This is a genomic window from Streptomyces sp. RGM 3693 (assembly GCF_050471125.1).
Lineage (GTDB): Bacteria > Actinomycetota > Actinomycetes > Streptomycetales > Streptomycetaceae > Streptomyces.
The window spans coordinates 230,546-288,216 of the sequence record NZ_JBMPPQ010000003.1 but is presented as its reverse complement, the minus strand read 5'-3'; the positions used below and the strand labels follow the sequence as shown (position 1 = coordinate 288,216).

Here is a 57,671-nt window from a genome sequence, read left to right as displayed (position 1 = left end):
TGATCCAGGGGGATCAGGATGAGTACGGCTCGTTGGGGCAGTTGGATGCGGCGGAGCGTGTGCTGCGGGGGCCGGTTCGGCGTGAGGTGATTGAAGGGGGTGGCCACTACCAGCACATGGCTGCGGATCCCGAGCGGTTGGTGGAGGTCATCTGTTCGTTTTTGGCTGAACACGCGTCCAGCGGCGACGCGGGGAAGGCCCACGCATGAGCGCGGCAGCCTCCCACCAGCCCACCGGCCCCACCACGCCCGAAGACGCGGCTGGCACCGCCAACCTTGCCGACTCCGTGAACCGTTCAGACACCGCCCACCTTGCAGGCACGACCAACCGCGCGGACACCGTCGACTTTCCAGACACCGTCGACCTTCCAGACACTGTGAACCGCGCCGAGGCTGTCACCTGTGCCGAGGCCGTCGGCCTTGCGGATACGGGCAGTCGTGCTGACGCTGTCAGCCTTGCCGGTCGGGCTGGTGCTGCGGACATGGATCGGGTACGGCAGCTGGATGGGTTGTTGGCGCGGGCTGCCGCGTTGTTCCCTGACCGGCCGGCTTTGGTTGGTGCGGGGGAGCGTTGGACGTATGCGGAGGTGGAGCGGGCTGTCGAGGGGTTGGCGTCGCAGCTTGCTTCGGCTGGTGTGGTTCGTGGGGATCGGCTGGGGGTGTACGCGGCGAAGTCGCCTGCTGCGGTCCTAGCCATCTACGCCGGGTTGCGGGTGGGGGCGGTGGTTGCTCCTTTGGACCCTGCGGATCCGCCGGCCCGTACGGCGCGGATGGTGCAGGCCGCGGGGCTGAGTGTGTTGCTGACCCCCGACCGCAGTGTGACTGCGTGCCGCCGGGCCGCCGCCGAGGCTGTCAAAAACGCCGCCACGACCACAGGAGGCGGCGCGACCGCAGGCTCCGGCGCGGGTGCCATTGCCGATGGGGGCGTGGGTGTAGCCGTGGAGGCCGACGCCAGCGAAGGTGTTGGTGTCAGCGAGGGTGTCCTCGACTTCGGGTTGAATTGGGTTGCTCTGGGGGTGGGAGTGAGGGAGGGGCGTCGGGCTGTGTTGCCTGCGCCTGTGGATCAGGGCGGCTACGTACTGTTTACCTCCGGTAGTACGGGGTGGCCCAAGGGCGTGTTGCTGTCGCATGCCAATGTTGCCCATTTTGCGGTGTGGGCGGCTGGCGAGTTGGGTCTGCGGGAGACTGACCGGGTGGGTTCGCAGGCGTCGCTGACCTTTGATTTGACTACGTTTGATGTGTTCAGCTCTGCGGCGGTTGGCGCTTGTGTGGTGTTGATGCCGGATGTGCTGCGGGCGTTTCCCCGTGATGTGGTGGGTTGGTTGCGGTCGCAGGAGATCACCGCGTTGTATGCGGTGCCGTCGCTGTATCACGGCATGCTGCAGCAGGGCGGGATCGCTGAGGAGGGCCTGCCGTCGTCACTGCGGGTGGCGGCGTTCGCCGGGGAACCATTCGTCCCACAACTCCTGGAAAAGTACATGGAGTTGATGGGCGAGGAGGTGCCGTTCTACAACCTTTACGGACCCACCGAGACCAATGTGTGTACGTACCTGCGGGTGCCGGCTGACTTCCGGGCGGATCGGGAGTTGAGTGTGGGTGGGGCGATCACAGGTGATGTGGTGGAGGTGTTGGACCAGGACGGTAACCCCACCGAGGGTGAGGGGGAGATTTACGTTGCGGGGCCGACCGTCTTCCAGGGGTATCTGGTCGATGGTGTCCTGCGGGACCCGACCGTAACCGTCCCCTTCCGCGACGGCACAGCGCGTCGCGCCTACGCCACCGGGGATGTGGGCTGCTTCGATGCGCAGGGGCGTTTGGTGTTGCGGGGGCGGCGGGATTCCCAGGTCAAGCGGCGCGGCCACCGTATCGACCTGCTGGATGTGGAAAGCGCCGTGGTGGGCCTGCCGCAGGTTGCCACTGCCGCGGTGGTGGCGAAGGACGGTGCGCACCGCGGTGAGATTTGGGCGTATGTGCAAAGCGGCGGTGCCGTTCTGACGGACAGGGATGTGCTGGCGGATCTGCGGGGGGTTTTGCCGAAGCGGATGTTGCCGGATCGGGTGGTCTTGGTCGCTTCGTTGCCGCTGACCGCCCGCGGCAAGGTCGACCGCCTCGCGCTAAGTACCCAAGGCGTGAACCCAGACACCACTGAGGAGACCGCCAACCAGCACACCGACCAGCGGCCCCATCAGCACATCGATCAACGCGGCGATCAGCATGTCGATCAGTATGTAGGTTAGGCCCGGCCTGCGGACCGCCGACGAGAGCGCCCGCCAGCGTGCCGATCTATGCAATGGCTTGGCGCAACGGCCGCCCGCCCAACAGCCCGTTCAATGATCCGGCCCAACGGTCTAGCCCAATGTCTCGGCCCAACGGCTTGAACACCAACGATTGGCGCACAGACCTGGGCGCCGAGGAGACCACGACCGACCGCCAACGGACCCAGCAGCGCATGGACGACGGCACGCACCAGAACATGGAGCGGCGGGCCGACGAAGGCACGCACTGGCCTGACCATCGCCGGCGCGCGGGCTAGCCTCGACGAGGGTGCCCGTCAAAGCCCCGACCGGCGCGCTGACGAGGCGCCCCGCGGGGTCGGGACCTGATTCCTCGGCCGGCACGGAACACAGCAATTACCGGCGCATTGATGCACGCATCAACCACAGCACCCGTCAGTGTGCCGACCTGACTATCCATCAGTACATACATCGTCGAGGCCATCGGCCTGGGACCGACCAGAGCAGCGGCTGGTGCCGAGAGACCACCGGTCGGCGTCTCGGCCAGTACGTCGTCGAGCTTTGTAACGGGCCCGTCGATGACGCGCCGACCAGCCCAGCCAACCCACTCAGTCCAGCCAGTCCTGCCAGTCCTGCCAGTCCAGTCAGCTCAGCCAGTTCAGTTGAGTCCATTGAGTAGTGCGTCGAGCTGCGCACTGAAAGTTAAGGAGATACCGGTATGAACAGTGTTGAGGACCTGTGTGGCGTGATCGGTAGCAAGATCACGTGGGGGCGGGGGGAGGACCCGCAACAGTTGGCGGCTGATACTCCGTTGTTGGAGATGGGGTTGCTGGACTCGCTGGCCATCATGGAGATCATTTCCGTGCTGGCCAACGAGCACGGTGTGGAGCTGCCTGACACTGAGGTGGTGGCCGCCAACTTCCGTACGCCCAAGGCGCTGTGGGCGGTCATTGAGGGTCTTTCTGCGGGGGCCGCGAAGTGACCGCACCTGTTGATCGTCTGCTGCGCAGCGGCCCGGATGAGGTCGAGGCGTTGGTGGATGAGTTTCGTAGGCGGGCGGAGCCGGTTGTTGAACAGGCGCGGGATAAGGATTTCCGTACGCAGTGGCAGGCGATGGCTGATCTGGGGGTGCTGCGTCTGACGGAGACCGGCACCCCGCCCCTCGCCCACCCTCACAGTCAACCCCGGCCCAACCAGCCCCAGAGCCAGCCCCGGGCCCAGGCCCAGGGCCTGGCCTCGGGCCCGTCTCCGGAGCTGGTCCCGGGCCGGGCTTCCGCCTCCGACTCGGCCACCGCCTCCGCCTCCGCCGCGGGGACGGCGCTGGGCATAGGTCCGGTGACGCGTTCTCTGGCGATCGTGGAGGGCATCGGCCTGGCCGGTCTTGATGAGGGGGTGTGTTACGCGTTGGCGTCCCAGGTGTTTGGGATGCAGTTTCCCTTGCGTGCGGTGTTACCTCCCGCGGCATGGGAGGCGATTGCGCACATCCAGTCCGGGCGCGAGGTGTTGTGCCATGCATTGACCGAGCGCGGTGGGGGCAGTGACCCGCTGTCGATGGATACCTGCGCCCGGCGGGACGGCGAGGGCTATGTGCTGACCGGCGCCAAGACGTTCATCACGGCTGCGCCGGTCGCCGATCACGCCATTGTTTTTGCCCGCACCGCGCCGGGCCGCCATCCGTTCGCGCTCTCCGCGTTCTTGTTCCCGTTGGATCTGCCGGGGGTGACGCGCAGTGAACCGTTCGCCAAGACGGCCTTGCCGAAGGTCCCGATGGGGGAGTTGGTCTTTGACCAGGTGCGTTTGCCGGCTGGCTCACTGATCGGTGAGGAAGGCTCGGGCCTTGCGTTGATGGCGTCGACGACCGCCTGGGAGCGGGCTGTGCTGCTGGGCTACGCCCTGGGCCCGATGCGTCGCACGCTGGGTCGGATCGTGGCCTGGGCTGCGGACCGTGAGCATTTCGGCCGACGGATGGGGGCCAGTCACCAAGTCGCTTCCCGCGTCGCGGAAATGGCGCTGGTGCTGCACCGTTCCCGGGTACAGGTGTATGCGCTGGCGAGCCGGTTGGATGCCGGCACGCCTGCCAGGCAGCTGGCGGCCGAGGCCGCGCTCACCAAGATTTCGATCTCTGAGGACTTCGTTCGACTCACCGAGCACGCCACCGCGCTCTCGGGCGTGAGGGCCTTTATCGCCGACTCCGAGCTCCCGGCCGACCTGCACAGTCCGATGGCTGCCCTGACGTATGCGGGCAGCAACGACCTGCTGCGGGTGGGGATTGCCCGCCAGCTCGGTCTCCCGGTTGAAAACTGATGTGAAAGGGACTTTCGATGACGCTGCCATCGCATATCGACGATCTGCTCAAGCTCGCCTCTCAGACCGGTGAGACCCTGGCACCGCTGGCTGCCGACGTCGACGCCGGCCGGTCAAATGGCCACGAGGCGTATCGCGTCGTGCGTGAGGCCGAGCTGCTGGGCCTGCTCATCCCGCAAGACGCCGGCGGCGCCGGCCTGGGATTCGGCGCCTATACCCGTGTGCTGGAACAGTTGGGGATCCACAACGGTGCCGCGGCGCTGGGTTTCAACATGCACAACGTGGTCATCGGCGGCCTCGCCGAGACCGCCGGCACTCCGCTGCCACCGGCCGCCGACGCCTTCCGATCCTGGGTGTTCGACCAGGTCATCCACCACCACAAGATGTTCGCCTCCGCCGTCTCGGAGGCCGGTAACGGTGCCAAACTGCGCGGGATGCGCACCACCTACCGACTCAGCAAGGACCGCGAGCACTACATCCTCAACGGTGAGAAGTCCTTTGTGTCGCTGGCGGGGGCCGCTGACTACTACGTGGTGGCGGCCCGCGCCGAGGACGGCGAGTCCAGCGAGGTCTCGCACTTCGTGGTCGCCGCCGACGACGTGGGCGTGCGTTTCGGTACCGTCCACAGCATGGCGGCGATGAACGGCACCAGCACCGCCGGGATGACGCTGAAGGACGTGACCCTGCCCCGTTCCCGCCTCTACCTCAACGTCGAGGGCATGTCGTTGTTCAAGCTGGTGCGGGAACCGCACTGGATGACCGCCGGCTACACCGGCGCCTACCTGGGCATCGCCGAGGCGATCTACCGCTTCACCGTGGACTACGTCACCGCCTCGCCGCAGCGCGCGGAGAATCCCGTCATCCAGCACGACCTGGGGCGGATGTCGGCTCGCCTGCGGGCGGCCCGGGCATTGGTCCATGAGGCCGGTGACCTCATCGAGCGTGAGCGGGGCAGTGTGGAGGCCAACGCCATGGTGCACGCCGCGAAGTACGTTATCGGCGAGGTCGGGCCGGAGCTGGGGCGCGATGCGGTGCGGGTGTGCGGGTCCGCGGCGGTCAGCAAGAAGGCACCGCTGGAGCGGCTGATCCGCGAGGCGTCGTTCTCCTCGGTGATGCCCGCCAAGCCGTATGACTGCCTGGAATACCTCGGCAAAGCCGCTGTCGGCGTCAACCTGCACGACGCCCGGACCTTCTCATGGTGACGCCCGTGACCTCCCTCACCCCCACCCCCACCACGCCTCGTACCCCCAGCCCCGCACCAACCCTGGCTCCGGGTTCTTCGCCCCTTCCCACGGCCTGTGCCTCTGCTGTCGTGGGGGAGGAACAGGCAGTGGGACCCGAGACCTTCCGTGCGCTGATGGGTTCGCACCCGGGGGCCGTGGCCGTGATCACCACGGCGGATGAACAGGGCAACCCCTACGGTTTCACCTGCACCGCACTGTGCTCGCTGTCCTTGGACCCGCCGCTGCTGCTGGTGTGCGTATCGAACACCGGCAGCACACTGCCGGTACTCGTCGAACGCGGCGAGTTCGCGGTCAACTTCCTGCACAGCCAGGGCCGTCGGGCCGCCGAAGCCTTCGCCAGCCGCACCGCGGGCCGTTTCGCGGCGGTGCCCTGGCAGGCGGCCCCCGGCAGCGGACTGCCCCTCCTGCCAGAAGACTCCCACGCCCTGGCCCGATGCCGCCTGCACCGACTACACCCGGCCGGGGACCACACCATCGTCATCGGCGAAGTGGTATGGACCCACACCCCAGCCCACAACCCAGCGGTCATCTCAACCGACGTCTCGCCCCACACCACAACGGGTGCTCGAACCGACGCCTCGCCAACGGCCGGGCCCGGCCCTCTGATGTACGGCCAGCGCCGCTACGTCGCCTGGCCCGACTGAACACCACCACCCAGCCGTCCACCACCACCTCCCTCACCACCGCACCTCCCGGCACCACCCCAACACCCCTCCACCGACACGAGCCATCCCACACCGCGGGCACTGGTTGCTCGAAACTTGCTGGCGGCTGGCTGGTGCCCGACATCGGGCATCGGCCTGGGCTCTGGACATCGGCCGTTGTGCAAGGTGTTGGTGTCCCTCTGTGCTTCTGCCCGTCCGTCGCTTCGCCCCTCTGCGCTTCCACGCTTCTGTGCTAGTAGGACTCCGTTACGTCTTCCCGATCATGGTTTTGGGGAGCATGTTGGGCAGATGGACATGCGACAAGTCAATGGCCTGCGGGCGGAGTTAGCGGGGTTTGTGGCGGATGTGTTCGCCACGGTGCCACGGCGGGATCAGCGGTCGAAGGGGGACTGCTACCTGCGGGGTCTGATGCTGGACGGGCGGCGCAAGTCGATCCAGGCGATGGCCGGGCGGCTGCCGGACGGCAATGAGCAGAACCTGCAGCAGTTCGTGAACCAGTCGACGTGGGATCCGGTGCCGGTGCGGCGGCGGATCGCGGAGCGCATGGTGCCGCTGATCGGTCCTGATGCCTGGGCGATCGATGACGTGTCGTTCCCCAAGGACGGGAAGATGTCGGTCGCGGTCGCTCACCAGTATTGCGGCGCGCTGGGAAAGCAGGCCAACTGCCAGGTGGCGGTGAGCGTGCACGCGGTCACCGACGCTGCCTCCTGTCCGCTGCAGTGGCGCCTGTTCGTGCCGGAGGGATGGGCGCACGATGCGGTGCGGCGAGAAAAGACCGGGATACCCCAGGAGATCGGGCACCGCGAGAAGTGGCGCCTGGCCTTGGACACCCTGGACGAGTTGGCCACCTGGGGCTTGGTGCCGCCGGTGGTGGTGGCCGATGCCGGATACGGGCAGAACGCCGACTTTAGGGCGTCGCTGGCCGACCGGGGCATCGCCTACGTGGTGGCCATCCGCTCGGATGTCACTGTCCACCCGCACCACGCGGTACCCGTTGCCCCGCCCTGGCGGGGCAACGGCCGCCGGCCGCAGCCCCGTTACCGGGACAAGCCGTCCTCGGTGGCCGCACTGGCCAGCGCCCACGGCCGGCAGGCATTTACCGAGGTCACCTGGCGTGAAGGCTCCCGCGGGCCGATGCGCTCCCGCTTCCTGGCCCTGCGGGTGCGGCCGGCCGGCGTCAGGGCCCGCCGCCTGGCCCAGGCCGCCGCCACCGCGCGCGAGGGCCACTGGGACGGTGTCCTGCCTGAGGTGACGCTGCTGGTCGAATGGCCCGAAGAAGCCGAAGCACCCACCGACTACTGGCTGGCCGACCTGCCCGAGGACACTCCCATCGCCGAACTGGTCCGCCTGGCGAAGATCCGCTGGCGGATCGAGCACGACTACCGGGAACTCAAGCATGGCCTCGGCCTGGACCACTTCGAGGGCCGCTCCTGGAACGGCTGGCACCACCACGTCACCTTGGTCACCGCCGCCCACGCCTTCCTCACCGAACAGCGGCTCTCCCCAAAAGCCCGCACACCGGTCTCACGCTCTATCAGGTACTGGATGCCATCCAGAGCCTCCTGAACTGCTGGACCGGTACCTGCACCACCTGCCACCAGCCGCTTCCCGACACCACCCACAGACGCCAGACCACAAGATCCACAACGATCTAACGGAGTCCTACTAGGACTTGTCCGGGCGATCATGTGCGGAGCCAGATGACGAGTGCTGCTGCGGTGGCGGTGCCGAGGAAGACGTAGCCGCGCTTGTCGTATCTGGTGGCTACCGCGCGGGACTGCTTGAGCCGGTTGATCGTTCGTTCTACAGTGTTGCGTTTTTTGTAGCGCTCTTCGTCGAAGCCGGGTGGCCGTCCACCGCGTGAGCCTTTGCGCAGGCGGGCGGCCTGGCTGTCGGTTTTCTCCGGGATGGTGTGCCGGATGCCGCGTCGCCGCAGGTACTGGCGGCACGGGCCGTTGCTGTATGCCTTGTCCGCGGCGAGGCTGTCGGGTTTCTTGCGTGGCCTGCCCGGCCCGGGTTTCGGGACGCGGATCTTGTCCAGGACGGGCTTGAACTGGGTGCAGTCCGCCCGCTGTCCCGGTGTGACGACCAGGGACAGAGGCCGGCAGTGGCCGTCCGCGCTCAGGTGGAGCTTGCTCGTGAACCCACCGCGCGAGCGGCCCAGGCCCTCACCTCCAGCACCACCTCCACCAGGCGGGCGTGCAGGCTCTGCCACGTGGTTTCGACCTGGTGTTCCGGCAGTTCGGCCCCCTTTGACACGGGGGCCGACGGCGGATCGGTGCGTGCGCCTGCCGCATGCTGATGCGCGCGGACGATGGTGGAGTCCACCGAGATGTCCCAGTCGATTTCACCCGCTGCATCGGCCGCGGCCTGGACCTGTTGCAGCAGTTGTTCCCACGTTCCGTCAGCCGACCACAACCGGTGCCGTTCATAGACCGTCTTCCACGGTCCGAAACGTTCCGGCAGGTCACGCCACTGCACTCCGGTCCGCACCCGGTACAGAATCCCGCCAATCACCTGCCGGTGATCTCGCCACCGGCCACAACGCCTGTTGCTGACCGGCAAGAACGGCCGCAGCCGTTCCCACTCTTCATCACTCAGATCACCCCGCCCCATGCCCACATCAACGACCCGGGCACGGAGTAGTCACATGATCGACCGGACAAGTCCTAGGTGTGTTGTGCGCGCGGCGGGTTGGAGGGTTGGGTGCCTGTGGTGAGGTGGTGTAGGGCTGTCTTGGTGTGTTGGTTGTTGGGGAGGTAGCACAGGAAGTGGTGACTGGGTTCGTCGAGGGCGGCTAGTTTTACGTAGCGTAGGTGGAGGTCGCCTGCGGTGGGGTGTTGGAAGTGTCGTATCGCGGGTTGGTAGATCGCGGTTTCGCGTTGGCTGTACCAGCTGGCTGCGTCGGGGTCTTGAGTGATCTCGGCGATGATCTCGGCATAGCGCCGGTCGTGCGGGTGGCGGGCCGCGTTGGCGCGGAACTGCCCCAGCAGATACCGCGCCTCGAACTCCCAGTTGACGATCAGGTCGCGGGCTGGTGGCCACCGGAACACCAGCCATGGCAGATTGCGTTGTTTGGAGGGTAGGCGTGCTGGGTCGGTGAGCAGTGCGGCGTAGCCGGCGTTCCATGCGAGTAGGTCCCAGTGCGGGTCGATGACCACGGCTGGGTTGGGTGCGACCGATTCCACCAGTGAGAGTAGGTTGGGCGAGACCCAGCCTGGCGCCTGCTGCTCATGTGTGGCGTCGTCGATGAAGGACAGTACGTGTGCGGTCTCGGCCTCGTTGAGGTGCAGGGCTCGTGCCACCGACCGTAGTACTTGCTCGGAGGTTCGTACCCGTCCTTGCTCCAGCCAGGCATACCAGGAAGCGCTGATGCCGGCCAATTCGGCTACCTCGCCCCGGCGCAGTCCCGGGGTGCGCCGCCGCGGCGCGACTGGCAGGCCCAGTTGCGCGGGGGAGAGTCGCTCGCGCCGTGACCGTAAGAATGCCCCGAGCTCCTTACGCAATGCCTGTGCGGCGCTCCCTTCACCAAAGGACCGCTCCATCCCACTCACCATGCTTCCCTTTCCCGCACCAACAGCCCATCACAGCTACCCACAACACTGAGCCGCCCACTACGCGCGGTTGCTCACGACTGCGAGCCGCCCACGAGGCAGCGCTCTTCGGTGCACCACAGGCACCCATGACGCACAGCCATCCTCGCGTATGCATCGCCCCCTCCCTCCGGCGGCTATCTGCTTCGGTCCGCCCCTGCGGCTGCCCCGACCCTGCGGTTGCCTTCGTCGATGGCCGCTCTGGTGTGTTTTGTCGCTGATGTAGGGAGGGTGTGGGTGTTGGTAATTGGTTGAGGGGGGTGTTTGTGGGGTGGGGGTGGTGGTGTTGAGGGGTCCGGGAGCGTCCTGGGTGGAGGGGAGCGTGTTGGCTGTGTCTGCTGTGTCTGTTGTTGGGTCGTCTGACTCGGCTGTTTTGTCTTCGCGTCGTTTGTGGTTGTTGCGGTCGGCTGGTTTTGTGAGTAATTTCGATCGTTTTTGCATTACGCCGATGTTGGTGGTTATTGCTGATCGGCTTGGGGCCGATATGGCTGTGGTGGTGTTTGCAGCCAGTGTTTATTTTTTGTGTTACGGGTTGATGCAGCCGGTGTGGGGGTTGGCTAGCGATCGGTTGGGTCGGGTGGCGGTGATGCGGCTGTCGTTGTTGGCGGGTGCATTGTCGTCATTGTTGTCTGCGGTGGCGCCTAATGTGACGGTGTTGATTGTGGCTCGTGCTGTGGCGGGGGCTTGTTTTGCGGCGTGCGTGCCGGCTTCGCTGAGTTATGTTGGTGATGTGGTGCCTGCTGCGGTTCGTCAGCGTCCGTTGAGTGATTTGATGACTGCGTTTTCTTTGGGGACGGCGCTGGGTACGGTCGTGGCGGGAACGTTGGCGTACTACGTCAGTTGGCGTGCGGTGTTTGTGTTGCCGGGTTTGATCGCGGCTTATCTCACGTGGGCATTGCGGAATTTGGTTGAGCCGCAGCGTGTGCCGTCTGGTTCTCTTTTGGCGCCGTTTCGTCTTGTGTTGGGTTCGCGGTGGATGTGGTGTGTGATGGCGCTGGCTGTGGTGGAAGGGGCGGTGCTGTTGGGCTTTTTGACATATCTGGCGCCCGCGCTTGAAGCGCGTGGTGTGCCGACGGCGGTGGCGGGTGCGGCGTCGGCGTTGTATGGCGCGGGGGCGATGGGGTGCGCTCAGTTGGTCAAGAAGCTGGTGGGGTGTTGGAGCCCGGCGAAGTTGATCCTGGCTGGTGGGGTGCAGGCAGCAGCGGCCTACGCGGTGGCGGCCGTGAGTCAGTCGTTGCCGGCCTTGGCGCTTACCGCGTTGTTGTTGGGAGGTAGTTGGTCGTTCATGCACACCACGTTGCAGTCGTGGGCGACGGTGGTGGTTCCGGCGGCCCGGGCCACCAGCGTGGCGATGTTCGGCGTCAGCCTCTACGGCGGGAGTGCCCTGGCCAGCAGCCTGACAGCCACCGCAGCCGCCACCCACCACTACGCCCAACTCTTCCTGATCGCCGCGGTATTGACCATCCCCCTGACCTGCGCAGCCGTAGCCGGCCGAGCCCGTTACCACTGACAGCCCATATCCACAGACAGGCTCCCTACCGCCGACGGGCCCGATCGCTGGCAGACCTTCTACCACTGGCAGAACCTTTGCCACTGACGGGCCCGCCCTCGCAGGCGGGCCCGCCCTCACTGACCGGCCTGCTACTGCTGACGGGCTCGACGGTTGGCAGAACCCTTGCTAGTGATGGGCCTGCCCCCGCAGACCAGCCCGCCCTCGCTTGCGGCTCCCGCTGCCGGTGGCGGAACCGTTGCCGCTGGTAGCCCTTGCTACCGCTGGCAGAGCCTTTGCCGCTGATAGGCCCGCCGCCGTTGGCGGTTGGTGGCTGGGCTCTCGGTTGCTGTCGGGCTTGGCTTGGTCATTGTGTCTGGTTGGGGGTGGGGTGGTCTTGGGTGGTGGTGACGTGGGTGTTTTGGCCGGCGGTGATGTGCCATTGGTTGTTTTGTTTGATGAGGATCCAGGTGCCGACGTTTTCTTGTTGGTGGTGTGGGTGGGTGATGGGTTGGCGGAGGAAGACGATGGCGGTTTGGGGGTTGGGGTAGGTGATTTTTTCGATGTGGTAGTGGGTTTGGATGTTGTGTGCGTGGTTTTGTAGGCGTTCTTGGTGGTAGGCGTGGAGGGCTTTCCATCCGATGAGTCGTTTGCCGTTGACGGTGGTGAAGATGACGTTGTCGGTGAAGGGTTGGTCGAATTTTGTTGCGTCGTGTTCGGCGAAGGCTGTTTCTAGTTGGTGGAAGAGGTGGGTGATGGCGTGTGTGTCGTCGTGGTGGGTGGTTGGGGGGTGTTGTGTGGGTCGTGTGGTGTGGTGTGGTGTTTTGCTGGTCACGCTAAGTCGAGTGGTGCTGGCGTGCGCAAGTCATTGTTTGGGTGTCCGTCAACTGTCAGCCATTGCTGTTTGGTTGTCTTCGTTATCCGTTTTGCCCTCGCTGTCTGTGTCGCTGTTGCTGGATCCGCCTGTGTGGCTTGGTCTGGGCTTGGCCGGGCTTGGCTGGGCTTGGCGCGGGGTCCGTGTCTCTGCCGGTGTTGGCTGGTCCTGGGCCCGTGGTTGGTCTGTGTGCGTGTGAGTGCTGTCTGTTTTGTGTTGGGGTGGGGGGTTTGTGTGGTGGTGGTGATGGCGCAAGCTGGTCGGTGCATTGTGCACGGTTATGGGCGTACGGTGGCTGGAATCCTTACCTGGTGCGGGAAGTGAGCGGTGCCCGGGATGGGTGCGTCGGTATGTGAAGGGGTGGGTATGAAGGTTTTGGTGACTGGTGCGTCGGGTGGTGTCGGTCGTGGTGTGACCGAGGGGCTGCTGGCGGCGGGTGTCCAGGTGCGGGCGTTGGCGCGTGATCCGGCTCGGGTGGGTTTGCCTGTCGGTGTTGAGGTTGTTGCTGGCGATCTGACTCAACCGGCGAGTCTTGATGCTGTGTTGGAGGGGGTTGAGCGGATGTATCTCTTCCCTGTTCCTGCTACTGCCCGTGAGGTGGTTGCGGCCGCTGAACGCGCGGGGGTGCGGCGTATTGTGACTTTGTCTTCGGGGGCGGTGAGTGCCGGCTATGACACTGTCCATCACCTGCCGGTGGAGCAGGCCGTTGAAGCTGCCGCGGTGGAGTGGACGCATGTGCGGCCGGGGGAGTTCGCTTTGAACAAGGTCGCGTTGTGGGGGCCTGACATTCGTGCCGCACGTGTGGTGCGTCATCCCGCGCCTGAGGCGATCTGGTGTCCCGTGCATGAGCAGGACGTCGCCGATGTGGCTGTGGCGGCTCTGTTGGAAGGCGGTCACCATGGTGTGGCCCACACCTTGAACGGGCCACCGATCAGCCTGCGTGACCAGGCGCGCGCCCTGGCCGCGGCGCTGGGTCAGGAGATTCGCTTCGAGAAGGTCACTCCCCAACAAGCCCGTCAACGTTACCGTGAGCTAGGCGGGTTCGCCGCAGCCGCCGCCGACTTCCTCCTCGGCTTCGTCGACTACGCCGGCAACCCCACCGACCCTTATGCGATGACCCACTTCGACCTCACCGCCTTCGGCCCCCAACCCACCGTGCACGACATCACCGGCGCCACGCCACGCACCTTCGCTCAATGGGCCCGCGACCACGCCGCCGACTTCCGCTACTGACCTTGAAGACGGGTTGTCGTAGGGGCTGACGATCGGTGATCGTCGCGGTATGCCGGGTGTATGAGGTATCCGCAGGGTGGGGGTCTGAGCGCGGAGAGGCAAGCGTTTCGCGAGCGGGTCCGGATGGAAGCAGTCGCGATGTTCGCCGAGGGGCGGGGCAGTTCCGATGTCGCGAAGGAGTTACGGGTCAGCGTCCGGTCGGCCCAGCGGTGGCGGCAAGCCTGGAGGGCTGCCGGTCAAAACGGGGTTCGTTCCCGCGGCCCGGCGTCCCGGCCGAAGCTGAGTGATGCGCTGTTCGCCGCGCTCGAGGAGGAGCTGGCCAAAGGCCCGGTCGCGCATGGCTGGCCGGATCAGAGATGGACGTTGGCCAGGATCAGGACTCTGATCGGCCGACGGTTCCACAAGTCCATGACGCTGTCGGGTGTTTCCCAGATGCTGCGGCGGCATGGCTGGAGTCATCAGGTTCCGGCCCGTCGTGCTGTCGAGCGCGACGAGGCGGCGGTGGCTGGCTGGGTGAAGGACGTGTGGCCGCACGTGGAACCACCGCGGCGGCGCTCGGGGCCTGGATCGTCTTCGAGGATGAAGCCGGATTCTCGATGACGCCGCCGACCTCACGGACCTGGAGCAAACGCGGCAGCACACCGGTCATCCGGGTCCGCGGACGCTCCCAGCGCCGCTTCTCCATCGCCGCCCTTTGCTGCTACAAACCCGGTGAACGCTCCCGCCTCGTCTACCGGCCCAAGCGACATGCCGATCACAAGACCGGAGGCCGCAAGAGCTTCGCCTGGACCGAGTACCGAGACCTTCTCATCGCCGCCCACCGGCAGCTCGGCGGACCCATCGTCCTCATCTGGGACAACTTGAAGTGCGCCACGAGGCGCTACGGAATCGAGTGGAGGTGAAAGGACTCCACCGCCGGGTGGTCGCAGCCGCTCGGTGAAGCTGGGGGCAGTCGCCACGTGGGAACGCAGGTGGCGGCGGGAAGCAGCCCCGACAACGTACGGGACGGGTCGGCACTGTCAGACGGTCCGGGTCCGGCAAGCAGCGAGGAGAAGGTGTACGAGAGGAACCGCTGTCTGACGCCCCGTAAGTGTCCCGCTCGGCTCAAACCTGACGGATATGGGCCGGGTTGCAGCGCGTGAACTGTCACTCGTCGGGGTGGCGTTCAACTCCGAAGCCGGTTTTTAGGTCCGGTGGGGAGGCCATGTCGAAAGCCTGCGGCGTAGGCATGGCGAGGCTGTCGGGGTAGAGGTGGGCACCTCCCTCCTTGATCGATTCTGTGGTGAACGTGGGAACCGCCTGCGGTTGCCCTTCCCGCCGGACAGCCAGTTCGGAGGCGGGCAGGTCCGTTGCCAACTGATGGCCGTTGGGCGGGGCGGAGGTCTCGTAGTAGTCCGAGCGCGCGAGAGGCGCGTACACGGCGAAGGAGACCAGCAAGTCAGCAGTGGACGTACTGGAAAGTCAGGAGGCTGTCGCCGGTGAATACCGACGAACTTGACTCCGTTCTGTTCGGAGCGGAGCGCAGGGTACTGAAGATCCAGACCAAGCTGCACTGTTGGGCCCGTGATGACCCTCATCGCAGGTTCGATGATCTGTTCAACCTCGTTGCCGATCCTGCGTTCCTTCTGGTGGCGTGGGATCGGGTGCGGGGCAACAAGGGAGCACGCACGGCCGGAGTGGACGGGCGCACGGCCCGTTCCATCGAGGCCGGGCAGGGCGTCGTGGACTTCCTCGACGGGCTGCGGTCGCAGGTCAAGGGCCGCAGTTTCTGCCCGCTGCCGGTGCGGGAACGGATGATCCCGAAGGCGGGCGGCAAATTGCGCCGCCTGGGGATCTCCACCATTGCCGACCGAGTGGTGCAGGCTTCTTTGAAGCTGGTGCTGGAGCCGATCTTCGAAGCGGATTTCTACCCGTGTTCCTACGGGTTCCGCCCGAATCGTCGTGCTCACGACGCCGTGGCTGAGGTGCGCTACTTCGCGTCCCGCTCCTACAAGTGGGTCGTCGAGGGCGACATCACGGCATGCTTCGACGAGATCTCGCACACGGCCCTGATGGACCGGGTGCGGGAACGAATCGGAGACAAGCGCGTCCTGGCACTGGGGAAGGCGTTCCTCAAAGCAGGCATCCTCAGCGAGAACCGCATGCTGCGAGACAACCGCGCCGGAACCCCGCAGGGTTCGATCCTTTCGCCGCTGCTGAGCAACGTAGCCCTGACGGTCCTGGACGAGCACATCGCTCAAGGACCCGGCGGACCCGCCTCAAGCCAGACGGAGAGAGCCAAGCGCCGTCGCCACCGCCTGCCCAACTACCGGCTCGTCCGCTACGCGGACGACTGGTGCTTGATGGTGTCGGGCACGAACGACGACGCCGAAGCCCTCCGGGAAGAGATCGCAGAAGTCCTGTCCGGGATGGGCCTGCGCCTGTCACCGGAGAAGACCCTGATCACCCACATCGACAAGGGCCTCGACTTTCTCGGCTGGCGCATCCAGCGCCACCGGAAGCGGGGCAGCAACCGGCACTTCATCTACACCTATCCGTCGGGCAACGCCGTCAAGGCCATGACGGGCAAGGTCAGGACGATGTGCCGGACGACGGATACGAGCCAGCCGCTCGATGCCCTGCTGCGTCAGCTCAATCCGGCGCTCAAGGGCTGGTGCGTCTACTTCCGGCCCGGCGTGTCCAGCGCGACCTTCTCCTACCTGAGCTTCTACACGTGGCGTCAGGTTGGGAGCTGGTTACGCCGAAAGCACCGCCGAGCCACCTGGAAGGACCTCAGGCACCGCTACTGCGACGTCGGATGGTGGCCGGCCTCGGAGGAACGACAGCTGTTCAACCCGGCGAAGGTGACCACCACGCGTTACCGCTACCGGGGAACAGTTATCCCGACTCCGTGGCCGAGCCTGGAATGAGGACAACACACAGGTCCTGAACAGGGCTTGTGGAGCGCCCGGTGCTCGGAAACGGGCACGCCGGGTGCGGGAAGCGGTCTGGGGAAACGGGCTGGTCGATGAGACCGGAACCGCGCCCCGGATCGACTTCACCGTCCACAAAGACCGCCGACTGCGAGCATTCATCGACGCCCAGGACTGGATCACGGCCTACCACCTACCGCCCTACACACCCGACCTCAACCCCGTGGAAGGCATCTGGTCAATCCTCCGCCGGACCACCCAGGCCAACACCGCCTTCACCGACCCGAGCCACCTCATACACCGACTCCGACACGGCCTCCGCCAGATTCAATACCGCAGCAACATCATCGATGGATGCCTCACCGGAACAGGGCTCACACTGACGACACCACGACTACAAACTCAGTAACCCAACAACGCTCGCCCAAGGACGCTCGCCCAAGGACGGTCGCCCAAGGACGCTCGCCCCAAGGATGGTTGATGCAAGGGCGAGTGCCTCAAGGGCGATTGACGCAAGGACACCGGGCCGTGCCAGCGCCAGTACCCTGTGTCAGGTCCCTGCGCCTGTCCTCGCGTTGCCGCCCCTGCACCCTGCACCCCGCATCTCGCACGCCGCGGCCCGCACGCCGCGGCCCGCAGGCCGCGGCCCGCACCCGTGCCGGCACCTGCACTTCAGGTCAGTGCCTCGCGTCAGTACCAGTAACCCCACGTCGGCACCCGCACCCAGCGCCCGCACCCCGCACCCCGCGCTCTGCGTTCGCACCCGCGCTCTGCGTTCGCACCCGCACCCCGGGTCGGTGCCCGAACCCACGTCAGTGCCTCGCGCCGGCACTCGGTGTCGGCAGCCCGCGTTTGTCCTGGTGTCGTCGTCTCGCACCAGCACCTGCACCCCGCGCAGGCGCCGTACCCGATGTCAGCGCCCCGCGCCAGCACCCGCACCACGCACCGCGTGCCGGCACTCCGAGGCTGTCCTCGCGTCGTCCCGCACCCGCACCCGCGCCCTGGGACGGCAGCCGCACCCGCACCAGCGCGCCGGGCCCGCACCCCGTGTCGGTACCCGAACCCTTGTCAGTGCCTCGCATCGGCACTCGGTGTCGGCAGGCCGCGTTTGTCCGCGTGTCGTCTTCCCGCGCCCGCACCTGCACCCCGCGCTGGCTCCCGTACCCGATGTCAGCGCCCCGCGCTGGCACCCGGTTTCGGTAGCCCGCGCCTGTCTTTGCATCGTCGTCTCGCATCGCGCGCCAGCACCCGGTGTCGGCAGCCGCACCCGCCTCCGCGTCAGTACCCGATGCCGGCAGTCCGCGCCGGTCGTCGCGTTGTCGCCCCGCACCCGCACCTGCACCCGCACCAGCGCCCTGAGCCCGCGCCCCGCACCAGCGCCCCGCACCAGCGCCCTGAGCCCGCGCCCCGCACCAGCGCCCCGCACCAGCGCCCTGAGCCCGCGCCCGCACTCCACGTCAGTGCCTCGCACCAGCACCCGGTGCCGCGCACCGGCACCCGCACCGCGCACCGCGTGCCGGCACTCCGAGGCTGTCCTCGCGTCGTCCCGCACCCGCACCCGCACCCGCACCGGCACCTCGCGCCTTGTGTCGGCATCTCGCACCAGCACTCCACGTCGGTACCCGTACTCGTACCCTATGCCGGCGCCCGTACCCCGCACCCGCACCCAGCGCCCGCACTCCACACCAGTGCCTCGCACCAGTCCCCGGTGCCGGCAGCTCGCGCCGGTCCTCGGGTGTCGCCCCGCACCCGCACCCCGGGTCGGTACCTGAACCCACGTCAGTGCCTCGCGTCAGTACCCGGTGCCGGCAAGCCCGCGTTTGTCCTCGCGTCGTCGTCCCGCACCTGCACCCCCTGTACCAGCACCTTGCACCCGCGCCCCGCGCCTTGCGCCGGCACCCGTACCCGATGTCAGCGCCCCGCGCCGGCACCCGGCTTTGGCGATCCGCGCCTGTCTTTGCGTCGTCGTCCCGCACCAGCACCAGTACCAGTACCCGCACCGCGTGCCGGCGCCCGCACTCGCACCTGCGCTGGCACCCCGAGGCTGTCCTCGCGTCGTCGTCCCGCCCCCTGCACCAGCACCTTGCGCTCCGCCCCCCCCCGCGCCGGCACGTCATGTCGGCACCTGTACCCGCACCCTGCTCTGGCAGGTGCCTGTCCTTGCGTCGTTGCCCCGCACATCGTGCCGGCACGCCGGGCCTGTCCCCGCATCGTCGCCTCGCACTCGCACTCGCACTCGCACTCGCACCCGCACTCGCACCCGCGCCCCGGACCGGCACTCCGCACTCCGCACCCACCCCCGGCGCTGGCACCCCACGCCAGCGTCAGCACCCGTACCCCACGTCAGCGCCTTGCGTCGGCACCCGATTTCCTCGCGTCGTCGCCCCGCACCAGCACCCGCGCCCCGCACCCGCACCTGAGCTGGCGCCAGCACCCGTATCTTGCGGCAGCGCCCCGCACCTGCACCTTGAGTCGGCGCCTGCACCCGTACCTGGTGTCAGCGCCCCGCACCCGTACCCGCGCCCGTGCCCCGCGCCCTGTGCCGGCACCGTGCTCTGGCACCTCGAGCCTGTCCTTGCGTCGTCGTCCCGTACCCCGTGCCGGCAGCCCGAGGCTGTCCTCGCATCGTCGCCCGGCACCTGCACTTTTGAGTCGGCGCCAGCACCCGTACCTTGCGTCAGCGCCCCGCACCCGCACCCGCGCCCCGTATCCGCACCAGCACGTCGTACCCGCACCCGCACCCGCACCCGCGCCCGCGGCGGCGCTTCGCGTCTGTCCTTGCGTGGTCGTTTGTGTATCAACCCGCTGGTGTTGGTGGTGTGTTGGTGGGTGGTTTCTTGACGGTGCTTTGCGTGCGGTTCTAAGGTCGACCAGTAACTGACCTGTCGGAAAGTAAGTTGGTGGGGTGGTCGCCCCGCCGGCCATGCATCGCCTTGCCAAGGAGAGACGCCGTGTCACAAGGCCAGCCCGCGAGCGGGGAATTATTGCGGGGCCCCCGGCTGTACATGGTGATGGCCGCAGCGGTTCTCGCCATGTTGTTGGGCTCCCTGGACAGCATGATCCTGGGTGCTGCGATGCCGCGGATCGTCGGTGAGCTCGGTGGCTTGGACCGATTGTCCTGGCTGGTCACCGCCTACATGTTGACTATCGCCGTTTCCACTCCCCTGTGGGGCAAGCTCGGCGACATGTACGGCCACAAGGGCGCGTTCATCTGGGCGATCGTGCTGTTCCTGGCCGGGTCGGTGCTCTCCGGTATGGCCCAGAGCATGAGCCAGCTCATTGGTTTCCGTGCGCTCCAAGGGTTGGGTGGGGGAGGGTTGATGGTCGGCGCGTTGGCCATCATCGGGACCTTGGTGCCACCTCGTCAGCAAGGCAAGTACCAGGGCGTGATCTCCGGGGTCATGGGTTTGGCCATGGTCGGCGGACCCTTGATCGGTGGTGTGATCGCCGACCAGCTGGGCTGGCGTTGGTGCTTTTACGTCAACGTCCCGGTCGGCGCAGCGGCGTTGATCATGATTGCTTGGCTTCGGTTGCCCCGGCAGCGCACCCAAGCCCGCATCGACATCGCCGGCGTGATCCTGCTCACCATCGCCATCAGTGCCGTGGTGTTGGTCACCACGTGGGGTGGCAAGGACTACGCCTGGACGTCACCGCCGCTGCTTGCGTTGCTGGCCTTGGCCTTGGCCGCGTTGGTGGCTTTGGTCTATGTCGAGCGGCGTGTCACCGCGCCTCTTTTGCCGTTGGCCTTGTTCAAGAACGCCAACTTTTCGTTGATCACCGTTGCTGGTCTGTTCTTGGGCTGCGTGATGACCAGTGCGGTGACCTTCCTGCCGATTTTCCAGCAGGTCGTTCAGCATGCCTCGGCCACCAACGCGGGCCTGTTGTTGTTGCCGATGTTCGCCGCGATGGTCGCTGTCAGTGCCTTCGGTGGCCAGTTCATCACCAAGAGCGGTAAGTACAAGGCGTTCGTGGTTGTGGGGGGTGCAGCGCTGGCTGTTGGTTCGTTTCTGTTGAGTTGGGCCGGTCGCGGTACCAGCCCTGTGGTGTTGGGTGTGTTCATGGCCGCACTTGGCCTGGGCATGGGTCTGTTGACCCAGACCACCTTGCTGATCTCCTTGCAAAGCGCCGAACTCAAAGACCTGGGGGTGGCCTCCTCCACCGCCACCCTGGCCCGCTCCCTGGGCGGCTCTGTCGGTGTCGCGATCAGCGGCGCCCTGTTCGCCGGCGCTGTCAGCGGTGCCCGTACCGCAGATGGCACGCCGGTAAGCGGCGCCGGCGGCGCGCAACCCGACCCCAATGTCCTTGCGCGCCTCCCGCACGCGCTGCGTCAGGCTTACGAGAACGCCGTTGCTGACGGCACCAGCCGGATCTTCCTGTTCTGCACGGTCTTGGCCGCCATCGCGCTGGTCGCCGGATGCTTCGTCAAGGAAGTACCCCTGCGCACCGCGAACGTGCCCGAGACCGACGACACCACCCCCACCCCCACCGCCGCGCCCGACCCGGCACAGCCCAGCTCACCGGTGAACCCCTAACACCCACCATCCGCCCGCACCCACCCCGCCAGGCCACCCACCCCGCCCAGAACCCCCGCACAGCCCGCCCAGCCCGCACGGGCCCGCACGTCCCACAGCGCCGGATCGCACCGCCCACCCGCACCACCGCACCGCCCACCTGCACCACCGCACCGCCGGCCCGCACTGTCCGCACCGCCCGCAGTGCCGGGACCACCCGCCACCCGCACTGCTTGACCGCCGACTCCGCTAGCCCGCCACGCCGGCCCGCACCGCCGGGTCCGCCCGCCCGCCGCGCCTACCCGCCTGGTCCCCCCGCACTGCCCGGATCGCACCGCCCACCACAACTACCCGCCCGCGCCCGCCTCCCGCCCGCACCGCTCGACCGCTGACTCCGCCCGCCGCGCCCGCACCGCCGGGTCCGCCCGCCCGCCCGCCGCGCCCACCCGCCTGGTTCCCCTGCACGTCCCGCACTGCCCGGATCGCACCACCCACTACCACCTACTGCAATCGCCACCACTGCCCGCACTGTCAGAGCCATCTGCCCGCCGCGCCCACCCGCCTGGCCCCCCCGCACTGCCCGGATCGCACCACCCACCACCACCCACCACCCACCACCACCGCCCACCACCGCCTGCCCGCACCGCCCGCCCGCCTGCACCATCCACCACCGCCCGCACTGCCGGGGCCACCCACCTGCCCACCTGCCCGGCGCGCCCGCCCGGTTGGCGCTCTCTCCCGTTACTCCTTGCCCGGTTTGGTTTGGTTGGGTGGGTGGGGGGCGGTTATGTGGTGCTGGGTGTGGTGGGGGAGTTTTGGCCTGGCTATGGAGAGGTAAAGGGCTTCCCTTGCTGGAAGGGGCCGCGCCATACTGGCGCGGCGCCGTGACCGGGGCTGGGGAGAGCTCTACGGTGGCGGGCAGGCGGGTGCCGTGTATGCGGTGGGCCTGCGTAACGATGGGGTGTCACGCGGTACTTCGCCGGGCAGTGGGTATTCCTGCTCCGGTGGCCCGGGCCGGCGCACAACCTGGTGGTTTGGTGCCTGTGGTGGGGTGTGTAGGTGCGTGGGCACGGACTCAAGGGGGGATATGACTCGGCAACATCGGGGGATCAGGACGCGGCACTTGATTGTGCAGACGGCGGCCGAGGTCTTCTGTGAGCGGGGGTATCACGGGACGAGTACCACGGAGATCCTTACCCGTTCGCAGCTGACGCGGGGGGCGTTGTACTTCCACTTCGATTCCAAGCAGCAGCTTGCCGAGGCGGTGGCGAGTGTCCCGGCGGAGTTGTTCGCGCCGCCGGAGGGTCCGGTGGTGTTGCAGTGTCTGGTCGACTTCAGTTTGCGTCATGCCGACCGGCTTGCCACTGATGTGGTGCTGCGGGCCTCGATGCGGTTGAGTGCCGAGCATGGCACGGGGTGTGCGCAGGGCACTGCCCCGCACGAGGCGAAGTTACGGGCCGTGGTGCTGCGGTTGCTGCAACAGGCCGGTGATGCGGGGGAGTTGGTGCCGGGGGCGGATCCGTTGGAGATCACCGACGTGCTCATGGGGTTTTTCACCAACGTCCAGCCCTACTGGGCCAAGACCACCGCCGGCCTCACGCACCGCCTGGCCACCTTATGGCGCTACCTTCTGCCGTCCATCGCGACGGCCGATCTGCTGCCGCACCTGGATTGGCGCCCAAGGAGTGCGCCGCAGTCCTCCCGGCCCGGCCACGGGCAGGAGACGCCGGCGGCGATGAGCGGTTCGGTGAGCTGACCGGCACACCCGCCCACCCCCACCCCCACCCCCATCCCCGTCCCCATCCGCGTCCTCATGCCTGTCCCTGTCCCCGCTCCCATCCCCGCGGCCGTATATGCCCTACATGCTGTATGTGCCGGGTGGGGTGGGTGGGGGAGTGGGGCCGTGGAGCGTGGGGTGGCCGTGGAGCGTGGGGTGTGGGACCGCGGGGCGCGAGGCTGTGGGGTGTGGGACCGCGGGGTGCGCGGCTGTGAGGTGTGGGGCTGCAGGGTGTGGGGTTGTGGGAGGTCGGGTCGGGGTCGACTGCCCTTGGTCACCGGCGTTTCGCCGCGGTGAACGCACACCCTTCGCCCCCTGTCGTTCGTGGACATCTGCGCAACGGTGCGAGGGCTGCCCTGGCAGATCGCACCGTGGGCAAGGATAGGTCCCCGGGCCAGGAGCGGTCATCCCTATTTGTCCTGGCGGCCTCACGCCGGCGACCACCCATCCCCGGAATCAGCACTTCCGGTTGGTTGACGAAGCAACTGCCCGGCGATTCCTTACGGTTCACTCGCCAATCACCGTAAAGGGAGCGCCTGTCGGTTTAGTGCGTTTCCTGTGGGGCGGCCCCCAGGAAAGTCACGCTATTCATTGGGTGTACAGCTCTCTTTGTCGCACTCTGCGACGGGTGTATACGTGTACATGCCATCCTTGGATGATCGTTTCCTTGACAAACCGACAAGTCTGCTTGCTATTTTGCTTGCAGGGCAGGCGAGAACCGCACAAAGAGCAGCGGTTCGGTTATGCGGTTGTTTATGTCACCGGGGACAGGGGTATATGCGTCCCTCGCGCCGGCAGGGATGGGGGCACTTGTGGACGGGGATCATACAGTGGTGTGTGCTGATTCTCCCGCCGCCCCTCAGGCAATGACCACTGTCTTGAAATCCCCGGCCCATAGCGGAATTCGCGCTCGCCTCATCATTGACGTTCAGGCGCTCACGAACCGGGGGATCGATGCATGTCTTGCTGGCGGAATCAGACAGGCAATCCGGAGATATTCTGCGACAGGCCATGAGGAGGCACGGCTATGAGGTCGAACTCACCGACAGTGGCGCCAACGCCCTAAAATCCTATGAAGGATTCGACCTCATTCTCCTCGATCTCGAACTTCCCGATATCGATGGCCTGGAGGTCTGTCGCAGCATTCGCGCATCCAGCGACGTACCCATCATCGCCTTCACCGGACACGGCACCGAACTCGACCGGGTTCTTTGCCTCCAAGCCGGCTGCGACGACTGCATGGTCAAACCCTATGGGCTGCGCGAACTCCTGGCCCGCATAGAAGCCGTCATGCGCCGTGTGCGGCCACGCTCGGCAGAAGGCCGCAGCATGGCCTATGGCCCCCTGCACATCGATCGGGACGGCCGTGAGGTCTTCCTCCACGACGAGCCCGTCAAACTGACCCGCAAGGAGTTCGACCTGCTCCACCTGCTCGCCTCACAACCCGCCCGGGTCTTTTCCCGCGAGCAACTCATGGACAAGGTCTGGGGCGCCCAAGGCGCCCGCGGCAACCTCGGCGCCAAGCTGACCCGCACCATCGACACCCACGTCAGTTCGTTACGCGGCAAGCTCGGATCCAGTGAATGGATCATCACCGTCCGAGGTGTCGGCTTCCGCTTCGGCGGATGACATTTGCTCCACCGTGGGGCGACGGTTCTCCGTCGCCCCACCACCCTTTCCCCACCTCTGCTTTCCCTCGCCGCCCTTTCCCCTTATGCGGGTCGGGCTGGCGCTGCTACCGGGCCCGGTGCCCGGCCAGTCGTGCGCTGAGCGTGCGCCGCACATCGGCCTCGTCGTAATACGAACGGCCCCCCACCCGGCGCCGCCCCCAGGCGTTTTCGCTGGCCAGCCGATACACGCTGCCCATCGACACCCGCCAGATCCGCGAGACGTCCTGCGGTGAAAGCCACTGCGTGCGCCGCCGGCCCCCCGCGCCCGCCGGCGTCATCCGGCCCCGCAACTGGCCCCACTCACACTCCGCCCACCGGTGCCCGGCATCAGCGTCGCACCGAATCTCCGCCAACCCCGCCGCCGCACCCCCCGTCCGCGCCACCAACGTCCCCGCGCACCCCGACTCCACACACGCCCCGACCGGCACCCGACGCGCACCCCCCGGCGACGTCACCCGGTGGGCCGCACGCACCAACCGCTGCAACTCCACCGAGAATTCACCACCAGCCGGGTGCGCCGCCAACCACTCCACCTGCCCCACCAACCACCGCGCCAACGACGGCACCGTCCGCGCCGGCGCCGCAACCGAACGCTCCTGGGCCACCAACCCGCCCCACGACGCCAACGTCACCACGATGCGGGAGCGGACCTCCGTGGCCGCGGTGTTGAACGGCATCCCCGGCAACGGCCCCCCACTGGTCCGCTCCCGCACCCCACCCGACCCGCTCAACAACCGCCCGCATTCCTCATACAGATACGGCAAACCCCGCAACATTTCCCCCGCCAACTCCCGACAGGCACCACACAGCAAAAACCCATCGCCACCATCCCCCCGCACGCGCGCGTTCCCCTCCGCCCGACACACAGCTCCCTGACACGCCGTCTTAACGGGCACCGCACACATCGTCTCAGACACCGAAGGCCAACTCCTTTGCCGAAGTAGGCACCCAGCAAAACCGACACCACCACCCCCCGGCAAGTGATCTTCGTATTCCCGGAAGAAGAGTCAGCACGCAGCACGCTTAATACAGAGAAACCACAAATAACGGTGCGGCCCACGTCAGGCCACCACCCCCCACCCCCACCACACTGTGGCGGACGCCACCATCTGACACTCCTCTGACGTTCCCCTTGGCATGCGCTATGAATTCTGATCCTCTTCTGAGCAATCTTGCGAGCTTGTTGGAAAAATAGGGTTGATCTCTGAAGCCGCGACGAAGAAGCTCATTACTAGCTTCCGCTGCACTGTGTCCCGGAACCACCAAGCACCCCCCCTTTCCCGGGACCCACCAAGCGCCAAGGACCCCTTTCACAAAGGACGCGTCCAGCCGCCACCCGGACCCCCACACAGGGCTCCCACACCCCAGGCGGCCACCACCCAGAGCCATTGAGCGGACCCTTTTCCCTGCCCGCGAACAAGGGCGTGCAGCACCTACCGCGGCACCAACAAGTGCCCCCGTAAGCACCCCTTTGAGAAGCGGCCGGGCCGCACCTTCCGCCTTCCTTTCACACAAGGGCCACCAGCCCAAGGGAGAGACACACATGGATGCTTCCGTCATCGTCGTGGGCGCCGGCCCGGCCGGACTCATGCTCGCCGGAGAACTCCGCCTGGCCGGCGTCGACGTCATCGTCCTCGAACGCCTTCCCCAACCCACCGGAGAATCCCGCGGCCTTGGATTCACCGCCCGCACCATGGAGGTCTTCGACCAGCGCGGCCTCCTGCCGGCCTTCGGCCAGATCGAGACCAGCACCCTGGGCCACTTCGGCGGCCAACCCGTCGACTTCGCCGTCCTGGACGGCGCCCACTACGGAGTCAAGGGCGTCCCGCAGTCCACCACCGAAGCCGTCCTGGAACAGTGGGCCACCTCCCTGGGCGCCGACATCCGCCGCGGCCACGAAGTCCTCGCCCTGACCGACGACACCGACACCGACACCGACCCCAACAGCGGCACTGGCACTGTGACCGTGACCGTCGCCGGCCCCCACGGCACCCACCACCTGCGCGCCGCCTACCTCGTTGGCTGCGACGGCGGCCGCAGCACCGTCCGCAAGGCCGCCGGCTTCGACTTCCCCGGCACCGCACCCACCCGGGAGATGTTCCTCGCCGACGTTAGCGGCTGCCACATCACCCCCCGCCCCATCGGCGAAACCGTCGCCGGCGGCATGGTGATGTCCGCCCCCCTCGGCGACGGCGTGGACCGCATCATCGTCTGCGAACGCGGCGCCCCACCCCGCCGCCGCACCCAGCCCCCCACCTTCGAAGAAGTCGCAGCCGGCTGGCAACGCCTGACCGGCCAGGACATCTCCCACGGCACCCCGGTCTGGGTCAGCGCCTTCGGCGACCCCGCCCGCCAAGTCACCACCTACCGCCGCGGCCACATCCTCCTGGCCGGCGACTCCGCCCACGTCCACCTGCCCGCCGGCGGCCAAGGCATGAACACCAGCATCCAAGACGCCGTCAACCTCGGCTGGAAACTCGCCGCCGTCACCCACGGCACCGCCCCCACCAGCCTGCTGGACACCTACCACAGCGAACGCCACCCCGTAGGCCAGCGCCTGCTGATGAACACCCAAGCCCAAGGCATGCTCTTCCTCTCCGGCGACGAAATGCAGCCCGTCCGCGACGTCCTGGCCGAACTCATCCGCTACGACGTCGTCAGCCGCCACCTCGCCGGCATGGTCTCCGGCCTGGAAATCCGCTACGACGTCGGCCCCGGCGACCACCCCCTCCTCGGCATGCGCATGCCCAACCAGGAACTGATCACCACAGGCGGCCACAAAACCAACACCACCCGCCTCCTCCACCCCGCCCGCGGCCTCCTCCTGGACCTGGCAGATGACGCAACCCTGCGCCAGAGCGCCGCACCCTGGGCCCACGCCGTCGACACCCTCACCGCCACCCCCCACGCCCTACCACCGGCCAGCCCCCTGGCCGACACCACCGCCCTCCTCCTGCGCCCCGACGGCCACATCGCATGGATCCACCCCACAAGCCCCACCCCCCTCAACCACGCCCTCACCCGCTGGTTCGGCCCCGCCCACTAGCCCAGCACGAAAGCGACCACACATGCACACCACCTTGATCGTCGCCCGCATGGACCCCACCTGTGCCCCCGACGTCACCCAACTCTTCACCGACTTCGACACCACCGACATGCCCCACACCATGGGCACCCGCCGCCGCCAACTCTTCTCCTACCGCGGCCTGTACTTCCACCTCCAAGAATTCGACGAAGCCGACGGCGGGCAGCGCATCGAAACCGCCAAAACCGACCCACGCTTCATCACCATCAGCGAAGACCTCAAACCCTTCATCCAGGCATACGACCCCGCCACCTGGCGCTCCCCGGCCGACGCCATGGCCCACCGCTTCTACCACTGGCAGGCCACATCATGACCGCCCGCCGCGTCGTCATCACCGGCATCGGCGTCCTGGCCCCCGGCGGCATCGGCACCAAAGACTTCTGGAGCCTGCTCAGCGACGGCCGCACCGCCACCAGCGCCATCACCCTCTTCGACCCCACCCCCTTCCGCTCCCGCGTCGCCGCCCAAGCCACCTTCGACCCCGAAGAACACGGCCTGAGCCCCCAAGAAATCCGCCGCATGGACCGCGCCGCCCAATTCGCCGTCGTCACCGCCCGACAAGCCCTCACCGACAGCGGCCTGGACAAAGACGACCACCCCCCACACCGCATCGGCGTCACCCTCGGCAGCGCAGTTGGCGCCTCCATGACCCTGGACCAGGAATACCGCATCGTCAGCGACGGCGGCCGCCTGGAAAACGTCAGCCACCACTACGCACCCCGCCACCTCTACAACGCCTTCATCCCCAGCTCCTTTGCCGCCGAGACCGCCTGGGCGGTGGCCGCCGAAGGCCCCACCACCGTCGTCTCCACCGGCTGCACCTCCGGCATCGACGCCGTCGGCCACGCCGTCGAACTCATCAAGGACGGCTCAGCCGACGTCATGATCGCCGGCGCCACCGACGCCCCCATCTCACCCATCACCCTGGCCTGCTTCGACGCCATCAAAGCCACCACCCCCCGCAACGACGACCCCGCACACGCCTCCCGCCCCTTCGACGGCACCCGCAACGGCTTCGTCCTAGGCGAAGGCGCCGCCCTCTTCGTCCTCGAAGAACTCCACGCAGCCCGCCGACGCGGCGCCCACATCTACGCCGAAATCGCCGGCTACGCCCAACGCTGCAACGCCTTCCACATGACCGGACTACGCCCCGACGGCGCCGAAATGGCCACCGCCATCCACGCCGCCCTCACCGAAGCCCACACCAACCCCACCGACATCGACTACGTCAGCGCCCACGGCTCCGGCACCAAACAAAACGACCGCCACGAGACCGCCGCCCTGAAAAAAAGCCTCGGCGACCACGCCTACCGCGTCCCCGTCAGCTCCATCAAATCCATGGTCGGCCACTCCCTGGGCGCCATCGGCTCCATCGAAATCGCCGCCTGCGCCCTCGCCATGGAAAACCACGTAGTCCCCCCCACCGCCAACCTCCACACCCCCGACCCCGAGTGCGACCTGGACTACGTCCCCCTGACCGCACGCGACTGGCGCACCGACACCGTCTTGACCGTCGGCAGCGGCTTCGGCGGATTCCAAAGCGCCATGGTGCTGACCCGGCCCGAAAGGAACGCCGCGTGAGCCCCCGCACCGTCGTCACCGGAATCGGCATCACCGCCCCCAACGGCCTGGGCACCACCCCCTACTGGCACGCCACCCGCACCGGCCACAACGCCATCGCCCCAGCCACCCGCTTCGACCCCACCACCTACCCCGCCCAACTCGCCGGCGAAATAACCAACTTCACCGCCGAGGACCACCTGCCAGGCCCACTGCTCGCACAGACCGACCGCGTCACCCGCCTGGCCCTCCTCGCCGCCGACTGGGCACTGGCCGACGCCGGCATCACCCCCAGCACCCTCGACGCCTACGACATGGGCGTCGTCACCGCCAGCTCCTCCGGCGGCTTCGAATTCGGCCAAAACGAACTACGCGCCCTGTGGAGCAAAGGCAGCCGCCACGTCAGCGCCTACCAAGCCTTCGCCTGGTTCTACGCCGTCAACACCGGCCAAATCTCCATCCGCCACGGCATGAAAGGCCCCAGCGGCGTCGTCGTCAGCGACCAAGCCGGCGGCCTGGACGCCCTCGCCCAAGCCCGACGCCACATCCGCAAAGGCACCCCCCTAATCCTCTCCGGCGGCCTGGATGCCTCCCTGTGCCCCTGGGGCTGGGTCGCCCAACTCACCAGCGAACGCCTCTCCACCTCCCACGACCCCCACCGCGCCTACCTCCCCTTCGACACCGCCGCACACGGCCACGTACCCGGCGAAGGCGGCGCACTGCTCATCCTCGAAGACGCCCACACCGCCACCGAACGCGGCGCCCACATCTACGGCGAAATCACCGGCTACGGCGCCACCTTCGACCCCGCCCCCACCAGCGGCCGCCCCCCCACCCTGCGCACCGCCATCGAACTGGCCCTCGACGACGCCCACATGACCCCGACCGACATCGACGTCATCTTCGCCGACGCCGCTGCCCTACCCGAACTGGACCGCATCGAGACCCAGGCCATCACCGACATCTTCGGCCCCCACGCCGTCCCCGTCACCGCCCCCAAAACCATGACCGGCCGCCTCAACTCCGGCGCCGCCCCCCTCGACGTAGCCGCCGCCCTCCTGGCCCTACGCGACGGGCTCATCCCCCCCACCATCAACGTCACACCCGACCCCACCCACACCATCGACCTGGTCACCCAAGCCCGCCCCGCCCCCCTGCGCACCGCCTTGATCCTGGCCCGCGGCCACGGCGGCTTCAACTCCGCACTCATCGTCCACACCCACCACCCCGCCAACCCCACCTGACCTGCGAGAGGCACACACATGACCCGACCCACCTTCACCTTCGAAGACCTCAAGGACATCCTGCGCGAGGGCGCCGGCGCCGACCCCGACACCCTGCAACAGACAACCCTCGACGCCACCTTCGTCGACCTGGGCTTCGAATCGCTGGCCCTACTGGAAACCCTCAGCCGCATCGAGCGGCAGTACGACATCGCCCTCGACGACACCGCCTTCACCGGCGCCAGCACCCCCAGAGCCCTGATCGCCCTGGTCAACGAGCAGCTCAACAGCGCCGTCGCCTAAAGCCGTCGGCGCCGTGCCCACCGTCGATGCCCGGCACGGCGCCGACACCCTCCCTCGGCCCACACCCCTATCGGCCCACACCCCTATCGGCCAACACCCCTTAGTGAAGGAGAACCGTGCCCAACCAGCAGCGCGTCGCCCTCATCACCGGCGGCACCAGCGGAATCGGACTGGCCACCGCCCGCCTCCTAGCCACCCAAGGCCACGCCGTCTACCTCGGCGCCCGCACCGCCGAAGCCGTCACCCACACCGTCAAGGAACTCCGTGCCGAGGGCCTCACCGTCGACGGCAGCAGCTGCGACGTACGCGACGGCGCACAGGTCACCGCCTTCGTCCAAGCCGCCGTCGACCGCTTCGCAACCATCGACGTCCTGGTCAACAACGCCGGCCGCAGCGGCGGCGGCGTCACCGCCGACCTCACCGACGACCTGTGGGCCGACGTCCTGGCCACCAACCTCACCAGCGTCTTCACCATGACCCGCGCGGTCCTCAACACCGGCGGCATGCGCAACAAGAACCGCGGCCGCATCATCAACATCGCCTCCACCGCAGGCAAACAAGGCGTCGTCCTAGGCGCCCCCTACTCCGCCTCCAAACACGGCGTCGTCGGCTTCACCAAGGCCCTGGGCAACGAACTGGCCCCCACCGGCATCACCGTCAACGCCGTCTGCCCCGGCTACGTCGAAACCCCCATGGCCCAACGCGTCCGCGCCGGCTACGCCACCGCCTACGACACCACCGAAGACGCCGTCATGAAGAAGTTCACCGCCAAGATCCCCCTCGGCCGCTACACCACCCCCCAGGAAGTGGCCGGACTGGTCGGCTACCTCGCCTCCGACACCGCCGCCTCCATCACCTCCCAGGCCCTCAACGTCTGCGGCGGCCTGGGCAACTTCTAACCACCTGCGCACCAGCTAAGGAGACCACCATGACGCAACCGGGCCCCCGCACCGTCGAGCACGAGATCACCCTCTCGGCCCCGGCCCGCACCGTCTACCAGCTGCTCGCCCAGGTCACCAACTGGCCCAGAATCTTCCCACCGACCCTCCACGTCGAACAGCTCGAAGCCGACCAGCACAGCGAACGGATCCACATCTGGGCCACCGCCAACGGCGAACCCAAGAACTGGACCTCACGCCGCACCCTGGACCCCGAAGGGCTCCGCATCGACTTCCGCCAGGAAATCTCCGCCCCACCGGTGGCCTCCATGGGCGGCGCCTGGGTCATCGAACCACTCTCCGCGACCCGCTCCCGCATCCGCCTCCTGCACGACTACCGCGCCATCGACGACGACCCCGACAAACTGCACTGGATCGACAGGGCCGTCGACCACAACTCCCGCCAGGAACTGGCCGCACTCAAAACCAACGTCGAAGCCGACCAGGCCGCGGGGGAGTGGACCTTCTCCTTCGAAGACACCATCCACATCAACGGCACCACAGCCGACGTCTACGACTTCATCAACCAAGCCCACCTGTGGCCCCAGCGCCTCCCACACGTCGCAGAAGTCGACCTCACCGAAACCACCCCCGGCCTCCAACACCTGACGATGCAGACCAAGGCCAAGGACGGCTCCACCCACACCACCGCCTCCTACCGCGTCTGCTTCCCCCACCGGCAGATCGCCTACAAACAGACCACCCTGCCGGCACTGATGACCCTCCACACCGGCCGGTGGACCTTCCAAGAACACGGCAGCGGCGTCCGCGCCACCTCCCAACACACCGTCGTCCTCAACCCCGCCAACATCACCGCCGTCCTCGGACCGAACGCCGGCATACCCCAAGCCACCGACTACGTCCGCGGCGCCCTGAGCACCAACAGCCGCGCCACCCTCGGCCACGCCAAGGACTACGCCGAAGCCCGACCGCGGTGACCAAGACCGCCCCCACCCTCGACACCCACGTCGTCGTGGTCGGCGCCGGACCGGTCGGACTGATGCTCGCCGGCGAACTGCGCCTGGGCGGCGCACAAGTGACCGTGTTGGAACAACGCCACACCCCCACCACCGAGTCACGGGCCTCCACCCTGCACGCCCGCACCATGGACATCCTCCACCAACGCGGCCTGCTCACACAGTTGGGCAACCCACCCCAAGGCGGCCCCGGCCACTTCGGCGGCATGCGCCTGGACCTGACCAGCGCCAGCCCCCACAGCGGCCAGTGGAAAGTCCCCCAAGCCCGCACCGAAGCCCTCCTGACACGGTGGGCCACGCAACTGGGCGCCCAGATCCTGCGCGGTCACCAACTGGTCGGCCTGACCCAAACCGACGCCCACGTCATCGCCGACGTCGTGGCCGACGGCCACCACCACACCGTCCGCGCCCACTACCTCATCGGCTGCGACGGCCAGACCAGCACCGTGCGGGAACGGGGAGGATTCGCCTTCCCCGGCCACGACGCCACCAAAGAACTCCTACGCGCCGACATCGCCGACATCACCATCCCCGACCGACGCTTCGAACGCCACCCAGGCGGACTGGCCATCGCCTCCCGCGGCCCCAGCGGCATCACCCGCGTCATGGTCCACCGCTACGGCACCCCCGCCACCCCCCGCACCACCGACCCCACCTTCGAGGAGGTCACCACCGCCTGGAAACACGTCACCGGCGAAGACCTCACCCACGGCCGCCCGACCTGGCTCAACGCCTTCGGCAACGCCTGCCGCCAAGCCGACCGCTACCGCAACGGCCGCATCCTGCTCGCCGGAGACGCCGCCCACCACCAAATGCCCGTCGGCGGCCAAGCACTGAACCTGGGCCTGCACGACGCCTTCAACCTCGGCTGGAAACTCGCCGCCCACCTCCGCGGCACCGCCCCACCCGACCTGCTCGACAGCTACCACAACGAACGCCACCCGGTCGGCACCCGCATCCTGGGCAACATCACCGCCCAAGCCCTGCTCCTGCTCGGCGGCCCCGAAGTAGAACCGCTGCGCGCCGTCTTCGGTGAACTCCTCACCCTGCCCCCGGCCCGCACCCACCTCGCCGCCATGATCAGCGGCCTGGACCACACCTACCCACCCAGCCCCGGCCACCACCACCTGGTAGGCACCCCCATCCCCTACCACCACCTGCACACCACCACCGAAACCACCGACACCTTCACCCCCCTCCAAAGCGGCCGCGGCGTCCTGCTCAACCTCACCAACAACCCGGCCCTCACCCAGCGCGCGACCCCCTGGGAAGACGGCCGGGTCCACATCCTGCACGCCACCGTCCCACCAGGCACCCCACCGCCGGCCTTCACCACCGCACTCCTGCGCCCCGACGGCCACCTCGCCTGGGCCGACTCCACCCCAACCACCCTAGAAGCCGCCCTCCACCGCTGGTTCGGACCACCCCAGGCCCAACCCCGCACCACCACGCGCTGACCGCAACCACCCACACCCACCCCACCACCTAAGGAAGACACCATGGGCAAGCTCGCAGGAAAGACCGCACTGGTCACCGGCTCCAGCCGCGGCATCGGCCGCGCCACCGCACTGCGCCTGGCACGCGACGGCGCAACCGTCGCCGTGCACTACACCGCCAACGAACAGGCCGCCACCCAGACCGTCACCGACATCGAAGCCGACGGCGGCCACGCTTTTGCCATCCGCGCCGAACTGGGCGTCCCCGGCGACGTCGAGACCCTCTTCGAAGCCCTCGAAGCCGCACTGAAGGACCGCACCGGCACCACCACACTGGACATTCTGGTCAACAACGCCGCCATCATGGGCGGCGTCGCCCCCGAAGAGGTCACCCCCGAACTCTTCGACCGCCTGGTCGCCGTCAACGCCAAGGCACCGTTCTTCCTCGTACAGCGCGCACTGACCCTGATGCCCGACGGCGGACGCATCATCAACCTCTCCTCCGGCCTGACCCGCTTCGCCAACCCCCAAGAAGTCGCCTACTCGATGACCAAGGGCGCCATCGAACAGCTCGCCCTGCACTTCGCCAAGCACCTGGGCCCACGCGGCATCACCGTCAACAGCGTCGCCCCCGGCATCACCAACAACGGCAGCCCCGTCTTCGACATCCCCGAAGCCGTCGAACAGATGGCCCAGATGTCGGCCTTCGGCCGGGTCGGCGACCCCACCGACGTCGCCGACGTCGTGGCCTTCCTCGCCTCCGACGACGCCCGATGGATCACCGGCGCCTTCCTCGACGCCACCGGCGGAACCCTCCTGGGCTAACCACCCACCACCCGCCGCCCCACGCGGCACCGGCCGCGACCCCGCGCGGCGTCGCGGCCGGCCACAGCCCACCCCCCTTTGGCGGTGAACCATGGCGCACCCCCGCACCCCACCCCCACCCCCCACCGCACCCCACGACCCACCCGCCGCCCGCGGTGGCCGGGCCCTCCTGCTCGTGCTCGCCGGCAACATGCTCATCGACGCCCTGGAAGTCTCCGTCGTCATCGTCGCCCTGGCCCCGATCAGCACCAGCCTGGGCCTGACCCCCCTCACCACCCAGTCGATGATGGGCGGCTTCGCCCTCGGCTTCGCCGCCCTCCTGCTCCTGGGCGCCCCCCTGGTCACCCGCTTCGGACGCCGCCCCCTCTACCTCGGCGCCCTCACCGTCTTCACCCTCGCCTCCCTGACCGGCGGACTGACCAGCGACCCCACCCTCCTGGTCCTCACCCGCGTCCTCAAGGGCCTGTGCGCCGCCCTGACCGCACCCACCGGCCTGGCCATCATCACCACCACCTACCCACAAGGCCCCGAACGCCGACGCGCCATCTCCCTCTACTCCTTCTTCGGCGCCATCGGCTTCACCACCGGACTGCTCCTCTCCGGCGCCCTGACCTCCCTCAACTGGCACCTGGCCTTCCTAGCCACCGCCCCCGCCGCCCTGCTCCTGCTGTGCCTGGCCGCCCGCACCATCCCCCACGACCCCCGCCACCCCACGGGCCCGCCCCCCACCCCGACCCGCCCCGCACACCGCCTCCTGACCAACGGCCCCCTGATCCGCAGCGCACTGGGAGCCGCCACCCTCAACGGCACCTACCTCTCCCTGCTCGTCCTTTGCGCCTTCTACCTCCAAACCACCTGGCACTGGACCCCCTGGCACACCGCACTGGCCTTCCTCCCCGCCTGCACCCCGCTGGCCGCCGCCGCCCTCTTCGCCGGCCCGATGGTCGCCCGCTACGGCGCCCCACGCCTGATCGCCCTGGGCGCCGCAACCCCCCTGACGGGCTACCTGCTGGCCCTGGCCACCGCCCCAGCCCACTCCTACGCCACCGACCTCCTGCCCACCATGGCCCTGGTCGGCATCGGCTTCGTCCTGTCCTTCACCGCCTTGAACCTGCACGCCGGCAGCGCACTACCCCCCACCGACCGACCCGCCGCCACCGCCCTGTACCAAACCGCCGTACAACTGGGCGCCGTCCTCCTGCCCACAGCCACCGCCGCACTCCTGACCGCAGGACTGGCCACGCACCCACCCGGCACACCCGGCACCACCGACGCCTACCGGCCACCCCTGGTACTGATCAGCGCCACCGCAGCCGCCGGACTGGCCACCGCCCTGTGGGGACTACGCGCCTCAAAAACCACCCACCACAAGCGAGTTGACGCACAAACCCGGTGACCGGACACCCGCCACCACCCCAGACTGCTCCCCACCACCCGCCCGCCACCGACGCACGAACCACAACCGGTTCCGCGGCACCGCACGCCCAGGCACCCCACTCTCACACGGAAGGCCCCGCCCATGACCCCACCCGCCCACACCTCCAGACTGCCCTCGCTGACCGGCATGCGCTTCCTGGCCGCAGCCATGGTCTTCGCCGTACACGGCGCCGCCGCCGGCACCTTCCGCGACATCGGCGCCGCCGCCGACTACTTCCGCTTCTTCGGCAACGCCGGCGCCCTCGGCGTCTCCTTCTTCTTCGTCCTCAGCGGCTTCGTCCTGACCTGGTCAGCCAGACCCACCGACACCACCACCGGGTTCTGGCGCCGACGCCTGGTGAAAATCTTCCCCAACCACCTCGTCACCTTCGTCATCGCACTGGCCCTCCTGGCCCTGACCGGCACCGCGGTCGCCACCCACCAAACCGCGGTCACCCTGTTCCTGCTGCAGTCCTGGATGCCCGACAGCTCCTACGTCGAAGCCGCCAACAACGTCAGCTGGTCCCTGTCGGTGGAACTGCTCTTCTACCTCTCCTTCCCCCTGCTCATCAAAGCGATCAACAAGATCCGACCCAGCCACCTGTGGTACGCCGCCGCAACCACCGCCGCCCTGGTCATCTTGGTGCCCGCCCTCGCCCAACACCTGCTCCCCAACACCCCGCACTACTCGTTCCTGCCGGTGTCCTGGACCCAGATCTGGTTCGTCTACGTCTTCCCAGCCGTACGCCTACTGGAATTCCTCCTCGGCATGATCATGGCCCGGATCCTGCTCACCGGCCGCTGGATCAACCTCCCCATCGTCCCCGCCGCCGCCTTGACGCTCGTCGCCTACCTGGTCCCGATCTACCTCGACCACAACCCCCTGTTCAACTACGCGGCCTTCACCATCATCCCGCTGGCCCTGCTCATCCCGGCCACCGCCGCAGCCGACGTCCAAGGACGCCGCACCCTGGTCAACACCCGCCCCATGGTGTGGCTGGGAGAAATCTCCTTCGCCTTCTACCTCGTCCACTACCTGATCTTGAAGTTCGGCCACCGCGCCTTCGGCGCACAACCCAACATCTTCGGCCAGCCCTCCGGACCGGCCTGGAGCACCCCAGTCGCCATCGCCTTCCTCCTGGGCTGCTTCGCCCTGTCCATCGTCGCGGCCTGGGCCCTGTACGCCACCGTCGAACGCCCCGCCATGCGCCGCTGGTCCCGCCCCAAAAACCGCCCCCACCACAACGACCCCCAACCCCACAGCATCCCCGCAGACACCCACTAACCCACCCCACCCCCACCCCGCTTCGAAAGGACCCCCATGTCCACCCAGCAGCCCCTGCGCCTGGCCGTCATCATCGGCAGCATCCGCGACGTCCGCTTCGGCCCCACCGTCGCCCAGTGGTTCACCCAACTCGCCACCCAGCGCCCCGACCTGGACATCGACGTCATCGACCTGGCCGACGTCCCCCTGAGCACCACCGGCCCCACCCGCGAACCCTCACCCGAAATGACCGCGGTCCTGGCCACCACCCGCCCCCGCCTCGCCCAGGCCGACGCCTTCGTCATCGTCACCCCCGAGTACAACCACAGCTTCCCCGCCGCCCTGAAGAACGCCATCGACTGGCACCTGGTCGAATGGCAGGCCAAGCCCGTCGGCTTCGTCTCCTACGGCGGCATCGCCGGCGGCCTGCGCGCCGTCGAACAACTCCGCCAGGTCTTCGCCGAACTGCACGCCGTCACCGTCCGCGACACCGTCAGCTTCCACGGCGGCGTCGCCACCTTCGACGACGACGGCCACCCCAAGGACCCCGAAGGCTGCGAGACCGCCGCCAAGGCCCTCCTGGACCAGCTCACCTGGTGGGCCCACGCCCTGCGCCAGGCACGCACCCAGCACCCCTACGGCGCGTGACCCACGATGCCCATGAAGTACGACGTCCTGGGGAAAACCGGACTGCGCATCTCCGAACTAGCCCTGGGCGCCGGCACCTTCGGCGTCAACGACTGGGGAGCCTCCCAGGAAACCGCCGCCCACCTCATCGACACCTACGCCCAAGCCGGCGGCAACTTCCTCGACACCGGCAACGTCTACGGCGGCGGACGCTCCGAAGAATGCCTGGGCGCCGTCCTGACCGGCGACCGCCGCGACCACTTCGTCCTGGCCACCAAGTACAACGCCATGACCAGAGAGGGCGACGTCAACTCCGCCGGCAACCACCGCAAAAACCTCATCTCCTCCCTCGAAGCCAGCCTGCGCCGCCTGCGCACCGACCGCATCGACCTGCTCTGGCTGCACGCCCGCGACGCCCTCACCCCCGTCGAAGAAGTCATGCGCGCCCTGGACGACCAGATCCGCGCCGGAAAAATCCTCTACGTCGGCGCCTCCAACTGGCCCGCCTGGGAAATCTCCCGCGCCAACATGCTCGCCGAACTACGCGGCTGGTCCGCCTTCGCCGGCCTCCAAGCCCGCTACAACCTCCTGGACCGCACCCCCGAACGGGACCTGCTGCCCATGGCCGCGACCTGCGACGTCAGCGTCTTCGCCTGGGGCGCACTGGCCGAAGGACGCCTGACCGGCAAATACCTACGCGGCGAAAGCGGACGCTTGAGCGTGGAGAACTGGGCCGGCGACAGCGACCACGACACCGACCTGGTCCGCGAAGTCGTCCGCATCGCCGACGAAGGAGGCTGGACACCCGCCCAGGTCGCCCTCGCCTGGCTCCGCACCCGCCCCCACCCCGTCCTGCCCATCCTCGGCGCCACCCGCCCCGAACAACTCCACGACACCCTCGCAAGCCTCAACGTCACCCTGGACACCGAACACACCACCCGCCTGGACACCCTCAGCACCCCCACCCTGGGCTTCCCCCGCGACCTGATGCGCCACCCCAAATACACCCGCGGCGCCTACTCGGACCGCTGGCAGGACATCGAACGCCGCCGCCCCCCGGCCCGCACCGTCACCGACGTCCTCTAAACACCCCCCACCACACCCCACCACGCCAGCCCCGAACCACCGCACCACACCCACCCTCGCCCAAGGAGAACCACCCATGACCTCCACCCTCACCCCCCACCACCAGCCACCGCACACCCCAGCAGGAGGCACCACCCGATGAAACTCCTGGTCACCGGCGGCGCCGGCTTCATCGGCTCACACTTCGTCCGCATGCTCCTGGACGACCGCTTCACCGGCTGGGAAGGCGCCCACGTCACCGTCCTGGACAAACTCACCTACGCCGGCAACCGCACCAACCTGCCCCCCACCCACCCCCGCCTGCACTTCGTCCAAGGCGACATCTGCGACACCCACCTCCTCCACGACCTGCTCCCCGGCCACGACGCAGTAGTCCACTTCGCCGCCGAATCCCACGTGGACCGCTCCATCACCGGCCCCGCCGACTTCTTCCGCACCAACGTCCTGGGCACCCAATCCCTGATGGAAGCCGTCCTACGATGCGGCACCGAACGCGTCGTCCACGTCTCCACCGACGAGGTCTACGGCTCCATCGACAACGGCGCCTGGACCGAAGAATGGCCCCTACAACCCAACACCCCCTACGCCGCCTCCAAAGCCGGCTCCGACCTGGTCGTCCGCTCCTACTGGCGCACCCACGGCATCGACGTATCCCTCACCCGCTGCTCCAACAACTACGGCCCCTACCAACACCCCGAAAAACTCATCCCACTCTTCGTCACCCACCTCCTCCAAGGCCACCCCGTCCCCCTGTACGGCAGCGGCCACAACGTCCGCGAATGGCTCCACGTCGAAGACCACTGCCACGCCATCGCCCTGGTCCTCAACAAAGGCGGAGCAGGCGAGATCTACAACGTCGGCGGCGGCAACGAACGCACCAACCTCGACATCACCCAAGCCCTCCTGGACCTGTGCGGCGCCGACTGGTCCCACGTACGACGGGTCCCCGACCGCAAGGGCCACGACCTGCGCTACGCCCTGGACGACCACAAGATCCGCCAGGAACTGGGCTACGCACCACGGATCGACTTCGACCAGGGCCTGGCCGACACGGTCGCCTGGTACCGGGAGAACACCGACTGGTGGAACACCACCACCGCCCGGGCCTCGCACTGACCTTAAGGAGTCGCGGTGACCAACGAAGTGACCATCCGCGTCCGGACATCAAGGAGACCAAGTGGACACCCGCGACGCTAAGGCGCAGCTGCTGGACGACGTCCGCAAGTACCACCGACAGGCCCAGCCCGACCAGCGATTCGTCCCCGGCCACACCGAAATCTGGCCCTCCGGCGCCGTCCTCGACGAAGACGACCGCGTCGCCCTGGTCGAAGCGGCACTGGACCTGCGCATCGCCGCGGGACGCAGCGCCCGCAAGTTCGAATCCGCCTTCGCCAAGACCCTCAAACGCCGCAAGGCCCACCTGACCAACTCCGGCTCCTCAGCCAACCTGTTGGCCCTCTCCGCCCTGACCTCACACCTCCTGGAAGACCGGCAACTGCGCCCGGGCGACGAGGTCATCACCGTGGCCGCGGGCTTCCCCACCACCGTCAACCCCATCCTGCAAAACGGACTGATCCCCGTCTTCGTCGACGTCGAACTGGGCACCTACAACACCACCGCCGACCGCGTCGCCCAGGCCATCGGCCCACGGACCAGAGCCATCATCATCGCGCACGCCCTCGGCAACCCCTTCGAAGTCGCCGAAATGGCCCAACTCGCCCAAGACCACGACCTGTTCCTCATCGAGGACAACTGCGACGCGGTCGGCTCCACCTACGACGGCCAGCTCACCGGCACCTTCGGCGACCTGGCCACCGTCAGCTTCTACCCCGCCCACCACCTCACCATGGGCGAGGGCGGCTGCGTCCTGACCTCCAACCTCGCCCTGGCCCGCATCGTGGAATCGATGCGCGACTGGGGCAGGGACTGCTGGTGCGAGCCCGGCGAGAACGACAAGTGCCTCAAACGCTTCACGTACCAGATGGGCGACCTACCGGCCGGCTACGACCACAAGTACATCTTCTCCCACGTCGGTTACAACCTCAAAGCAACCGACCTCCAAGCCGCCCTGGGCCTGACCCAACTGGCCAAACTCGAAGAATTCGGCACCGCCCGCCGCCGCAACTGGCGCCGCCTGCGCGAAGCCCTGGACGACGTACCCCACCTGCTGCTGCCCCAGGCCACCCCACGCAGCGACCCCAGCTGGTTCGGCTTCGTGATCACCATCGACCCCGACGCCCCCTTCAGCCGCGCCGAACTCGTCGACTTCCTCGAAGGCCGCAAAATCGGCACCCGCCGCCTCTTCGCCGGAAACCTCACCCGACACCCCGCCTACATCGGCCAACCCCAACGCGTCGTAGGGGAGTTGACCAACAGCGACCTCATCACCGAGCACACCTTCTGGATCGGCGTCTACCCGGCCCTGACCGACGAGATGCTCGACTACGTCATCACCTCGATCAAGGAATTCGTCAAGACGCACACCTGAGCCACCCGCCACGCCACGGCCGAACGCGCACGCCCCGCACCCGCACCACCTCCGGCGACCCATACGCCCATTGGTCCCTCCTGGCGTGACGGCGCGGCCACAACGCTTCCCGGGGCAGGCCGCGACGCGCCGCGAACCCAAGGACGACACTCTCCCTCGGCTTTACGCCAAGGGCCCCTCTCGAGAGGTTCTGATGGACATAGTGGGAAACGGATTCCTCGCCCGGCACCTCAAACCCCTGGCCGACCGCCACCCCGACACCGTCGTACTGGCCGCCGGCGTCTCCTGGGCCAGCCACACCTCCGACGCCGACTTCGCCCGCGAAGCCACCCTCCTGCGCGAAGTCGCCGCCGACTGCCGAGCCACCGCACGCCGCCTGCTGTTCTTCTCCACCGCCTCCACCGGCATGTACGGCACCGCAAACGGCCCCGGCCACGAAGACCTCCCCATCACCCCCTGCACCCCCTACGGCGCCCACAAACTCGCCATGGAAAGCCACCTGCGCGCCACAGGCACCGACTTCCTGGCACTGCGCCTGGGCCACCTGGTCGGCCCCGGCCAACCACCCCACCAACTCCTCCCCACCCTGCTGCGCCACCTCCAACAGGGCACCGTCGCCGTCCACAAAGGCGCCACCCGCGACCTGATCGACGTGGACGACGTCATCGCCATCGTCGACCACCTCCTGGCCCGCGGCCTGACCCGACAGATCGTCAACGTCGCCTCCGGCGCCGCCGTCCCCGTCGACCACATCATCGACCACCTCCAACAGCGCACCGCCCTGCCCGCCACCCGCAGCTACATCGACGTCGGCGGCCACCACACCATCTCCATCGACAAACTCCGCACCCTCGTCCCCGAAGTCGCCGCCATGGGATTCGGCCCCGACTACTACCGGGGCGTCCTCGACGACTTCCTGACCGCCTCCTTCACCCCCGCAACCCCCTAACCCCACCCCGCCCGCGCCCCGCCCGCGTCCCGTCCGCGCTCCGACCCGCACGAACTCGCCGCAGAGTTTCAGAAAGTTGGATCATGCCGTCCCACACCCACCCCACCCCCACCGCACCGCCCACGGTGCGACCCCGCGCAGACACCACCACCGCCGAACGCTTCGCCCGCTCCGCAGCCACCCTCCACCCCACCACCGACACCACCCCCGACATCCCCGACGTGACCACCTGGCTCAGCCGGCGACGCCGCGCCCACGACTTCCGCGTCGAACGGATCCCCCTGGCCGACCTGGAAGACTGGACCTTCGCACCCACCACCGGCAACCTCGGCCACCACAGCGGCAAGTTCTTCACCATCGAGGGCCTGGACGTCACCGCCGTCGACGACGAAGGCCACCACCACTGGCAACAGCCCATCATCCGCCAGCCCGAAGTCGGCATCCTCGGCATCCTCGTCAAGGAATTCAACGGCATCCTGCACTTCCTGATGCAGGCCAAAATGGAACCGGGCAACCCCAACCTGGTCCAACTCTCCCCAACCGTCCAAGCCACCCGCAGCAACTACACCCGAGCCCACCGCGGCGCCGCCGTGAAGTACATCGAATACTTCACCCGCCCCGGACGCGGCCGGGTCCTGGCCGACGTCCTACAGTCCGAACACGGCTCCTGGTTCTTCCGCAAAAGCAACCGCAACATGATCGTCGAGGCCGACGGCGACGTCCCCCTCCTCGAAGACTTCCGCTGGCTGACCCTGGGCCAAATAGCCCAACTCCTCCACCAGGACAACATCGTCAACATGGACGCCCGCACCGTCCTGTCCTGCATTCCCCTGCCCGACACCCACGGCCAGGCCCACCTGTCCGACACCGACCTACTGTCCTGGTTCACCGAAGAACGCGCCCGCCACACCGTCAGCGCCACCCGCATCCCCCTGGCCACCGTCACCGGCTGGAAACGCGGCCCCTACGCCATCGAGCACGAAGAAGGCCGCTACTTCAAGGCCGTCGGAGTCTCCGTACGCGCCGGCAACCGCGAGGTCACCGGCTGGACCCAACCCCTGTTCGAACCGGTCGAACCAGGCATCGCCGCATTCCTGACCCGCACCATCGACGGCATCCCCCACGTCCTGGCCCACGCCCGCGTCGAAGGTGGCTTCCTGGACACCGTCGAACTCGGCCCCACCGTCCAATACACCCCCGCCAACTACGCACACCTACCCACCCGACGCTGGCCCCCCTTCCTGCACCACGTCCTGACCGCACCCCCCGAAACCATCCGCTACCAAGCCCTCCATTCCGAAGAAGGCGGCCGCTTCCTCAACGCCGAAAGCCGCTACCTGGTCATCGAAGCCGACCAGAACACCGCCCCCCTGACCCCACCCCCCGGCTACCAATGGGTCACCCCCGGCCAACTCACCTCCCTGGTACGCCACGGCCACTACGTCAACGTCCAGGCCCGCACCCTCCTGGCCTGCCTCGGCGCGATGGGACCAGCCCAATGACCCGCCCACTGCGCATCGGCGTCCTGGGCCTGGCCTCCATCGCCCGCCGCCGCATGCTGCCGGCCATGGCCGCCTGCCCCGACATCCAGATCACCGCCCTGGCCAGCCGGGACCCCCACGCCGCAGCCAAGGCCGCCGCCCAATACGACTGCCACGCAGCCCCCCACTACACCGCGCTGCTGGCCAGGGAGGACATCGACGCCGTCTACATACCGCTGCCCGCCGCCCTGCACGCCACCTGGACCCGGGCCGCCCTCCACGCCGGCAAACACGTCCTGGCCGAAAAACCCACCACCACCAGCGCCACCGAAACCCGTGACCTGCTGTCCCTGGCCGCCGCCCGCGGACTGGTCCTGGCCGAGAACGTCATGTTCCTCCACCACGCCCAACACGCCACCGTCCAGCGCCTCCTCCACGACGGTGCGATAGGCGAACTCCGCTCCTTCACAGCCCAGTTCAGCATCCCCAAGCTCGCGGACGACGACATCCGCCACCGCCCCGAACTCGGCGGCGGCGCACTGGCCGACGTCGCCATCTACCCCCTGCGCGCCGCCCTGCACCTCCTGGGCGAAGACCTCGACGTCGTCGGCGCCGCCCTGACCTACGGCGCCGGCCGCCACGTGGAGACCGCCGGCGCCGCCCTCCTGCACAGCGCAACGGGCATCACCGCGCACCTCACCTTCGGCCTGGACCACGCCTACCGCTCCTGGTACGAGGTATGCGGCAGCACCGGCCGCATCGTCGTCAACCACGCCTTCACCCCACCGGCCGACCACGCCCCCCTCCTGCGCATCGAACGCGGCACGGACACCGAAGAACTGCACCTACCGCCCGATGACCAAGTCACCAACACCCTGACCGCCTTCGCCGCAGCCATCCGCACACCACGACCGCCGGCACCGGGGGAGTGGCCAGAGCCGGATGCGGCGGTGCTGCGCCAGGCGGAGCTGCTGGACGCCATCCGCCACCGCGCCGCCGTACACCACACCACCCCGCACCACACCACGGTGCACGACACCACGGTGCACGACGCGGCCCACCGCCCGACGTCGGACCGCGCCCCAGCAGACCAACAACCCCACACCGTCAGGAGCCTGTGATGACCACGACCCTTCCCTGGATCCCCGACGACATCGACCGCCACACCGCCAGCGCCGCCCGCGCCTACGACTACCTCCTGGGCGGCACCCACCACTTCCCCGCCGACCGCGAACTGGGCGACCAGGTCCTATCGGTCCTGCCCGCCAACATCATGGCCCGACAAAACCGGGACTACCTCCAGCGCGTGATGCGCTTCCTCCTGACCGCCGGCATCCGCCAGTTCATCGACCTGGGCTCCGGCCTACCGGTCATGGGCAACGTCCACGAGATCGCCCACCACAGCCACCCGGACACCCGCGTCGTCTACGTCGACAACGAACCGGCCACCATCGCCCACAGCGACCTCATCCTGCGCGACCAGGAACACACCGCCATGGTCGCCGCCGACATCCGCAACCCCCAGGCCGTCCTGGAAGCCGACGCCACCACCAAGCTCATCGACTTCTCCCAGCCCATCGGCTTCCTCATGCTCGGCGTCACCCAGTTCCTGCCTGATGACGCACAACTGTGGGAGATCACCGCCCGCTACCGCGACGCCCTGCCCGCCGGCAGCTACCTCGCCCTGTCCTGCTTCACCTGGGACAACGACGCCGACACCATGCGCCGCACGATCGAAATGTTCAAAAACAGCGGCCGCGCCCCGATCGTGCCCCGCACCGGCGCCGAAGTCACCCGCCTCCTGGGCGACTTCGAACTCCTCGACCCCGGACTGGTCTTCACCCCCCAGTGGCGCCCCGACGCCACCTCCGGCGACGCCGACGAACGCTCCAACCTCTACGCCGCCGTCGCCCGCAAACCCTGACCTTCGGATTCAGGCACCCTCGCCGTGGGCGGTCTCCACCATGTCCGTGGCGATCGCCAACAGCGCCGTGCGCTTGACCTCCGGATCCCCCTCGAAATGCCCCAGCGCGAACGTCCCGAAATGCAAGGTGAACAGCGCCCCCATACACCGCAACTGCTCGACCAGCGGAGTCCGCGGATCGGTGAGCATCTCCCCGATGGCCGTCATCTGCTGGTTGAAGTCCTGACCCACCTTCAAGTCCCGCAGCGTCGCCTCGTTCTCCCGCATGAACCGAAACAACGGAACGGTGGCATCCATCGCCGCCCCGTACCGGCGCAGCAACTCCTTCTTCGTCTCCAACGTCCGCGGCTGCTGCCGCCCCCAGGTGATGAGGTCGTCCACCGGACGCCCCAGGTCCTCGAAAATGCTCTGGAGGATGTCCTCCTTGGACCTGAAGTGGTAGTAGATCGCGGGCTTGGTCACACCCAACATCTCAGCGATCTCACGCAGTGAGGTCTTCTCGTAGCCCTGCCGGACAAACAGCTCCAGCGCCACTTCCTGGATGCGCTTACGGGTGTCCCCCCGGTCCTTCCTGGCGCCACTGCCGGCCACGGGCCTCACTCCTTCATCTCCTCGCCTCCACAGGCGAAAACCGCCCACACGGTGGCCACTTACCCCCGCAAGGCGGGCAAGCGGCCAGGCCCGAGTCTACGTCCGCCCGCCGCCACCGCCACCGGCGGCGACCCCGCACGATCATGCGAAAGGAACGCGATGCGCGTTGTGTTCTCGGTGTCCAACTGGCCCGGGCACTGGTTCTCCATGGTGCCCCTGGGCTGGGCCCTGCAAGCAGCCGGCCACGAGGTCAAAGTCCTGTGCACCCCCTGCCAGACGGAACCGATCACCCACGCCGGACTGATGCCCGTCCCCGTCCTCGAAGCGATGGACATGACCGTACGGGGCAGGCTCCACAACTACCGCAAGGCACGCGCCGGCACCTGGGCCTTCACCGGCCTGCCCCCCCACCCCCTGACCGGCGAACAACTCACCTCCCTCGATGAGTTCGACATGGACACCTGGTCCAAGGAGAACCACGACTGGGCCATCAACGTCACCGCCCGCAGCTGCGACGCAGCCGTCGACTTCGCCCGCTGGTGGCAACCCCACCTGGTCCTCAACGACCTGATGAGCCTGGAAGGCCCCCTGGTAGGACGAGCCCTGAACATCCCCGCCCTGCTCCACCTGTGGGGACCCATCGGCCCCCAGGACGACGTCCCCGGCGCCCCACCCGGCGCCAGCTTCGTCCCCATGGACCCCAGCAACGCCTTCGCCCGCCACCACGCAGGACAGATGGGACCAGAGGTCTACGAGCACGTCATCGACCCCTCACCCCCCACCGCCCACCCACCCCTTAGCGCCCACCGCATCCCCATACGCCACATCCCCTACAACGGCCCCGGCGCCGTCCCACCCGCCCCGGCCAGCTACCACGGCACCAAGCCCCGCATCTGCGTGGTGTGGGGGACCTCCGTCAGCGGCGTATACGGACCGGCCTCCTTCGCCGTGCCGCGCATCATCGAAGCCCTCGCCGACCTGGACGTCGAGGTCCTGCTGACCCTCACCGGCGCCGACCGCGAACGCATCACGCAATCCGGCCCGCTGCCACCGGGCGTACGCCTGCTGGAACGGACCCCCCTGCACCTGCTGCTGCCCGCCTGCGACGCGGTGATCCACCACGGCGGCGCCGGCTGCACCATGACCGCCCTGGCCGCCGGCATACCGCAACTGGCCATCCACGCCGGATCCGACCAGGAAGTGATCGCCGACCGCCTCGCCGGCATCCACGCCGCCCAGTCACTGCCCAACGCACACGCCGACCCGCACGCCATCCGGGCCGCCGTCCGCCGCCTCCTGGACGACCCCGTCCACCGCCGCACCGCAACCCAACTGCGCCAGGAAATGACGACCCTGCCCACCCCGGCCGAACTCCTCGACACCCTCACCGCCCTCGCGCACTGACCAACCCGGCCCCGGCCCGCGCCACCGGCCCCCACGACCCCACCGGCCCGGGACCCGGCCCACCACGGCCGAAGAAGGCCACAAGGAGAACCCGATGCGTGTCCTGGTGATGACCACCCCCGACCCCAGCCACCTGCCACCCCTGGTCCCCGTGGCCTGGGCCCTGCGCGCCGCCGGCCACGACGTCCTGGTCCTGGGCCAACCCGACAGCGCCGAGTCCGCCCGCACCGCAGGGCTGAACTTCGTGAGCCTGGGCAACTGGTTCCGCACCGAAGAACTGGTCCTGCGCGCCCTGGCCCCCGGCAAACGCCCCCTGGAATCCCGCCCCCGCGCCGACCCCCGCATGAAGGGCGGCTTCGGCGGCGTATGGATCGAACACGCCAAGGACATGGCCGGCACCTACCTCGACTTCGCCCGCGCCTACCGCCCCGACCTGATCCTCTCCGACCCCCTCAACTACAGCGCCCTGATCACCGGCGCCGCCCTGGGCGTCCCGGCCGTCCACCACCGCTGGGGCGTCGACCCGATCGGCACCCCCCGCCTGCCCGCCGCCCGCCAAGAACTCAAAGCAACCTGCCAGGCATTGGGGATCGAGACCCTGCCCGACCCCGCCGCCGTCCTGGACCCCTGCCCCACCGCCCTCCAACTGCCCGACCTCACCGGCCACACCCCCCTGCGCTACGTGCCCTTCAACGGCAGCGGCACCGCCCCCGACTGGCTCCGCGCCCAATGGGGCCAGCCCCGCACCGGCCCCCACCGCGTCGTGATCTCCCTGGGCCGACGCACCCTCGCCTACAACGGCATCCCCTTCACCCGCACCCTCCTGCACGCCCTGGGCGACCTCCCCGACATCGAACTGATCGCCACCATCGGCGCCGACCACCGCCAGCAGATCGGCCCCGTGCCCACCACCGTCCGCATGGTCGACCCCTTCCCGCTCCACCTCATCCTCGACTCCTGCGACGCGATCGTCACCCACGGCGGCTCCGCCACCACCATGACCGCCACCCTGCACGGACTGCCCCAACTCGCCCTACCCCAGATGGCCGACTGCTTCGCCCACGGCGACCGACTGGCCGCCACCGGCGCCGGCATCACCTTGGACACCGTCGCCGCCCAGGACGACCCCCACCAACTGCGCCAGTCCCTCACCGACCTGCTCACCGACCCCCACTACGCACAGGCGGCCACGGAACTGCGCCACGACATGGAGCGCATGCCCACCCCCGCCCAGAGTGTCCGCACCCTCGAACACCTCGCCGGACACCACCACCGATGACCCACCCCACCCACCCCTCACCCCCAAGCACCACCCCCAGCGCCCCGGACCGAAAGGAACGACCGTGACGAACCCCAGCACGCAGTGGACCTTCCACGAGGACCAGTTCTGGATGCGGGGCGAACTGCCCCCCGGCAAGGTCTGCTACGACGAGAAGAAGGGACTGTGGAACGTCTACGGATACGCCGAGTGCCTCCAAGTCCTCGGCGACGCGGAGACCTTCTCCTCCGACCTGAGCATCCTGGCCCCCGAAGGCAAACGGCAGATCTTCCCCGGCAACCTCACCACGATGGACCCGCCCGAACACACCAAGATGCGCAAGATCGTCAGCGGGGTGTTCACCCGCGGCGTGGTCGCCGCCCTCGAACCCCGCATCAAGGCCATCACCCACGAACTCCTCGAACAGGTCAAGCCCGGCGACCCCTTCGACCTCGTCGAGATCCTCGCCCACCCCCTGCCCGTCATCGTCATCGCCGAACTCCTGGGCATCCCCGCCAGCGACCGCCACATGTTCCGGGAATGGGTCAGCAAGCTGCTGGAGAACAACCAGAGCTTCTCCACCGGCGAAGACACCGAAGAACTACGCAAGCAGCGCGAAGAGACCTTCGTCCAGATCAACAACCTCTCCACCTACCTGCGCGAACACGTCGAGCAGCGCATCACCGACCCCCGCGAGGACCTGCTCACCAAACTCGTCCAGGCCGAAGTCGACGGCGAACGCCTCTCCACCCCCGAGGTCGTCAACTTCGCCTTCGTCCTGCTGGTGGCCGGCCACATCACCACCACCATGCTGCTGGGCAACACCATCTTGTGCCTGGACGCCCACCCCACAGCCATGCAAACCGTCCGCAAGGACCGCAGCCGCATCCCCGCCGCCATCGAGGAATCCCTGCGCCTGTTCGCCCCCCTGGCAGCCCTACGCCGGGTCACCAGCAAGCCCGCGACGATCGGCGACGTCGAGATCCCCGCCCTCCAGGTCGTCATGGTCCAAACCGCCGCCGCCAGCCGCGACCTCGGCCAGTTCCGCGACCCGAACACCTTCGACCTGGACCGCGGCAACAACCCGCACCTGTCCTTCGGCCGCGGCTCCCACTTCTGCATGGGCGCCCCCCTGGCCCGACTGGAGGGCTTCATCGCCCTGGACATCCTCTTCGACCGCTTCCCCGCACTGCGCTGCGACCCCGACCAGGCCCCCGTCTTCATGCCCGGCGCCAACGTGATGGGCGTGGAGTCCCTGCACCTGCTCACCTAAACGGCCACCGCAGCCCACCCACACCGCGGCGCCCCGAAGGAAACCACCACCCATGAAGCTGCTCTTTGTCGCCGGCCCCACCCCCTCCAACATCTTCGCCCTCGCCCCCCTGGCCACCGCCGCCCGCAACGCCGGCCACCAGGTGTTCATGTCCGCACCCAAGGAACTCACCTCGGTGATCACCGGCGTCGGCCTGCCCGCCCTCGCCGCCACCACCACCGACCTCACCGCCATCAAGGCCACCCGCCGCAACGGCGAACCCGAACACGTCCCCGACGACGTCGACCACCCCGACTTCATCCAATACACCGGCCGCTGGTTCGGACGCCTGGCCGCACACAGCCTCATCCGCCTACGCGAAGTAGCCACCGCCTGGCGCCCCGACGCCATCATCGGCGGCCCGCACGCCTACGCCGCAGCCCTCCTGGCCCGCGAATTCGCCATCCCCTGGATACGCCACACCTGGACCGCCCTGGACACCCTGGGCATCCACACCGGCAGCGAAGACGAACTCGCCCCCGAACTAGCCCAGTTGGGCCTGGACCGACTGACCCTGCCCGACCTGCTCATCGACAACTGCCCGCCAGCCATCCGCCCCGCCGACGCCGCCCCCGCCCAACAAATCCGCTGGATCCCCCTCAACACCCAACGCCCCCTCCAACCATGGATGTACACCCGCCCCACCCGGCGCAGGGTATGCGTGACCGGCGGCAGCATGGCCACCACCAGCAACAACTTCCACCTCATCCGCAGCATGGTCCAACGCCTGACCGCACTGGACACCGAGATCGTCATCCCCGCCCCTAGGGAAGTCGCCGACGAACTCAACGCCCAGTTCCCCCACGTCCGCGCCGGCTGGATCCCCCTGGACGTCCTGATGCCCACCTGCGACCTCATCGTCCACCACGCCGGCGGCCTGACCGGACTGACCGCCTCCCTCGCCGGCGTCCCCCAACTCCTCCTACCCCAGGAAGCCAAGGTCCGCGAGGCCGCCCGCCTGGTCGCCCACTACGGCGCCGCCCGCAGCCTCCTGCCCCACGAAGTGGACCCCGACAGCGTCAGCAAGGCCCTGGACGCACTCCTTGAAGACCCCACCTACACCGACCGCTCCCACGACCTGGGCCGCGAGATCACCGCCATGCCCACCCCGGCCGACGTCGTCGACGTACTGGAAAACCTCGCCGCCCGCTGAACCACCCACCCGGGGCCGGGGGAGTGGACACCACCACCCCCGGCCCCACCCACCACGCACCCACGCACCCACGCAACGACCGTGAAGAAGGACCGATGAAAATCCTGTTCATCACCGGCGGCGGGCCGGCCACCGTCTTCGCCCTGGCCCCCCTGGCCACCGCCGCCCGCGGAGCCGGCCACGAAGTCTTCATGGCCGGCAACGCCGACCTCCTGCCCGTCATCAACGCCTCGGCGCTCCCGGCGATCTCCACCACCGACCTGCCCATCCAACACTTCACCACCCAAGACCGCGCAGGCCACCCAGTGGACTCACCCCTGGGCAAACCCCTGGCCGAACAAGGCAACTTCACCGGCCGCTGGTTCGGCCGCCTGGCCGCCGCAAGCCTTGCCCCCCTGCGCCACTTCACCCAGCAGTGGCGCCCGGACCTGATCGTGGGCGGCACCACCACCTACGCCGCCGCCCTCCTGGCCGCCCACCTGGGCATCCCCTACGTCCGCCAAGCCTGGGACGCCATCGACGCCCGCCACATCCACCCCGGCGCCAACGAAGAACTCCAGCCCGAACTCGCCGAGTTGGGACTAACCCAACTCCCCGAACCGGACCTGTTCCTCGACGTGTGCCCACCCAGCCTGCGCCCCCACCAAGCCGCCCCCGCCACCCCCCTACAGTTCGTCCTGGGCAACCAACACCGCCCCCTGAAGCCGTGGATGTACACCCGCACCCGCCGCCCCCGCATCTGCCTGACCGCCGGCAGCCAAGTCACCCGCGACGCCCGCCACCGCCTCTACGAATTCCTCACCCGCGCCATCGCCGAACTCACCCCACTGGACGCCGACATCCTCATCGCCGCCCCCGACGCCCTGGCCCCCGACCTCCAGGCCCAGCACGACAACGTCCACGCCGGCTGGGTCCCCCTGGACATCGTCGCCCCCACCTGCGACCTGCTCGTCCACCACGGCGGCGGCGTGACCAGCCTGACCGGCATGCGCGCCGGCACCCCCCAAGTCATCGTGCCCGGCGCCGAAATGCTCGCCGGCGCCGCCCGCACCCTGGCCGACTACGGCGCCGCCCTGACCCTGCCCACCGGCGACGACACCCCCCAGCGCCTCGGCCAAGCCTGCCACCAGGCCCTGACCGACGACACCTACCACAAGCGCGCCCAAGCCCTCCGCGAAGAGATCCAGGCCATGCCCACACCGGCCGACACCGTCCACGCCCTAGAAGACCTCACCCACCACTAGACCACCCCGACCAACCAACCACCCACCCACCCCGACCAACCACCCCGACCAACCCCACTCCCGACACCACCCGACACTCCTTTGACATTCCTCTGACACCGGCTGACATTCCCCTGACACCGGCCTGGGAATTCCCTGAAAACAACGCCGTTGACCCCGTACGCCCCCGAAGATAGATTTCCTAGCGTTCGCGGTATTCCACGCTCATCACCGAATACCGCACCGCGCAGTGCCCAGCACCGCGCCGGCCGGCCGCGACGGACACCCACCCCGCCCCGCCCCGGCCCACCCCCGCGCACCCACCACCGGCACTGCCACGCCACCGCAGCGCGCCCCCGGGGCCGTACACCGCATGCATCAGGGCTTCAAAGCCCCCATCCCGTAATCCGGAGGGACACATTGCAAGCGCGCAAACTCGCCGTGCAAGGCGCATTCGAATTCACCTCGCAGACGTTCTCCGACGACCGCGGGGTCTTCGTCGCACCGTTCCAACAGCAGACCTTCCAAACCGCCAAGGGCGGACCACTGTTCTCCGTCGCCCAAAGCAACCACAGCGTCTCCCGACGCGGCGTCGTCCGCGGCATCCACTACACCGTCGCACCACCGGGCGCCGCCAAGTACGTCTACTGCGCCAGCGGCCGCTCCCTGGACATCGTCGTCGACATCCGCCAAGGCTCACCCACCTACGGCACCTGGGACGCGGTCCTCCTGGACCAAACAGGCTTCCGCTCGGTGTACCTGCCCGTCGGCGTCGGCCACGCCTTCATCGCCCTGACCGACCACACCGTCATGGCCTACCTGACCTCCGCGCCCTACATCGCCGAACAGGAACTGGCCATCTCCCCCCTCGACCCCGCCCTGGCCCTGCCCCTGCCCGACGACATCGACCCGATCCTCTCCGAACGCGACAGCGCCGCCCTCACCCTCGCCCAAGCCGCCGACCGCGGCCTGCTCCCCAACTACCAGCTCTGCCAGGAACTCGAAGCCCGCCTGGGCACCCCCACCCAGGCACAGCACGACCTCACCGGGACCCGGGCATGAAGGGCATCTTGCTGGCCGGCGGCAGCGGAACCCGCCTGCGCCCCCTGACCACAGTGGTCTCCAAGCAGATCCTGCCCGTCTACAACAAACCGATGGTCTACTACCCCCTGTCGGTCCTCATGCTCGCCGGCATCCAAGAGATCCTGATCATCTCCTCACCCGCCCACGCGGAAAGCTTCCGCAGCCTGCTCGGCGACGGCTCCCACCTCGGCCTGACACTGGAATACGCCGAACAAAAAGAACCCAACGGCATCGCCGAAGCCTTCCTCATCGGCGCCGACCACATCGGCACCGACGACGTGGCCCTCATCCTGGGCGACAACATCTTCCACGGCCACGGCTTCTCCGACCTGCTGCGCACCACCGCCACCCACCTCGACGGCTGCGCCCTGTTCGGCTACCCCGTCAAGGACCCCTGGCGCTACGGCGTCGCCGAACTCGACGCCGACCGCCGCCTGACCGCCCTGGCCGAAAAGCCCCACCAACCCCGCTCCAACATCGCCGTCACCGGCCTGTACATGTACGACCACACCGTCGTCCAACTGGCCCAGGACCTCATCCCCTCCGACCGCGGCGAACTAGAGATCACCGACATCAACAAGGCCTACCTGGAGCAGGGCCGCGCCCACCTGGCCGAACTGGGCCGCGGCTTCGTCTGGCTCGACATGGGCACCCACGACTCCCTCCTGGAAGCCGGCCAGTACGTGCAGATGCTCGAACAGCGCCAAGGCATCCGCATCGGCTGCGTCGAAGAAGTCGCCTACCTCATGGGCTACATCACCGCCGAACAGTGCCACCACCTGGGCCGGGAGCGAGCCGGCACCGACTACGGGGACTACCTGGTCAACCTCGCCGAGGAAGGCGGAGCCCTGTCCCGCACCGTCGGCGCCACCTCCTACCCCCGCACCGCCTGACCACCACAACCCCCACCGCCACCGCTCCCGCCCTTCCTCTCCCACCCTCGGAGGACCCATGCACGACCGCTCACCGTCCCCGCCACCGGACCCCGAAGCCCCCGGCGTCGTCGTCCTGGGCGGCAGCGGCTGCATCGGACGGCACATCTGCGCAGCCTTCGCCCAACACGGCTACCGCGTCACCGTCGTGGGCCGCACCCCCGCCCCCCACCTCGCCCCCCACGCCTTCCACCCCCTGGACCTGCTCACCGCCCCCACCGACGCCCTCACCCACCTCCTGACCAGCACCGGCGCTCACGTCGTGGTCAACGCCACCGACATGGCCGGCGCCACCGACGTCACCAGCGCCGCCGACGGCGGCGAACAACGCGCCACCGAACTCCTGGCCGCCAACGCCGGCCTGGCCCACACCCTGATCCAGGCCCTCCAGCAGTGCCCCAAACCACCCCGCCTGGTCCACATCGGCACCATCCACGAGTACGGCCCCGGCGACCCCGGCGTCCCCCTCAACGAAGACCGCACCCCCCGCCCCACCAACGCCTACGCCCGCGCCAAACTCGCCGGCTCACAAGCCGTCCTGGCCGCCGCCCACACCGGCACCCTCGACGCCGCCGTACTCCGCCTGGTCAACACCGTCGGCCCCTACCCGACACCGGCCAGCTTCCCCGGCAAACTCCTGCCCCAACTGCGCGCCGCCGCCCACACCGGCGCCCCCCTCACCCTCAACGTCGCCCCCGCCATGCGCGACTGGGTCGACGTCCGCGACGTCGCCGAAGCCGCCGTCCAAGCCGCCAGACGCCCCCTGACCAAACGGGTCTTCAACATCGGCAGCGGCGTCGCCGTCCCCATGCGGGAACTGGTCACCCACCTCCTGGCCGCCGCCCACCTCCCCCCCACCGCCATCAACGAAGACCAAGGCCCCGTCCACAGCCTGGGCGCCAACTGGATCCAGGCCGACATCCGCCGCGCCCGCATCCTCCTGCACTGGCAACCGCGCATCCCCCTCCAACAGACCCTCCAAGACCTCTGGGACGCCGGCCGGACCAGCCGCTGACCCCCACCACCCCCACCACCCCCACACCAACGCCCACCACCGAAAGGACCACCATGACCGACACCCCCTACAAGGACCCGCGCGTCGTACCGCACGAGTCCGAGCAGGAACGCGACTCCCGCCTGCGCCTGACCGACCTCCTCGCCCACACCCCCATCCCGCCCGAGTACCTGATCGACAACCTCCCCGTCTACCTGCGCCGCCCCCAGCTCGCCGACCTCCTGGCGATGGACGCCCTCTACCGCAAGATCGTCGACGTCCCCGGCATCATCATGGAATTCGGCGTCCTGCACGGCCGCCACCTCGCCGCCTTCACCGCCCTGCGCAGCATCTACGAGCCCTACAACTCCCTACGCCGCGTCGTGGGCTTCGACACCTTCACCGGCTTCCCCGACATCGCCGACGTCGACCGCGCCACCCCCAGCGCCGTCGAAGGCCGCTTCGCCGTCCCCGCCGACGAAGTCGACCACCTGCGCGCCGTCCTGGCCGCACACGAAGCCAACGAACCCTACGGACACACCCAGCGCAGCTTCGTCGTCCAAGGCGACGTCCGCAAAACCGTCCCCCAGTACCTGGCCGAGAACCCCGAGACGATCGTCGCCCTCGCCTACATCGACCTCGACCTCTACGAACCCTCCCTGGAAACCCTGCACGCCATCCGCCCGCACCTGACCAAGGGCAGCATCATCGCCTTCGACGAACTCGCCCACCCCAAGTGGCCCGGCGAGACCAAGGCACTCAACGAATTCCTGGAACTGGGCAGCGTCAAACTCCACCAACTGCCCCACCGCGAGTCCCCGATCATCTACCTGGTCTGGGGCGAGGACTAACCCCACCCCCCACGTCCCACACCCACCCAGCGCCCCGGAACCCCGACCGGTCGCCCGTCGCCGGCCGAGCTCGACTTGGAGAACCCATGCCCATCGACACCTGCCGCGCCTGCGGCAACAGCGAACTGCTGCCCGTGCTGGATCTGGGCCCACAGGCCCTCACCGGCGTCTTCCCCCGCAGCCGGGAGGAACACGTTCCCCAGGTCCCCCTTGAGCTCGTCAAATGCTCACCCGCAGGCTGCGGCCTGGTCCAGCTGCGCCACACCGCCGACTTCTCCTTGATGTACGGCGAGGGCTACGGCTACCGCTCCGGCATCCGCGAGTTCATGATCAACCACCTGCACGGCAAGGTCGCCCAGCTCACCGAACTGGTCCACCCCACCACCGGGGACCTCATCCTGGACATCGGCAGCAACGACTCCACCCTCCTGCGCGGCTACGCAAGCGGCCCCACCCTGGTCGGCATCGACCCCACCGGCGAGAAGTTCCGCTCGTACTACCCCGCCCACATCGACCTCATCCCCGACTTCTTCTCCCGCCAGCTGTTCCAGGAACGCTTCGGCTCCCGCCGCGCCAAGATCGTCACCTCCATCGCCATGTTCTACGACCTGCCGCGGCCCCTGGAGTTCATGCAGGACGTCCACGACATCCTCGACGACGACGGCGTGTGGCTGATGGAACAGAGCTACCTGCCGGCGATGCTGGAGGCCACCGCCTACGACGTGGTCTGCCACGAACACCTGGAGTACTACGCACTCCAGCAGATCGAATGGATGGCCCACC

Annotated in this window: 49 protein-coding genes and 2 pseudogenes (2 of these 51 running past the window's edge); 45 read left to right on the top strand and 6 right to left on the bottom strand. The window is 68.2% G+C overall.

From position 1 onward, the window contains the following. From ACO0M4_RS29945 to ACO0M4_RS29910, 8 genes are all read left to right on the top strand, one after another. Positions 1-209, top strand: the end of a protein-coding gene (locus ACO0M4_RS29945) for an alpha/beta fold hydrolase (RefSeq protein ID WP_430374211.1). 580 nt of this gene lie to the left of the window's left edge; only the last 209 of its 789 coding nucleotides appear in the window; the start codon falls outside the window, past its left edge; its stop codon occupies positions 207-209. After that, positions 206-2,236, top strand: coding sequence for an AMP-binding protein (locus ACO0M4_RS29940; RefSeq protein ID WP_430374210.1), 2,031 nt, complete (start codon positions 206-208; stop codon positions 2,234-2,236). The genes ACO0M4_RS29945 and ACO0M4_RS29940 overlap by 4 nt, the downstream gene beginning before the upstream one ends. 137 nt (positions 2,237-2,373) lie before the next feature. Continuing rightward, positions 2,374-2,532, top strand: a complete 159-nt coding sequence (locus ACO0M4_RS29935) for a hypothetical protein (RefSeq protein WP_430374209.1) — start codon at positions 2,374-2,376, stop codon at positions 2,530-2,532. Positions 2,533-2,951: 419 nt separating this feature from the next. Continuing rightward, complete coding sequence (locus tag ACO0M4_RS29930; protein WP_430374208.1) at positions 2,952-3,215, top strand: acyl carrier protein; 264 nt, start codon at positions 2,952-2,954, stop codon at positions 3,213-3,215. Continuing rightward, the gene (locus ACO0M4_RS29925) at positions 3,212-4,537 is read left to right on the top strand and encodes an acyl-CoA dehydrogenase family protein (RefSeq protein ID WP_430374207.1); all 1,326 of its coding nucleotides are present in this window, start codon (positions 3,212-3,214) and stop codon (positions 4,535-4,537) included. Before ACO0M4_RS29930 ends, ACO0M4_RS29925 begins: the two co-directional genes overlap by 4 nt. 17 nt (positions 4,538-4,554) lie before the next feature. After that, positions 4,555-5,739, top strand: a complete 1,185-nt coding sequence (locus ACO0M4_RS29920) for an acyl-CoA dehydrogenase family protein (protein WP_430374206.1) — start codon at positions 4,555-4,557, stop codon at positions 5,737-5,739. Positions 5,740-5,867: 128 nt separating this feature from the next. Further along, entirely contained in the window at positions 5,868-6,425 is a 558-nt protein-coding gene (locus ACO0M4_RS29915) for a flavin reductase family protein (protein ID WP_430374205.1), read from the top strand. A gap of 309 nt (positions 6,426-6,734) precedes the next feature. Further along, positions 6,735-8,012 carry an IS701 family transposase gene (locus tag ACO0M4_RS29910; RefSeq protein ID WP_430374204.1) on the top strand — a complete coding sequence of 426 codons (1,278 nt, stop codon included), beginning with the start codon at positions 6,735-6,737 and terminating at the stop codon, positions 8,010-8,012. A gap of 118 nt (positions 8,013-8,130) precedes the next feature. On the opposite strand, the gene ACO0M4_RS29905 is transcribed toward ACO0M4_RS29910, so the two are convergent. Further along, positions 8,131-9,062, bottom strand: a protein-coding gene (locus tag ACO0M4_RS29905; RefSeq protein WP_430374203.1) for an IS5 family transposase whose coding sequence is annotated in 2 segments (ribosomal slippage) — positions 8,131-8,733 and positions 8,736-9,062 — 930 coding nt in all. Because the reading frame shifts where the segments join, the coding sequence is not laid out codon by codon here. Positions 9,063-9,115: 53 nt separating this feature from the next. Next, positions 9,116-9,991 carry a helix-turn-helix transcriptional regulator gene (locus ACO0M4_RS29900; RefSeq protein WP_430374202.1) on the bottom strand — a complete coding sequence of 292 codons (876 nt, stop codon included), beginning with the start codon at positions 9,989-9,991 and terminating at the stop codon, positions 9,116-9,118. A 463-nt stretch (positions 9,992-10,454) separates the two neighbouring features. Between ACO0M4_RS29900 and ACO0M4_RS29895 the strand changes: the two genes are divergently transcribed. After that, entirely contained in the window at positions 10,455-11,549 is a 1,095-nt protein-coding gene (locus tag ACO0M4_RS29895; protein ID WP_430374201.1) for an MFS transporter, read from the top strand. Between the two features lie 346 nt (positions 11,550-11,895). On the opposite strand, the gene ACO0M4_RS29890 is transcribed toward ACO0M4_RS29895, so the two are convergent. Next, positions 11,896-12,363, bottom strand: a complete 468-nt coding sequence (locus ACO0M4_RS29890; RefSeq protein WP_430374200.1) for an SgcJ/EcaC family oxidoreductase — start codon at positions 12,361-12,363, stop codon at positions 11,896-11,898. Positions 12,364-12,768: 405 nt separating this feature from the next. On the opposite strand from ACO0M4_RS29890, the gene ACO0M4_RS29885 reads away from it, so the two are divergent. Continuing rightward, positions 12,769-13,635 carry an SDR family oxidoreductase gene (locus ACO0M4_RS29885; protein WP_430374199.1) on the top strand — a complete coding sequence of 289 codons (867 nt, stop codon included), beginning with the start codon at positions 12,769-12,771 and terminating at the stop codon, positions 13,633-13,635. 60 nt (positions 13,636-13,695) lie between these two features. After that, positions 13,696-14,498: pseudogene (locus ACO0M4_RS29880) on the top strand (winged helix-turn-helix domain-containing protein); the annotation flags it as partial. Between the two features lie 283 nt (positions 14,499-14,781). On the opposite strand, the gene ACO0M4_RS29875 reads toward ACO0M4_RS29880, so the two are convergent. Further along, the gene (locus tag ACO0M4_RS29875; protein WP_430369030.1) at positions 14,782-15,072 is read right to left on the bottom strand and encodes a hypothetical protein; all 291 of its coding nucleotides are present in this window, start codon (positions 15,070-15,072) and stop codon (positions 14,782-14,784) included. A gap of 41 nt (positions 15,073-15,113) precedes the next feature. Between ACO0M4_RS29875 and ltrA the strand changes: the two genes are divergently transcribed. The 5 genes and pseudogenes from ltrA (at position 15,114) to ACO0M4_RS29850 (ending at position 24,464) form a co-directional block, all read left to right on the top strand. Continuing rightward, positions 15,114-16,544, top strand: a complete 1,431-nt coding sequence (gene ltrA / locus ACO0M4_RS29870) for a group II intron reverse transcriptase/maturase (protein ID WP_430369029.1) — start codon at positions 15,114-15,116, stop codon at positions 16,542-16,544. 133 nt (positions 16,545-16,677) lie between these two features. Further along, a pseudogene (locus tag ACO0M4_RS29865) lies at positions 16,678-16,956 on the top strand (transposase); the annotation flags it as partial. Positions 16,957-19,498: 2,542 nt separating this feature from the next. Continuing rightward, entirely contained in the window at positions 19,499-21,079 is a 1,581-nt protein-coding gene (locus tag ACO0M4_RS29860) for an MDR family MFS transporter (protein WP_430374198.1), read from the top strand. 1,066 nt (positions 21,080-22,145) lie between these two features. Then, positions 22,146-22,814 carry a ScbR family autoregulator-binding transcription factor gene (locus tag ACO0M4_RS29855; protein WP_430375315.1) on the top strand — a complete coding sequence of 223 codons (669 nt, stop codon included), beginning with the start codon at positions 22,146-22,148 and terminating at the stop codon, positions 22,812-22,814. Between the two features lie 975 nt (positions 22,815-23,789). After that, positions 23,790-24,464 carry a response regulator transcription factor gene (locus tag ACO0M4_RS29850; RefSeq protein ID WP_430374197.1) on the top strand — a complete coding sequence of 225 codons (675 nt, stop codon included), beginning with the start codon at positions 23,790-23,792 and terminating at the stop codon, positions 24,462-24,464. A gap of 106 nt (positions 24,465-24,570) precedes the next feature. Here ACO0M4_RS29850 and ACO0M4_RS29845 read toward each other — a convergent pair whose 3' ends face one another. After that, positions 24,571-25,269 (bottom strand): helix-turn-helix domain-containing protein, encoded by a 699-nt coding sequence (locus ACO0M4_RS29845; RefSeq protein WP_430374196.1) that lies wholly within the window; start codon positions 25,267-25,269, stop codon positions 24,571-24,573. Positions 25,270-26,048: 779 nt separating this feature from the next. Here ACO0M4_RS29845 and ACO0M4_RS29840 point away from each other — a divergent pair. From ACO0M4_RS29840 to ACO0M4_RS29750, 19 genes are all read left to right on the top strand, one after another. Continuing rightward, entirely contained in the window at positions 26,049-27,551 is a 1,503-nt protein-coding gene (locus ACO0M4_RS29840; protein WP_430374195.1) for an FAD-dependent monooxygenase, read from the top strand. A gap of 22 nt (positions 27,552-27,573) precedes the next feature. After that, the gene (locus ACO0M4_RS29835) at positions 27,574-27,903 is read left to right on the top strand and encodes a TcmI family type II polyketide cyclase (protein ID WP_430374194.1); all 330 of its coding nucleotides are present in this window, start codon (positions 27,574-27,576) and stop codon (positions 27,901-27,903) included. Beyond that, a complete protein-coding gene (locus ACO0M4_RS29830; RefSeq protein ID WP_430374193.1) occupies positions 27,900-29,171 on the top strand; it encodes a beta-ketoacyl-[acyl-carrier-protein] synthase family protein in 1,272 nt (423 codons plus the stop codon). The genes ACO0M4_RS29835 and ACO0M4_RS29830 overlap by 4 nt, the downstream gene beginning before the upstream one ends. Beyond that, positions 29,168-30,394: a ketosynthase chain-length factor gene (locus ACO0M4_RS29825; RefSeq protein WP_430374192.1), complete on the top strand. Its 1,227-nt coding sequence runs from the start codon at positions 29,168-29,170 to the stop codon at positions 30,392-30,394. The genes ACO0M4_RS29830 and ACO0M4_RS29825 overlap by 4 nt, the downstream gene beginning before the upstream one ends. An 18-nt stretch (positions 30,395-30,412) precedes the next feature. After that, the gene (locus ACO0M4_RS29820; RefSeq protein ID WP_430374191.1) at positions 30,413-30,676 is read left to right on the top strand and encodes an acyl carrier protein; all 264 of its coding nucleotides are present in this window, start codon (positions 30,413-30,415) and stop codon (positions 30,674-30,676) included. Positions 30,677-30,792: 116 nt separating this feature from the next. Then, complete coding sequence (gene fabG, locus ACO0M4_RS29815) at positions 30,793-31,575, top strand: 3-oxoacyl-ACP reductase FabG (protein WP_430374190.1); 783 nt, start codon at positions 30,793-30,795, stop codon at positions 31,573-31,575. Between the two features lie 29 nt (positions 31,576-31,604). After that, a complete protein-coding gene (locus ACO0M4_RS29810) occupies positions 31,605-32,552 on the top strand; it encodes an aromatase/cyclase (protein WP_430374189.1) in 948 nt (315 codons plus the stop codon). Beyond that, positions 32,549-34,048: an FAD-dependent monooxygenase gene (locus ACO0M4_RS29805; protein ID WP_430374188.1), complete on the top strand. Its 1,500-nt coding sequence runs from the start codon at positions 32,549-32,551 to the stop codon at positions 34,046-34,048. The genes ACO0M4_RS29810 and ACO0M4_RS29805 overlap by 4 nt, the downstream gene beginning before the upstream one ends. A 42-nt stretch (positions 34,049-34,090) precedes the next feature. Continuing rightward, positions 34,091-34,852, top strand: a complete 762-nt coding sequence (locus tag ACO0M4_RS29800; protein ID WP_430374187.1) for an SDR family oxidoreductase — start codon at positions 34,091-34,093, stop codon at positions 34,850-34,852. A gap of 91 nt (positions 34,853-34,943) precedes the next feature. Further along, a complete protein-coding gene (locus ACO0M4_RS29795) occupies positions 34,944-36,248 on the top strand; it encodes an MFS transporter (protein WP_430374186.1) in 1,305 nt (434 codons plus the stop codon). Positions 36,249-36,371: 123 nt separating this feature from the next. Further along, complete coding sequence (locus ACO0M4_RS29790; protein ID WP_430374185.1) at positions 36,372-37,553, top strand: acyltransferase family protein; 1,182 nt, start codon at positions 36,372-36,374, stop codon at positions 37,551-37,553. 36 nt (positions 37,554-37,589) lie between these two features. Next, a complete protein-coding gene (locus tag ACO0M4_RS29785) occupies positions 37,590-38,180 on the top strand; it encodes an NADPH-dependent FMN reductase (protein WP_430374184.1) in 591 nt (196 codons plus the stop codon). Positions 38,181-38,192: 12 nt separating this feature from the next. After that, entirely contained in the window at positions 38,193-39,245 is a 1,053-nt protein-coding gene (locus ACO0M4_RS29780; protein WP_430374183.1) for an aldo/keto reductase, read from the top strand. Between the two features lie 138 nt (positions 39,246-39,383). After that, entirely contained in the window at positions 39,384-40,361 is a 978-nt protein-coding gene (rfbB, locus tag ACO0M4_RS29775; RefSeq protein WP_430374182.1) for a dTDP-glucose 4,6-dehydratase, read from the top strand. Between the two features lie 61 nt (positions 40,362-40,422). After that, positions 40,423-41,733: a lipopolysaccharide biosynthesis protein RfbH gene (gene rfbH, locus ACO0M4_RS29770; RefSeq protein ID WP_430374181.1), complete on the top strand. Its 1,311-nt coding sequence runs from the start codon at positions 40,423-40,425 to the stop codon at positions 41,731-41,733. A 193-nt stretch (positions 41,734-41,926) separates the two neighbouring features. Then, on the top strand, positions 41,927-42,682 hold the full coding sequence (locus ACO0M4_RS29765; protein ID WP_430374180.1) for an NAD-dependent epimerase/dehydratase family protein: 756 nt from the start codon (positions 41,927-41,929) through the stop codon (positions 42,680-42,682). Between the two features lie 83 nt (positions 42,683-42,765). Next, the gene (locus tag ACO0M4_RS29760) at positions 42,766-44,184 is read left to right on the top strand and encodes an NDP-hexose 2,3-dehydratase family protein (protein ID WP_430374179.1); all 1,419 of its coding nucleotides are present in this window, start codon (positions 42,766-42,768) and stop codon (positions 44,182-44,184) included. Further along, positions 44,181-45,284: a Gfo/Idh/MocA family protein gene (locus ACO0M4_RS29755; RefSeq protein ID WP_430374178.1), complete on the top strand. Its 1,104-nt coding sequence runs from the start codon at positions 44,181-44,183 to the stop codon at positions 45,282-45,284. Before ACO0M4_RS29760 ends, ACO0M4_RS29755 begins: the two co-directional genes overlap by 4 nt. Beyond that, on the top strand, positions 45,284-46,087 hold the full coding sequence (locus ACO0M4_RS29750) for an SAM-dependent methyltransferase (RefSeq protein WP_430374177.1): 804 nt from the start codon (positions 45,284-45,286) through the stop codon (positions 46,085-46,087). The genes ACO0M4_RS29755 and ACO0M4_RS29750 overlap by 1 nt, the downstream gene beginning before the upstream one ends. A gap of 9 nt (positions 46,088-46,096) precedes the next feature. Here ACO0M4_RS29750 and ACO0M4_RS29745 read toward each other — a convergent pair whose 3' ends face one another. Next, positions 46,097-46,678 carry a TetR/AcrR family transcriptional regulator gene (locus ACO0M4_RS29745; protein WP_430374176.1) on the bottom strand — a complete coding sequence of 194 codons (582 nt, stop codon included), beginning with the start codon at positions 46,676-46,678 and terminating at the stop codon, positions 46,097-46,099. Between the two features lie 159 nt (positions 46,679-46,837). On the opposite strand from ACO0M4_RS29745, the gene ACO0M4_RS29740 reads away from it, so the two are divergent. The 10 genes from ACO0M4_RS29740 to ACO0M4_RS29695 all read left to right on the top strand — a co-directional run. After that, positions 46,838-48,082, top strand: a complete 1,245-nt coding sequence (locus tag ACO0M4_RS29740; protein ID WP_430374175.1) for a nucleotide disphospho-sugar-binding domain-containing protein — start codon at positions 46,838-46,840, stop codon at positions 48,080-48,082. Between the two features lie 94 nt (positions 48,083-48,176). After that, on the top strand, positions 48,177-49,361 hold the full coding sequence (locus ACO0M4_RS29735; protein ID WP_430374174.1) for a nucleotide disphospho-sugar-binding domain-containing protein: 1,185 nt from the start codon (positions 48,177-48,179) through the stop codon (positions 49,359-49,361). A gap of 64 nt (positions 49,362-49,425) precedes the next feature. Continuing rightward, positions 49,426-50,613, top strand: a complete 1,188-nt coding sequence (locus ACO0M4_RS29730; RefSeq protein WP_430374173.1) for a cytochrome P450 — start codon at positions 49,426-49,428, stop codon at positions 50,611-50,613. Between the two features lie 52 nt (positions 50,614-50,665). Then, entirely contained in the window at positions 50,666-51,805 is a 1,140-nt protein-coding gene (locus ACO0M4_RS29725; protein ID WP_430374172.1) for a nucleotide disphospho-sugar-binding domain-containing protein, read from the top strand. Between the two features lie 95 nt (positions 51,806-51,900). Then, on the top strand, positions 51,901-53,049 hold the full coding sequence (locus ACO0M4_RS29720; RefSeq protein ID WP_430374171.1) for a nucleotide disphospho-sugar-binding domain-containing protein: 1,149 nt from the start codon (positions 51,901-51,903) through the stop codon (positions 53,047-53,049). Positions 53,050-53,448: 399 nt separating this feature from the next. After that, positions 53,449-54,090, top strand: a complete 642-nt coding sequence (locus ACO0M4_RS29715) for a dTDP-4-dehydrorhamnose 3,5-epimerase family protein (RefSeq protein WP_430374170.1) — start codon at positions 53,449-53,451, stop codon at positions 54,088-54,090. Beyond that, positions 54,087-55,004 carry a glucose-1-phosphate thymidylyltransferase RfbA gene (rfbA, locus tag ACO0M4_RS29710; protein WP_430374169.1) on the top strand — a complete coding sequence of 306 codons (918 nt, stop codon included), beginning with the start codon at positions 54,087-54,089 and terminating at the stop codon, positions 55,002-55,004. The genes ACO0M4_RS29715 and rfbA overlap by 4 nt, the downstream gene beginning before the upstream one ends. A 58-nt stretch (positions 55,005-55,062) precedes the next feature. Then, entirely contained in the window at positions 55,063-56,058 is a 996-nt protein-coding gene (locus ACO0M4_RS29705; RefSeq protein WP_430374168.1) for an NAD-dependent epimerase/dehydratase family protein, read from the top strand. A gap of 53 nt (positions 56,059-56,111) precedes the next feature. Beyond that, positions 56,112-56,888: a class I SAM-dependent methyltransferase gene (locus tag ACO0M4_RS29700; RefSeq protein WP_430374167.1), complete on the top strand. Its 777-nt coding sequence runs from the start codon at positions 56,112-56,114 to the stop codon at positions 56,886-56,888. Between the two features lie 86 nt (positions 56,889-56,974). Continuing rightward, positions 56,975-57,671, top strand: partial view of a class I SAM-dependent methyltransferase gene (locus ACO0M4_RS29695; RefSeq protein WP_430374166.1) — the 5' portion only. Its footprint extends 548 nt past the window's final position; 697 of the gene's 1,245 nt are visible here — the first part of the coding sequence; the start codon lies at positions 56,975-56,977; its stop codon lies beyond the right edge, outside the window.

Bases quoted from the DNA above. Each gene is read 5' to 3' on its own strand.
- ACO0M4_RS29940 (WP_430374210.1), top strand. From the start codon at position 206: ATGAGCGCGGCAGCCTCCCACCAGCCCACCGGCCCCACCACGCCCGAA.
- ACO0M4_RS29930 (WP_430374208.1), top strand. From the start codon at position 2,952: ATGAACAGTGTTGAGGACCTGTGTGGCGTGATCGGTAGCAAGATCACG.
- ACO0M4_RS29920 (WP_430374206.1), top strand. From the start codon at position 4,555: ATGACGCTGCCATCGCATATCGACGATCTGCTCAAGCTCGCCTCTCAG.
- ACO0M4_RS29910 (WP_430374204.1), top strand. From the start codon at position 6,735: ATGGACATGCGACAAGTCAATGGCCTGCGGGCGGAGTTAGCGGGGTTT.
- ACO0M4_RS29900 (WP_430374202.1), bottom strand. From the start codon at position 9,991: ATGGAGCGGTCCTTTGGTGAAGGGAGCGCCGCACAGGCATTGCGTAAG.
- ACO0M4_RS29885 (WP_430374199.1), top strand. From the start codon at position 12,769: ATGAAGGTTTTGGTGACTGGTGCGTCGGGTGGTGTCGGTCGTGGTGTG.
- ACO0M4_RS29855 (WP_430375315.1), top strand. From the start codon at position 22,146: ATGACTCGGCAACATCGGGGGATCAGGACGCGGCACTTGATTGTGCAG.
- ACO0M4_RS29850 (WP_430374197.1), top strand. From the start codon at position 23,790: ATGCATGTCTTGCTGGCGGAATCAGACAGGCAATCCGGAGATATTCTG.
- ACO0M4_RS29840 (WP_430374195.1), top strand. From the start codon at position 26,049: ATGGATGCTTCCGTCATCGTCGTGGGCGCCGGCCCGGCCGGACTCATG.
- ACO0M4_RS29835 (WP_430374194.1), top strand. From the start codon at position 27,574: ATGCACACCACCTTGATCGTCGCCCGCATGGACCCCACCTGTGCCCCC.
- ACO0M4_RS29830 (WP_430374193.1), top strand. From the start codon at position 27,900: ATGACCGCCCGCCGCGTCGTCATCACCGGCATCGGCGTCCTGGCCCCC.
- ACO0M4_RS29820 (WP_430374191.1), top strand. From the start codon at position 30,413: ATGACCCGACCCACCTTCACCTTCGAAGACCTCAAGGACATCCTGCGC.
- ACO0M4_RS29810 (WP_430374189.1), top strand. From the start codon at position 31,605: ATGACGCAACCGGGCCCCCGCACCGTCGAGCACGAGATCACCCTCTCG.
- ACO0M4_RS29800 (WP_430374187.1), top strand. From the start codon at position 34,091: ATGGGCAAGCTCGCAGGAAAGACCGCACTGGTCACCGGCTCCAGCCGC.
- ACO0M4_RS29795 (WP_430374186.1), top strand. From the start codon at position 34,944: ATGGCGCACCCCCGCACCCCACCCCCACCCCCCACCGCACCCCACGAC.
- ACO0M4_RS29790 (WP_430374185.1), top strand. From the start codon at position 36,372: ATGACCCCACCCGCCCACACCTCCAGACTGCCCTCGCTGACCGGCATG.
- ACO0M4_RS29785 (WP_430374184.1), top strand. From the start codon at position 37,590: ATGTCCACCCAGCAGCCCCTGCGCCTGGCCGTCATCATCGGCAGCATC.
- ACO0M4_RS29780 (WP_430374183.1), top strand. From the start codon at position 38,193: ATGAAGTACGACGTCCTGGGGAAAACCGGACTGCGCATCTCCGAACTA.
- rfbB (WP_430374182.1), top strand. From the start codon at position 39,384: ATGAAACTCCTGGTCACCGGCGGCGCCGGCTTCATCGGCTCACACTTC.
- ACO0M4_RS29765 (WP_430374180.1), top strand. From the start codon at position 41,927: ATGGACATAGTGGGAAACGGATTCCTCGCCCGGCACCTCAAACCCCTG.
- ACO0M4_RS29760 (WP_430374179.1), top strand. From the start codon at position 42,766: ATGCCGTCCCACACCCACCCCACCCCCACCGCACCGCCCACGGTGCGA.
- ACO0M4_RS29755 (WP_430374178.1), top strand. From the start codon at position 44,181: ATGACCCGCCCACTGCGCATCGGCGTCCTGGGCCTGGCCTCCATCGCC.
- ACO0M4_RS29750 (WP_430374177.1), top strand. From the start codon at position 45,284: ATGACCACGACCCTTCCCTGGATCCCCGACGACATCGACCGCCACACC.
- ACO0M4_RS29740 (WP_430374175.1), top strand. From the start codon at position 46,838: ATGCGCGTTGTGTTCTCGGTGTCCAACTGGCCCGGGCACTGGTTCTCC.
- ACO0M4_RS29735 (WP_430374174.1), top strand. From the start codon at position 48,177: ATGCGTGTCCTGGTGATGACCACCCCCGACCCCAGCCACCTGCCACCC.
- ACO0M4_RS29725 (WP_430374172.1), top strand. From the start codon at position 50,666: ATGAAGCTGCTCTTTGTCGCCGGCCCCACCCCCTCCAACATCTTCGCC.
- ACO0M4_RS29720 (WP_430374171.1), top strand. From the start codon at position 51,901: ATGAAAATCCTGTTCATCACCGGCGGCGGGCCGGCCACCGTCTTCGCC.
- rfbA (WP_430374169.1), top strand. From the start codon at position 54,087: ATGAAGGGCATCTTGCTGGCCGGCGGCAGCGGAACCCGCCTGCGCCCC.
- ACO0M4_RS29705 (WP_430374168.1), top strand. From the start codon at position 55,063: ATGCACGACCGCTCACCGTCCCCGCCACCGGACCCCGAAGCCCCCGGC.
- ACO0M4_RS29700 (WP_430374167.1), top strand. From the start codon at position 56,112: ATGACCGACACCCCCTACAAGGACCCGCGCGTCGTACCGCACGAGTCC.